The 56319-nt window shown below is 60.5% G+C and carries 55 protein-coding genes and 3 pseudogenes (1 of these 58 only partly in view); 44 read left to right on the forward strand and 14 right to left on the reverse strand.

Annotation, left to right across the window (positions count from 1 at the left end; genetic code table 11):
• The first annotated feature begins 204 nt into the window (after positions 1–204).
• Positions 205–1428, forward strand: a complete 1224-nt coding sequence (locus PY650_RS11405; protein WP_285879341.1) for an argininosuccinate synthase — start codon at positions 205–207, stop codon at positions 1426–1428.
• A gap of 69 nt (positions 1429–1497) precedes the next feature.
• Here the strand turns inward: PY650_RS11405 and PY650_RS11410 are convergent, their stop codons facing one another.
• Complete coding sequence (locus PY650_RS11410) at positions 1498–1980, reverse strand: MarR family winged helix-turn-helix transcriptional regulator (protein ID WP_285879343.1); 483 nt, start codon at positions 1978–1980, stop codon at positions 1498–1500.
• Positions 1981–2139: 159 nt separating this feature from the next.
• Here PY650_RS11410 and PY650_RS11415 point away from each other — a divergent pair, with 159 nt between their 5' ends.
• The gene (locus PY650_RS11415; protein ID WP_285879344.1) at positions 2140–2781 is read left to right on the forward strand and encodes a LysE family translocator; all 642 of its coding nucleotides are present in this window, start codon (positions 2140–2142) and stop codon (positions 2779–2781) included.
• Between the two features lie 98 nt (positions 2782–2879).
• A complete protein-coding gene (locus PY650_RS11420) occupies positions 2880–4943 on the forward strand; it encodes a M3 family metallopeptidase (protein ID WP_285879345.1) in 2064 nt (687 codons plus the stop codon).
• 97 nt (positions 4944–5040) lie between these two features.
• On the opposite strand, the gene PY650_RS11425 is transcribed toward PY650_RS11420, so the two are convergent.
• Positions 5041–5505: a MarR family winged helix-turn-helix transcriptional regulator gene (locus PY650_RS11425; protein WP_285879491.1), complete on the reverse strand. Its 465-nt coding sequence runs from the start codon at positions 5503–5505 to the stop codon at positions 5041–5043.
• An 82-nt stretch (positions 5506–5587) separates the two neighbouring features.
• Between PY650_RS11425 and PY650_RS11430 the strand changes: the two genes are divergently transcribed.
• The 5 genes from PY650_RS11430 (at position 5588) to ppa (ending at position 10137) form a co-directional block, all read left to right on the forward strand.
• Entirely contained in the window at positions 5588–5998 is a 411-nt protein-coding gene (locus PY650_RS11430) for a DoxX family protein (RefSeq protein ID WP_285879346.1), read from the forward strand.
• 23 nt (positions 5999–6021) lie between these two features.
• The gene (locus tag PY650_RS11435) at positions 6022–6705 is read left to right on the forward strand and encodes a glutathione S-transferase family protein (RefSeq protein ID WP_285879347.1); all 684 of its coding nucleotides are present in this window, start codon (positions 6022–6024) and stop codon (positions 6703–6705) included.
• Between the two features lie 239 nt (positions 6706–6944).
• The gene (gene typA / locus PY650_RS11440; RefSeq protein WP_285879349.1) at positions 6945–8762 is read left to right on the forward strand and encodes a translational GTPase TypA; all 1818 of its coding nucleotides are present in this window, start codon (positions 6945–6947) and stop codon (positions 8760–8762) included.
• Between the two features lie 207 nt (positions 8763–8969).
• Positions 8970–9476, forward strand: coding sequence for a GNAT family N-acetyltransferase (locus PY650_RS11445; RefSeq protein WP_285868540.1), 507 nt, complete (start codon positions 8970–8972; stop codon positions 9474–9476).
• A 124-nt stretch (positions 9477–9600) separates the two neighbouring features.
• Positions 9601–10137: an inorganic diphosphatase gene (ppa, locus tag PY650_RS11450; RefSeq protein WP_120705797.1), complete on the forward strand. Its 537-nt coding sequence runs from the start codon at positions 9601–9603 to the stop codon at positions 10135–10137.
• On the opposite strand, the gene PY650_RS11455 is transcribed toward ppa, so the two are convergent.
• On the reverse strand, positions 10138–10452 hold the full coding sequence (locus tag PY650_RS11455) for a DUF167 domain-containing protein (RefSeq protein ID WP_285879351.1): 315 nt from the start codon (positions 10450–10452) through the stop codon (positions 10138–10140).
• Positions 10449–10772, reverse strand: a complete 324-nt coding sequence (locus tag PY650_RS11460) for a YggT family protein (protein WP_285879352.1) — start codon at positions 10770–10772, stop codon at positions 10449–10451. Before PY650_RS11460 ends, PY650_RS11455 begins: the two co-directional genes overlap by 4 nt.
• A 112-nt stretch (positions 10773–10884) precedes the next feature.
• Between PY650_RS11460 and PY650_RS11465 the strand changes: the two genes are divergently transcribed.
• Genes PY650_RS11465 through PY650_RS11475 form a run of 3 tightly spaced genes read left to right on the forward strand, consistent with a single transcriptional unit; the run spans position 10885 to position 14300 of the window.
• Positions 10885–12141 carry an MFS transporter gene (locus PY650_RS11465; RefSeq protein ID WP_285879355.1) on the forward strand — a complete coding sequence of 419 codons (1257 nt, stop codon included), beginning with the start codon at positions 10885–10887 and terminating at the stop codon, positions 12139–12141.
• 48 nt (positions 12142–12189) lie between these two features.
• On the forward strand, positions 12190–13203 hold the full coding sequence (locus tag PY650_RS11470; protein WP_285879357.1) for an HlyD family secretion protein: 1014 nt from the start codon (positions 12190–12192) through the stop codon (positions 13201–13203).
• Complete coding sequence (locus PY650_RS11475; protein WP_285879359.1) at positions 13200–14300, forward strand: FUSC family protein; 1101 nt, start codon at positions 13200–13202, stop codon at positions 14298–14300. The genes PY650_RS11470 and PY650_RS11475 overlap by 4 nt, the downstream gene beginning before the upstream one ends.
• A 29-nt stretch (positions 14301–14329) precedes the next feature.
• Here the strand turns inward: PY650_RS11475 and PY650_RS11480 are convergent.
• From PY650_RS11480 to hemC, 6 genes and pseudogenes are all read right to left on the reverse strand, one after another.
• Positions 14330–15064, reverse strand: a pseudogene (locus tag PY650_RS11480) (glutamine amidotransferase).
• Positions 15057–15542 carry a tellurite resistance TerB family protein gene (locus PY650_RS11485; protein ID WP_285879361.1) on the reverse strand — a complete coding sequence of 162 codons (486 nt, stop codon included), beginning with the start codon at positions 15540–15542 and terminating at the stop codon, positions 15057–15059. The pseudogene PY650_RS11480 and the gene PY650_RS11485 overlap by 8 nt, the downstream one beginning before the upstream one ends.
• A gap of 12 nt (positions 15543–15554) precedes the next feature.
• Positions 15555–17159, reverse strand: a complete 1605-nt coding sequence (locus PY650_RS11490) for a heme biosynthesis protein HemY (protein ID WP_285879363.1) — start codon at positions 17157–17159, stop codon at positions 15555–15557.
• Positions 17160–17174: 15 nt separating this feature from the next.
• Positions 17175–18434 carry a COG4223 family protein gene (locus PY650_RS11495; protein WP_285879365.1) on the reverse strand — a complete coding sequence of 420 codons (1260 nt, stop codon included), beginning with the start codon at positions 18432–18434 and terminating at the stop codon, positions 17175–17177.
• Between the two features lie 79 nt (positions 18435–18513).
• Positions 18514–19245, reverse strand: a complete 732-nt coding sequence (locus tag PY650_RS11500) for a uroporphyrinogen-III synthase (RefSeq protein WP_285879367.1) — start codon at positions 19243–19245, stop codon at positions 18514–18516.
• A 6-nt stretch (positions 19246–19251) separates the two neighbouring features.
• A complete protein-coding gene (gene hemC / locus PY650_RS11505; protein ID WP_285879369.1) occupies positions 19252–20181 on the reverse strand; it encodes a hydroxymethylbilane synthase in 930 nt (309 codons plus the stop codon).
• Between the two features lie 84 nt (positions 20182–20265).
• Here hemC and tsaD point away from each other — a divergent pair, with 84 nt between their 5' ends.
• The 7 genes and pseudogenes from tsaD to PY650_RS11540 all read left to right on the forward strand — a co-directional run bounded on the left by tsaD (position 20266) and on the right by PY650_RS11540 (position 24472).
• Positions 20266–21363 (forward strand): tRNA (adenosine(37)-N6)-threonylcarbamoyltransferase complex transferase subunit TsaD, encoded by a 1098-nt coding sequence (gene tsaD, locus PY650_RS11510; protein ID WP_285879371.1) that lies wholly within the window; start codon positions 20266–20268, stop codon positions 21361–21363.
• Complete coding sequence (locus PY650_RS11515; RefSeq protein ID WP_285879372.1) at positions 21360–22349, forward strand: NAD(P)H-dependent glycerol-3-phosphate dehydrogenase; 990 nt, start codon at positions 21360–21362, stop codon at positions 22347–22349. Before tsaD ends, PY650_RS11515 begins: the two co-directional genes overlap by 4 nt.
• 45 nt (positions 22350–22394) lie before the next feature.
• Positions 22395–22607 (forward strand): annotated as a pseudogene (locus PY650_RS11520) (hypothetical protein); the annotation flags it as partial.
• 4 nt (positions 22608–22611) lie between these two features.
• A pseudogene (locus PY650_RS11525) lies at positions 22612–23004 on the forward strand (PIN domain-containing protein).
• Between the two features lie 67 nt (positions 23005–23071).
• Positions 23072–23365: a YciI-like protein gene (locus PY650_RS11530; RefSeq protein ID WP_285868525.1), complete on the forward strand. Its 294-nt coding sequence runs from the start codon at positions 23072–23074 to the stop codon at positions 23363–23365.
• A 3-nt stretch (positions 23366–23368) separates the two neighbouring features.
• Complete coding sequence (locus tag PY650_RS11535) at positions 23369–23800, forward strand: EVE domain-containing protein (RefSeq protein WP_285879373.1); 432 nt, start codon at positions 23369–23371, stop codon at positions 23798–23800.
• 21 nt (positions 23801–23821) lie between these two features.
• Positions 23822–24472 carry a class I SAM-dependent methyltransferase gene (locus PY650_RS11540; protein WP_285879374.1) on the forward strand — a complete coding sequence of 217 codons (651 nt, stop codon included), beginning with the start codon at positions 23822–23824 and terminating at the stop codon, positions 24470–24472.
• 6 nt (positions 24473–24478) lie between these two features.
• On the opposite strand, the gene PY650_RS11545 is transcribed toward PY650_RS11540, so the two are convergent.
• Entirely contained in the window at positions 24479–24877 is a 399-nt protein-coding gene (locus tag PY650_RS11545; RefSeq protein WP_285879376.1) for a hypothetical protein, read from the reverse strand.
• Positions 24878–25185: 308 nt separating this feature from the next.
• On the opposite strand from PY650_RS11545, the gene sdhC reads away from it, so the two are divergent.
• From sdhC to lpdA, 17 genes are all read left to right on the forward strand, one after another.
• Positions 25186–25584: a succinate dehydrogenase, cytochrome b556 subunit gene (sdhC, locus tag PY650_RS11550; protein WP_285868521.1), complete on the forward strand. Its 399-nt coding sequence runs from the start codon at positions 25186–25188 to the stop codon at positions 25582–25584.
• Between the two features lie 65 nt (positions 25585–25649).
• Positions 25650–26030, forward strand: a complete 381-nt coding sequence (sdhD, locus tag PY650_RS11555) for a succinate dehydrogenase, hydrophobic membrane anchor protein (RefSeq protein ID WP_285868520.1) — start codon at positions 25650–25652, stop codon at positions 26028–26030.
• A gap of 6 nt (positions 26031–26036) precedes the next feature.
• On the forward strand, positions 26037–27893 hold the full coding sequence (gene sdhA / locus PY650_RS11560) for a succinate dehydrogenase flavoprotein subunit (protein WP_285879377.1): 1857 nt from the start codon (positions 26037–26039) through the stop codon (positions 27891–27893).
• 17 nt (positions 27894–27910) lie between these two features.
• On the forward strand, positions 27911–28690 hold the full coding sequence (locus tag PY650_RS11565) for a succinate dehydrogenase iron-sulfur subunit (protein WP_285879378.1): 780 nt from the start codon (positions 27911–27913) through the stop codon (positions 28688–28690).
• A gap of 441 nt (positions 28691–29131) precedes the next feature.
• Positions 29132–29647, forward strand: coding sequence for a protease inhibitor Inh/omp19 family protein (locus tag PY650_RS11570; RefSeq protein WP_285879379.1), 516 nt, complete (start codon positions 29132–29134; stop codon positions 29645–29647).
• A 62-nt stretch (positions 29648–29709) separates the two neighbouring features.
• Positions 29710–30873, forward strand: a complete 1164-nt coding sequence (gene zapE / locus PY650_RS11575) for a cell division protein ZapE (RefSeq protein ID WP_285879380.1) — start codon at positions 29710–29712, stop codon at positions 30871–30873.
• Positions 30874–31053: 180 nt separating this feature from the next.
• Entirely contained in the window at positions 31054–32016 is a 963-nt protein-coding gene (gene mdh / locus PY650_RS11580; protein WP_285879381.1) for a malate dehydrogenase, read from the forward strand.
• 27 nt (positions 32017–32043) lie between these two features.
• Complete coding sequence (gene sucC / locus PY650_RS11585; protein WP_285879382.1) at positions 32044–33240, forward strand: ADP-forming succinate--CoA ligase subunit beta; 1197 nt, start codon at positions 32044–32046, stop codon at positions 33238–33240.
• Positions 33241–33246: 6 nt separating this feature from the next.
• The gene (gene sucD / locus PY650_RS11590; RefSeq protein WP_285879383.1) at positions 33247–34149 is read left to right on the forward strand and encodes a succinate--CoA ligase subunit alpha; all 903 of its coding nucleotides are present in this window, start codon (positions 33247–33249) and stop codon (positions 34147–34149) included.
• Positions 34150–34325: 176 nt separating this feature from the next.
• Positions 34326–37310, forward strand: a complete 2985-nt coding sequence (locus PY650_RS11595) for a 2-oxoglutarate dehydrogenase E1 component (protein WP_285879384.1) — start codon at positions 34326–34328, stop codon at positions 37308–37310.
• A gap of 26 nt (positions 37311–37336) precedes the next feature.
• Positions 37337–37657, forward strand: a complete 321-nt coding sequence (locus PY650_RS11600; protein WP_285879385.1) for a YciI family protein — start codon at positions 37337–37339, stop codon at positions 37655–37657.
• 32 nt (positions 37658–37689) lie between these two features.
• The gene (odhB, locus tag PY650_RS11605; RefSeq protein WP_285879386.1) at positions 37690–38931 is read left to right on the forward strand and encodes a 2-oxoglutarate dehydrogenase complex dihydrolipoyllysine-residue succinyltransferase; all 1242 of its coding nucleotides are present in this window, start codon (positions 37690–37692) and stop codon (positions 38929–38931) included.
• A gap of 14 nt (positions 38932–38945) precedes the next feature.
• Positions 38946–39695, forward strand: a complete 750-nt coding sequence (locus tag PY650_RS11610; protein ID WP_285879387.1) for a DUF4241 domain-containing protein — start codon at positions 38946–38948, stop codon at positions 39693–39695.
• Between the two features lie 20 nt (positions 39696–39715).
• Positions 39716–40216 (forward strand): hypothetical protein, encoded by a 501-nt coding sequence (locus tag PY650_RS11615; RefSeq protein ID WP_285879492.1) that lies wholly within the window; start codon positions 39716–39718, stop codon positions 40214–40216.
• A complete protein-coding gene (locus tag PY650_RS11620) occupies positions 40216–40971 on the forward strand; it encodes an SDR family oxidoreductase (protein WP_285879388.1) in 756 nt (251 codons plus the stop codon). The genes PY650_RS11615 and PY650_RS11620 overlap by 1 nt, the downstream gene beginning before the upstream one ends.
• Before the next feature lie 18 nt (positions 40972–40989).
• Positions 40990–41628 (forward strand): LysE family translocator, encoded by a 639-nt coding sequence (locus tag PY650_RS11625; protein WP_285879389.1) that lies wholly within the window; start codon positions 40990–40992, stop codon positions 41626–41628.
• 29 nt (positions 41629–41657) lie between these two features.
• A complete protein-coding gene (lpdA, locus tag PY650_RS11630; protein ID WP_285879390.1) occupies positions 41658–43064 on the forward strand; it encodes a dihydrolipoyl dehydrogenase in 1407 nt (468 codons plus the stop codon).
• A 193-nt stretch (positions 43065–43257) separates the two neighbouring features.
• On the opposite strand, the gene PY650_RS11635 is transcribed toward lpdA, so the two are convergent.
• Positions 43258–44349, reverse strand: coding sequence for a TraB/GumN family protein (locus tag PY650_RS11635; RefSeq protein ID WP_285879391.1), 1092 nt, complete (start codon positions 44347–44349; stop codon positions 43258–43260).
• Between the two features lie 129 nt (positions 44350–44478).
• Positions 44479–45414 (reverse strand): tyrosine recombinase XerC, encoded by a 936-nt coding sequence (locus PY650_RS11640; RefSeq protein ID WP_285879493.1) that lies wholly within the window; start codon positions 45412–45414, stop codon positions 44479–44481.
• 244 nt (positions 45415–45658) lie between these two features.
• Here PY650_RS11640 and PY650_RS11645 point away from each other — a divergent pair, with 244 nt between their 5' ends.
• From PY650_RS11645 to PY650_RS11680, 8 genes are all read left to right on the forward strand, one after another.
• Positions 45659–46615: a GNAT family N-acetyltransferase gene (locus tag PY650_RS11645; protein ID WP_285879392.1), complete on the forward strand. Its 957-nt coding sequence runs from the start codon at positions 45659–45661 to the stop codon at positions 46613–46615.
• Between the two features lie 147 nt (positions 46616–46762).
• Positions 46763–48994 carry a primosomal protein N' gene (locus PY650_RS11650; RefSeq protein WP_285879393.1) on the forward strand — a complete coding sequence of 744 codons (2232 nt, stop codon included), beginning with the start codon at positions 46763–46765 and terminating at the stop codon, positions 48992–48994.
• A gap of 94 nt (positions 48995–49088) precedes the next feature.
• Positions 49089–49472 carry an AGROH133_08824 family phage infection protein gene (locus PY650_RS11655; protein ID WP_285879394.1) on the forward strand — a complete coding sequence of 128 codons (384 nt, stop codon included), beginning with the start codon at positions 49089–49091 and terminating at the stop codon, positions 49470–49472.
• Positions 49473–49733: 261 nt separating this feature from the next.
• Positions 49734–50300, forward strand: coding sequence for a F0F1 ATP synthase subunit delta (locus PY650_RS11660; protein ID WP_285879395.1), 567 nt, complete (start codon positions 49734–49736; stop codon positions 50298–50300).
• On the forward strand, positions 50300–51829 hold the full coding sequence (gene atpA / locus PY650_RS11665; protein WP_285879396.1) for a F0F1 ATP synthase subunit alpha: 1530 nt from the start codon (positions 50300–50302) through the stop codon (positions 51827–51829). The genes PY650_RS11660 and atpA overlap by 1 nt, the downstream gene beginning before the upstream one ends.
• A 29-nt stretch (positions 51830–51858) precedes the next feature.
• Complete coding sequence (locus tag PY650_RS11670) at positions 51859–52743, forward strand: F0F1 ATP synthase subunit gamma (RefSeq protein ID WP_285879397.1); 885 nt, start codon at positions 51859–51861, stop codon at positions 52741–52743.
• Between the two features lie 23 nt (positions 52744–52766).
• Positions 52767–54197: a F0F1 ATP synthase subunit beta gene (gene atpD, locus PY650_RS11675; RefSeq protein WP_285879398.1), complete on the forward strand. Its 1431-nt coding sequence runs from the start codon at positions 52767–52769 to the stop codon at positions 54195–54197.
• A gap of 75 nt (positions 54198–54272) precedes the next feature.
• Positions 54273–54680 (forward strand): F0F1 ATP synthase subunit epsilon, encoded by a 408-nt coding sequence (locus PY650_RS11680; protein ID WP_285879399.1) that lies wholly within the window; start codon positions 54273–54275, stop codon positions 54678–54680.
• Positions 54681–54901: 221 nt separating this feature from the next.
• Here PY650_RS11680 and PY650_RS11685 read toward each other — a convergent pair whose 3' ends face one another.
• Entirely contained in the window at positions 54902–55807 is a 906-nt protein-coding gene (locus PY650_RS11685; protein ID WP_285879400.1) for a LysR substrate-binding domain-containing protein, read from the reverse strand.
• A 117-nt stretch (positions 55808–55924) separates the two neighbouring features.
• Between PY650_RS11685 and PY650_RS11690 the strand changes: the two genes are divergently transcribed.
• Positions 55925–56319 carry the start of an iron-containing alcohol dehydrogenase gene (locus PY650_RS11690; protein ID WP_285879401.1) on the forward strand. The gene runs 751 nt beyond the window's last position, so the window shows 395 of its 1146 coding nt (coding positions 1–395); it begins with the start codon at positions 55925–55927; its stop codon lies off the right edge, out of view.

Raw genomic sequence — 56319 nt, forward strand, 5'->3', positions numbered from 1 at the left:
CGCAAGGCCGAATATCTCCATTCGACGCAAACGAAAACGATCCGGATGGTCCGACGAATTCGCAAGAACTGTCATCGCTCAAATGCGATAGCCCTGGCCTCCACCGCACTTCCCCTTGCGCCTCGCGATAATCTCGCTAAAAGTGCCGCGATACAGGGTTGGCGGGCCTCTCCGCAGGCTCGCATCGAAACGGACCTCATCACCATGGCATCACATAAAGACGTGAAGAAAGTCGTTCTCGCCTATTCTGGCGGTCTCGACACCTCGATTATCCTGAAGTGGCTGCAGACGGAGCTCGGTGCCGAAGTCGTCACCTTCACCGCCGATCTCGGTCAAGGCGAAGAGCTGGAGCCGGCGCGCAAGAAAGCCGAGATGCTCGGCATCAAGGAGATCTATATCGAGGACGTGCGCGAAGAGTTCGTGCGCGATTTCGTCTTCCCGATGTTCCGTGCCAATGCCGTTTATGAAGGCGTCTATCTGCTCGGAACGTCCATCGCACGCCCGCTGATCTCCAAGCACCTGATCGATATTGCCCGCAAGACCGGCGCCGATGCGATCGCCCACGGCGCGACCGGCAAGGGCAACGACCAGGTGCGCTTCGAACTGTCCGCCTATGCGCTGAACCCCGACATCAAGATCATCGCCCCTTGGCGCGATTGGTCGTTCAAGAGCCGCACCGACCTGCTCGAATTCGCCGAGAAACATCAGATCCCGGTTGCCAAGGACAAGAAGGGCGAAGCACCGTTCTCGGTCGATGCCAACCTGCTGCACTCCTCGTCCGAAGGCAAGGTTCTGGAAGATCCAGCGCAGGAAGCGCCGGAATATGTGCACATGCGCACGATTTCGCCAGAGGCGGCTCCCGACAAGGCAACCGTCATCAAGGTCGGCTTCGAAAAGGGTGACGCCGTTTCGATCAATGGCCAGCGCATGAGCCCGGCGACGTTGCTGGCAACGCTTAACAATTACGGCCGTGACAACGGCATCGGCCGCCTTGATCTCGTCGAGAACCGCTATGTCGGCATGAAGTCGCGCGGCGTCTACGAGACCCCAGGCGGCACGATCCTGCTTACCGCCCACCGCGCTATCGAATCCATCACGCTCGACCGTGGCGCCGCTCACCTCAAGGATGAGCTGATGCCGCGTTACGCGGAGCTGATCTATTATGGCTTCTGGTTCTCGCCGGAACGCGAAATGCTGCAGGCGCTGATCGACAAGAGCCAGGAGCATGTCGAAGGCGAGGTGACGCTGAAGCTTTACAAGGGCAATGTCATGGTCATCGGCCGTGAAAGCCCGAAGTCGCTTTATTCCGACAAGCTGGTGACATTCGAAGACGATCAGGGTGCCTACGACCAGAAGGATGCGGCTGGCTTCATCAAGCTCAACGCCCTGCGCCTGCGCACGCTCGGCAAACGCAATCTGTCGAAGTAATCATAATTTCGATGACAAACGCCCCGCCTCCGGTCGGCGGAGGCGGGTTGGATCGGAAGGTGCCTGGTCTTACTCCACGGCCCTCAATTCGCGTTCCATCTCTGCCGGTTGCTCCGCGTTCTGCAAATTGCTGCGGAAAGTGCGAAGCGCATGCTGAAGGTCATCCTGCAGGCAATGATCGAAGCCTTGCATTGCGTCCTTCTCCACCGCATAAATCTCGCAACCGATCTGCTTCAGCTTGGCGCCGGCCGCCTCCGACAATACGATGCGCTTGGCCCGACGGTCGAGCGGATCGGGCTGGCGCTCGATCAGACCGCGCGCCTGCAATTTGTCGAGAAAGGCGCTGACCGTCATCGGCTCTAGCCCCATGCGAACGGCTATATCAAGCTGACGGCTGCCGTTGACGGCGGCGACCTGGATCAGCGTGCGCGCTTCACCTGCGGTCAGGCCAAGTCCTGCAGCCATAATGCGCCGTTCAAATGCTGCTCGCATTAGCCGGGCGCAATCCGCCACAAGAAAGGCAAGTGAATCCGTATCTATCCTGCTGCTCATCAGCGCTTCCCTACCTACGCTTGTTTTTATGCCCCGATAAATCTTTATTGATTTCACCCCTCGAATACAATGGGTTCTTCATTCCTCAAGCAACTTGTTTAGCTTGACCGGATTTGGCGCCTTGTTAATCTGCCGCCATCACCATCGGGAACTTCCAATATGACGCAATCACTTATCGTCGGTGCCTTCCTGGCGGCGCTGTTCTATGTGCTTATTCCCGGGCCGGCTTTCCTGGCATTGCTCGGCATTGGCGCGGGGCAGGGGCGCAAGGCCGGCGCTTTCTTCATGAGCGGCCATCTCGTTGGAGACCTCGTCTGGTCGTCGCTCGCTCTGGTTGCAATTGTGGGGGCAAAAACTATCGGCACCTTTGTTTTCGATCTGCTGGGATTGCTTTGTGGATTCTATCTCGCCTGGATCGGCTGGAATGCCGTTACCGCCAAGCCGAAAGGCGACGGCAGGGCGTTGCTCAATGTCGACCGCCCGTTCCGCCGCGGCCTGATTTTCGGCGTTACCAATCCCAAAGGATATCCCGTGGCCTTGGCAACCTTTACCGCGCTGGTGGCGGGTTCGTCCGGCGCATTGACGTTCAACGCGCTGCCGCTACTGCTCACTGTTTCCTTCACCGGCTTCATCACCGCCGACATCATCCTGATCGGCATTATCGGAGCGGGCACGGTCCGGCGTTTCTATCGTGCTCACGAGCGGCTGATCGTGCGCTGCTCCGGGGTGCTTTTCATGGGCTTTGCGGCTCAGGCGCTGTGGCACGCGACACCCGGTTTGCTCGGCTGGCGTAAAGCCTGACCAACCCTCATTATTTGTTCCACCCCCGCCATACCAATTTGGCGGATGGGGCCTTATATCGGTGCTTCGATCAGATGCCTGCCGAAAGGACCTCTCGCATGTCTTCCCAAACCGCCGTTAACCCAGCGCTCGTCGAATGGACCGGACACAAGGGCCTGCCGCGTTTCGACGCCGTGAAGGACGCCGATTTTGCGCCTGCCTTCGAAGCAGCTCTTGCGTCGCACAACGCGGAGATCGATGCGATTGCCGACAATGGCAAGGCGCCGACATTTGCAAACACCGTTATCGCGCTCGAAATTGCCGGTGACGAGCTGTCGCGCGTGTCCTCTCTATTCTGGAACCGGGCAGGGGCGCATACCAATGAGGTGATCCAGGCCCTGGAGCGTGAGATCGCACCAAAGCTGTCGCGACATTATTCGAAGATCGGCATGAATGCCGCGCTTTTCGCCCGTATCGACGCTCTGTGGGAAGCGCGCGAAGACCTCGACTTGACGGTGGAAGAGACCCGCGTGCTGGAACGGCATTGGAAGGGTTTCGTGAAATCAGGCGCCAAGCTGCCGAAGGCGGCACAGGAGCGGCTTGCCGAGATCAACGAGAAGCTGGCGGGCCTCGGCGCGCAGTTCGGGCAGAATGTGCTCGCCGACGAAAAGGACTGGGCACTGATCCTCTCCGAAGAGGCTGATCTTGCCGGTCTTCCCGATTTTCTGAGGGATGCGATGGCGGCAGCAGCGCGCGAGCGCGGCGAAGAGGGCAAATATGCCGTCACGCTTTCGCGTTCGATCATCGAGCCCTTCCTGACATCGTCGGAGCGTCGTGATCTGCGCGAACAGGCCTTCAAGGCTTGGGTCGCTCGCGGCGCAAACGGCAGCGGGACCGACAATCGCAACATCATCAAGGAAACCCTGGCGCTGAGGGCCGAGAAGGCCAAGCTGCTGGGCTATGGCAATTATGCCGAACTGAAGCTCGACAATACCATGGCCAAGACGCCGGAGGCGGTAAACGAGCTCCTGAAAACCGTTTGGGTAAAGGCGGCGGAACGAGCGCGCGAGGAAGAGGGCGACATCGCCGCACTGATCGCAGAGGAGGGCCGCAATCATGAGGTCATGCCCTGGGATTGGCGGCACTATGCCGAGAAAATCAGAACGCGGAAATTCGATTTTTCGGAAACGGAACTGAAACCCTATCTGCAGCTCGAAAAGATCATCGCCGCCTGCTTCGATGTCGCCGGCCGTCTTTTCGGCATCCGCGCTGTCGAGCAGAAGGGTGTTCCCGCCTATCACCCAGATGTCCGGGTCTTCGAGATCCGCGACCGCTCCGACAAGCTGGTGGCGCTGTTCCTCGGTGATTATTTCGCGCGCAGCTCGAAGCGCTCCGGCGCCTGGATGAGCTCGTTTCAGTCGCAGCATAAATTGCAGCTGAAGAACGGTCACATCGGCGAACTGCCGATTATCTATAACGTCTGCAATTTTGCTAAGCCCGCCGAGGGCAAGCCGGCGCTGCTGTCGATAGACGACGCCCGCACGTTGTTCCACGAATTCGGCCATGCGCTGCACGGCATGCTCTCAAATGTCACCTACCCCTCGGTTTCGGGCACCGGTGTTTCCCGCGATTTCGTCGAGCTGCCGTCGCAGCTTTATGAACACTGGCTGACGGTGCCGGCGATCCTCAAGGAATATGCCGTCCATTACGAGACCGGTGTGCCGATGCCGCAGGCGCTGCTCGACAAGGTTCTCGCCGCCCGTACCTTCAATGCCGGTTTCAACACCGTGGAATTCACGTCGTCGGCGCTCGTCGACATGGCGTTCCACACCCGCGGCGCGGTCGAGGACCCGATGGCGGTGCAGGCCGAGGTGTTGTCGGAGCTCGGCATGCCGAAATCGATCGTCATGCGCCACGCCACGCCGCATTTCCAGCATGTCTTCGCCGGCGATGGTTATTCGGCCGGCTATTATTCGTACATGTGGTCGGAAGTGCTGGATGCCGATGCCTTCGCCGCTTTCGAAGAGACCGGCGATGCTTTCGATCCGGATATGGCCGAGAAATTGAAGGCCAATATTTATTCCGTCGGCGGCTCGATCGACCCGGAAGATGCCTACAAGGCCTTCCGCGGCAAACTGCCGAGCCCGGATGCGATGCTCCGCAAGAAGGGCCTGGCGGCTTGATCTTTGCCTTCGGCATGCAAAAGTCGGTTGCGAAAGGTCAACTTTTGCGACCGATTTGTGTGGCCACGTTTGGTTTGGTTTGATTTTGCCTGGTCAATCAGGATTTGCGCGAAAGCAGAGCCAACAGCTCGGCCAGTTGATCGGCCTGGGCGTCGTCTAGCTTGTCGCCTAGGTGGCGTTGAAGCGCCGAAGCATAGACAGTCCACATGCGGTCCCGCATGGTACTGCCCGCCTCGGTGATAACGACCCAGCGGCCTCGGCCGTCCTCGGAAAATACCTCGCGGTGAACAAAGCCAGCCTTTTCCATCCGGTCGAGAAGGCGAGACAGGTTGTGTTGTGCCAGGAGCGTGCGCTCCTCAATCTCATAGGGTCGCAACCTGCCCCCCGCGGCCCGCGCCAGCTCCAGCAGCACGTCATACCAGCTGAGTGGCGGCAGGCCGGCCGACTTGAAGTCTTGCTCGATCGCGGCAAGCACGATCTGCTGAGTGCGCATAAGACGTACCCACGCTCGTGTGATGGCGGGCGAGGGTGGCGTGGTTTTTACATCTGAGCAATCGGGCATGGATGCAATTACATCTACATTGACCGGACTGGCAAGTCCGGATATAGATGCAATTACATCTATATCGATCGGAGTCTCTTTCATGCCCCAAGATCGCTCAACTCGCTACGCCGTGACTCTGCTGCGCATCAGCCTCGGGGTGATGTATCTCGCCCACAGTGTCGTGCTCAAATTTCTTACTTTCGGCCTTGCCGGAACGGTTACCTATTTCCAATCTATCGGACTGCCCGAATGGCTGGCCCACGTCACCATTGCTGCCGAAGTCGTGGGCGGTACGATGCTGGTTCTCGGCATCTATGCGCGCTGGGTGGCCCTCGCGCTGATCCCGGCGCTGCTCGGTGCAATCATCTGGGTGCACGGCGCCAATGGATGGGTGTTCACGGCGCCGGGCGGCGGTTGGGAATATCCGCTCTATCTGATGGTCCTTTCCCTCGCCCAATTTCTGCTCGGCGACGGCGCCTATGCGCTGCGTCCGTCCCGCGCCATCAGCTGAATCCGACAATAGGAGATTTGATCATGCCCCACGCAAAGCTGATCCTCGTCAGCCACCACCTCTGCCCCTACGTTCAGCGGGCCGCCATCACGCTTGCTGAAAAGTCTGTGCCATTCGAACTCCGTTACGTCGATCTGTCGGCGAAACCCGACTGGTTTCTCGCCATTTCTCCGCTCGGCAAGGTACCTCTGCTGATCGTATGGCAGGACGACGGAGCAGAAACGGTTTTGTTCGAGAGCGCAGTGATCTGCGAATATCTTGAGGAAACCCAATCTGGTGCTCCGCTCCATCCGGCCGATCCGCTGGCGCGTGCCCGGCATCGCGGCTGGATCGAGTTCGGCTCCTCCATCCTTTCGGATTTGTGGGGCTTTGAGACCGCCAAAGAGGAGGGGATCTATCAGGCCAAGCGCAATGCGCTGATCGACAAGTTCGGTCGTGTTGAAGACGAATTGAATGATGGTCCGTTTTTCGCCGGTGGGGCGTTCAGCCTCGTCGATGCGGTCTTCGCACCGATTTTCCGGTACTTTGACGTGTTCGATACCATCACATCGACCGGCGTATTTGATGCGTTGCCGCGTCTCGTGGCATGGCGCGCGGAATTGGCTTTGCGGCAAAGTGTGCGGGATGCGGTGACGGGTGACTATCCCGATCGCCTCAAGGTCTTTTTGAGGGATCATGATGCATGGCTGCTGAAACGCGCCGCCTAACGGATTTGCGGGAATCCCGGCTAAGGCGGCCGCCTTCATCTGATATTGGCAACATCGCCGAACGGTGGCTTTTGGTATCGGTTGGCGCGAGGTTGGCATATTCGTGACACGCGAAGGCAAGCTTACCGCTGCTTTCGCGCCTCCCCCCTTTCGCAAACGCGAAAAAAAGGCTATGAGCGCGCCAAATGAAATTGGCCTGTTCACTTTACACAGCGCCTCAGCCTCAGAGATACAAGATTATGGCACTCCGCAACATCGCGATTATCGCGCACGTTGACCATGGGAAAACCACCCTCGTTGACGAGCTTCTGAAGCAGTCCGGCTCCTTCCGCGAAAACCAGCGCGTTGCCGAACGCGTGATGGATTCCAACGACCTGGAAAAGGAACGCGGCATCACCATTCTCGCCAAGGCGACCTCAGTCGTCTGGAAGGATACCCGCATCAACATCGTCGACACCCCCGGCCACGCCGACTTCGGTGGCGAAGTCGAGCGCATCCTGTCGATGGTGGACGGCGCGATCGTTCTCGTCGACGCTGCCGAAGGCCCAATGCCGCAGACCAAGTTCGTCGTAGGCAAGGCGCTGAAGGTCGGCCTTCGCCCGATCGTCGCGATCAACAAGATCGACCGTCCGGACGCTCGCGCCGACGAAGTCATCAACGAAGTCTTTGATCTCTTCGCGAACCTCGACGCCACCGACGAGCAGCTCGATTTCCCGATCCTCTACGGTTCAGGCCGTAACGGCTGGATGAACTATTCGCCGGAAGGTCCGAAGGATGAAGGCCTGGCGCCGCTGCTCGACCTCGTCGTCAAGCACGTTCCGGAGCCGACCGTCGGCGAGGGTCCGTTCCGCATGATCGGCACGATCCTGGAAGCCAACCCCTTCCTCGGCCGCATCATCACCGGCCGCATCCATTCGGGCTCGATCAAGCCGAACCAGGCCGTCAAGGTTCTAGGCGCCGACGGCAACACGATCGAAACAGGTCGTATCTCCAAGATCCTCGCCTTCCGCGGCATCGAGCGTCAGCCGATCGAAGAAGCACAGGCGGGCGACATCGTCGCTATCGCCGGCCTTTCCAAAGGCACGGTTGCCGACACCTTCTGCGACCCGCAGGTCACCGCGCCGTTGATCGCGCAGCCGATCGATCCGCCGACCGTCACCATGTCCTTCATCGTCAATGACAGCCCCTACGCCGGCACCGAGGGCGACAAGGTCACCTCGCGCGTCATTCGTGATCGCCTGTTCAAGGAAGCCGAAGGCAACGTCGCGCTGAAGATCGAGGAAGCCGAAGAAAAGGACTCCTTCTACGTCTCCGGCCGCGGCGAATTGCAGCTCGCGGTTCTGATCGAGACCATGCGCCGCGAAGGCTTCGAGCTTGCCGTCTCGCGTCCGCGCGTCGTCATGCATAAGGACGAGGACGGCCAGTTGCTAGAGCCGATCGAGGAAGTCGTCATCGACGTCGATGAGGAGCATTCGGGCGTCGTCGTGCAGAAAATGTCGGAGCGCAAGGCTGAAATGGCCGAGCTGCGTCCTTCGGGCGGCAACCGCGTCCGCCTCGTCTTCTTTGCACCAACCCGCGGCCTGATCGGCTATCAGTCGGAACTTCTGACGGATACGCGCGGCACGGCCGTCATGAACCGTCTGTTCCATGATTATCAGCCGTACAAGGGCGAAATCGGCGGCCGCGTCAACGGCGTGCTGCTCGCCAACGAAGCCGGCGAAGCAGTGGCCTACGCCCTGTTTAACCTGGAAGATCGCGGCCCGATGATCATCGACGCCGGCGAGAAGGTCTATGCCGGGATGATCATCGGCATCCATACCAGAGACAACGACCTCGAAGTCAACGTTCTGAAGGGCAAGAAGCTCACCAACATCCGCGCCGCCGGCAAGGACGAGGCGGTGAAGCTGACCCCGCCGATCCGCATGACGCTCGACCGCGCGCTCTCATGGATCCAGGACGACGAGCTGGTAGAGGTGACGCCCAAGTCGATCCGCCTGCGCAAAATGTACCTCGATCCGAACGAGCGTAAGCGTTTCGAGAAGGCTCGCTACGCATAATAGCGCGACCTGTACCGCTTCGGACGAATTGACCCCGGCCACTGCGCCGGGGTTTTATTTTGTGTGTTCGATTTTTGAGCCCTTGTCGCAAAGGTTAAAAATGCGTTAATTTTCAGTAGCCGTCCACGGATAAAGACTGTGGGCAAGTTGCTGATCCGCATGATTTGTGGATGGTTAATTCTCGCTGGCGGGACCAGAGTAGCCGTTATGAAGACGTTGTCGATCGATGTTCGGCGGGCTGAACCGCATGATGCCCGGGCCATTTCCGAGGTGCATCGCCTGTCGTGGCAATACACCTACACCGGCATCATTCCGCATCGCGCGCTCAGCCATATGATCGAGCGCCGTGGCGAAGCCTGGTGGCGCAAGGCGACCAGTGGCCCGGCGACGCTCCTGGTTCTCGATGTCGCAGGCGAGATCGCCGGCTACGCCACCCTCGGTCTCAACCGCGCCCGCGCATTGCCACAGGAAGGCGAAATCTACGAGCTCTATCTTCGCCCGGAATATCAGGGCATCGGCCTCGGCCGGCTTCTCTTCGGCGAGGCGCGCCGGCTCTTGAAATCTCTGGGCTGCAAGGGACTGGTCGTCTGGTGCCTTGAGGAAAACGAGAATGCCGACCGCTTCTATCGCGGTCAGGGCGGTGCAGATTTCTGCGAGGGTATCGAGACCTTCGACCGTAAACAGCTCAAGAAGATCGGCTTCGTCTGGCCCTGAGGCCGCCTGCTGCGACGTTGACCGCGACGGTCGATTAAAACCCCGCGTCGCGTCAATGCCTTGTTGCGTTGCGTCATGAATCCGATTATCTGGCTGCAGCAACCATCCTTATTAGGGGAGACGCATGCGCATCGACGCGATTTCCATTGGCAAGAACCCGCCCGAAGACGTTAACGTCATCGTTGAAGTTCCGGTCGGCGGCCATCCGATCAAGTATGAAATGGACAAGGAGGCCGGCACGCTGGTCGTCGACCGTTTCCTCTACACGCCGATGACCTATCCGGGCAATTACGGCTTCGTCCCGCACACACTCTCCGAAGACGGCGACCCGATCGACGTCCTCATTGCAAGTACCCGTCCGCTGGTTCCGGGCTGCGTCATCAACGTGCGTCCGATCGGCGTGCTGATGATGGAAGACAATTCCGGCAAGGACGAAAAGATCATCGCGGTTCCCTCGCCGAAGCTGACGCTGCGCTACGAGAAGGTCAAGGAACACACCGACCTGCCGGAAATTACGCTGAAGCAGATCGAGCATTTCTTCGAGCACTACAAGGATCTGGAGCCCGGCAAGTGGGTGAAGATCTACGGCTGGAAGGGTTCCAAGGAAGCCGGCGAACTCATTCTCGAAGCTATCGAGCGCGCCAAAAAGGCGAAGGCCTGATCAGTTTTTCGGCAGAGCTTTCAATCTGCCTATCAAATCCTCCGGGTCGCCATCGATCCGGAGGATTTTTTTACGCGCCGTATCGCCGGAGATCAGGCTGACCGCTGATTTGGCAATGCCAAGGTTCTTGGCAAGCAACACGATCAGCGCCTTGTTGGCTTTACCCTTTTCCGGCACCGCGGAAACACGCGCCTTGAGATAAGCCTCTCCGTCGGCACCAGTCTCAAACCCGTCGATCGCATCACGCCCACCATTGGGCGTGAGCCGGACGGATAGTCTCACATGGTCGGCAAAAGCCTGCCAAGCCCCGCTCACCGGCCAAATATCGGGTAAAGCGTGTTCCACATTAGGGAACGGAAGAAGAAAATGATCAACAGCAGGATGATGGGCGAAATATCGATGCCGCCGAGATCGGGCAGCACGCGCCGGATCGGGCGGAGCGCAGGCTCCGTGACTGCATAGAGGAAACTTCCAACCGAGTTGACGAACTGATTGCTCGAATTGATGACGTTGAAAGCATAGAGCCATGAGAAAATAGCACTAGCGATCAGCACCCAGGTATAAAGATTCAAAGCCAGATCAATGGTTTGAAATAAGGCAAGCATATCCGTCTCCATTTCGCGGTTGACAGACATGTAGACATTGGCGACTTAACGGGCAAGTCCCATGCTTTGAAGCGCGCTGAATCATGTTTAACAGGCCGGGCGGGCGTTCTGCGCATTTCCCCTGGTCGGAGAGCCTCACCTCATGACGTTGGTTGCCAGCGGAGACCGGCTTGCCGCGTTCAGACACATTGCCTACGTTTATTTCTTTTTTGCTCGTTTTCTAACGGCTTTCGCCACCCAGGTCGTCAGCGTGTCCGTTGGCTGGCAGATGTACGACCACACCGGCAATCCGATTTATCTCGGCCTGATCGGCCTGGTGCAGTTCCTCCCGTCCCTGCTTCTGATCCTGGTGACTGGTACGGTGGCCGATCGCTACAACAGGCGTATGGTGGCTGCCGTCTGCATTCTCGTCGGTACGATTTGTGCGGCGGCATTGCTGTTCCTCACCGTTTCCGGCACCTTCGCGCCGCTTCCGGTTTTCCTGATCCTCGCCGTATTCGGCGTCGAGCGCGCCTTCATGACGCCGGCGACGCAGTCGCTGGCACCGAATCTCATTCCGCCAGAAGACCTGGCGAACGCGGTGACATGGAATTCCATGTCCTGGGATGCGGCCGCCATTCTCGGCCCAGTGGCCGGCGGCCTGCTCTACGGCGTCGGCCCCAGCGTTTCCTATAGTGTCGCCGTCCTGTTCTTCGCCGCCGGTTCGCTGTTGACCTTCCTCATTCCGAAACCGCAGCAACGCGTTGCGCATGAAGCGAGGAGCTTGAATGAGATCCTCGCCGGCTTCCGTTTCATCTGGTCGGAAAAGGTCGTGCTCGGCGCCGTCTCGCTCGATCTCTTTGCCGTGCTCCTCGGTGGTGCGGTGGCGCTGATGCCGATCTACGCACGCGATATTCTGACGCTCGGGCCTTGGGGTCTTGGCCTGTTGCGCGCTGCTCCGAGCTTCGGCGCCATTGCCATGGGCCTGCTTCTGGCGACCTATCCCATTCGCCACCGCGCGGGGATTTGCATGTTCATCGGCGTCGGGATGTTTGGGCTGGGAACATTGATTTTCGGCGTCTCTCATACGCCGTGGCTGTCGATTGCCGCACTCGCCATCATGGGCGCATCGGATCTGATCTCGGTCTATGTCCGCGAAACTCTGATCACACTCTGGACGCCGGACCATGTGCGCGGCCGCGTCAACGCCGTGAACATGGTCTTCGTCGGCGCGTCAAACGAACTCGGCGAGTTCCGCGCCGGCACGATGGCGCACTATTTTGGCGCCGTCCCTGCCGTGGTCATCGGCGGTATCGGCACATTGGCCGTTGCGATCATCTGGGCAAGCGGCTTTCCACAATTGCGCCGGATCGACAGTCTGAACGCGCCGGAGCGCGACGGCGAGCCGCAATTGGCGTGAGCCAAAATTTTCTTGTCATCATGGCAAGAGCGCGCGCATGTTGTCGCCATGAGCAACACGACGAGCAGCGAACCGATCGATCCAGATCCATCTGCTCCGCCGCCGGCCGCGTCCATCGAGCGCCGGCGTGCGTTCCGGCTAGTTGCGGGTATAGCAAGCCTGCTGGCGCTATGGGCGGTTTGGCAGGTCTTGACGTCGTTCGTCGCCTATACGGACGATGCCTACGTCACCACGAATTTCGTGGCGGTCGTCCCGCAGGTGACGGGCGTGATCGTGAGCATCAATGTCGCCAACGACCGGCAGGTGCGACGCGGCGAACTCTTAGCGGTGATCGACAAGGTACCGTTCCAACTCGTCGTGGATCAACGCAAAGCTGCATTGCAGGAGGCGGCTGCGAACCACAAGCTTGTCAGTGACGATCTAGCCGCCGCCCAGAATCGGCTGACGACTGCGACGGCCGTGCTCCAACAGGCCGGCGATGATCAAAAACAGGTAACCTTGACTGCTGCCAATGTTATTTCCGCCAATCAGCAGGCAACCATGGAGCTGGCAGCGGCGCGCGAGGCGGTCGACAAGGCATCTCAGTCGGTTGCCCGCCAGGAGGCGATCGTCGCGCAGGCCGAGGCCGCGCTGGCCTTGGCAGAATGGCAGCTCGGCCAGACCGAGATCCGCGCACCGGTCGACGGCACGGTCAACAATCTCTCCGTAAGCGTCGGCGATACAGCATCCGCCGGAAAGGCGCTCGTCGGCATCGTCGATGCGGAAGGCTGGCGCATCGTCGCAAACTATAAGGAGAACTACGTCAGGAAGCTTGAGCCCGGCAAAGCGGCGTGGGTATGGCTCGATACGCATCCCTGGCGTCCCTATCGCGCTCGCATCGAGGGCGTGTCGCGTGGCATCAGCAGGGGTCCCGATCAAGATGGTATCCTGCCCTATGTCGCCCCCACCACGGATTGGATCAGGTTGAGGCGCCGCTTCCCGGTGACGTTGAAGCTGGTCGAACCACCATCCGACCTCACCCTCTACATGGGGTCGGATGCCAGCACACTGATTTTCCCATGAGGCAGGCTCTCGCAGAACTCGTCGGTGCCATCCGCGGCGAGTTGGCGGAGTTGACCATTTCCGGCCCACGGGCGCGGCAAGCCAATATTGCGGCATTGGCGGTCGGCCTCGCGCTCGTCCTCGCTCTGATCCTGAGGCTCAACAATTCCTGGTGGGCCGGGATCAGCGCCTTCCTGTGCGTGCAGGCGAACCATCCGCAATCCTGGCAAAAGGGCGGGATGAGGATAGTCGGAACGCTTATCGGCGCGGCGGTGAGCTTTGCGCTTGTGCCCTGGGCGGTCTATGATCCCGTGACGACGCTGCTGCTTCTTTTCGCGGCCGGCACGCTCGCTATCCTAGGCGCGTTGCTGAGCCCCCATGGCTATGCCTGGCAGCTCGGTGGGATCACGGCCATGATGATCACCCTCGGGGCGCTGGACGATCCAACGCTTGCGCTTTCCATTGCCTTCTACCGCACAGTCGAGATCATACTCGGCACCGCTACGGCTCTAGTGGCGACACGGCTGCTGGCGCCCGCGGAAGCCGGAGCCACGGTGCCGTCGCCTGGCTGGCAAAGTCTGCTGGGCCGCAACTGGCATGTATTGTCTCATGCCATGCGAACCGGAATGGCGGTTGCCGCCGTGCCTTTGGTCTGGCGGCAACTGGAGCTGCCCAACCTCACTCAGATGGCGATCTCAATCGGCGCGGTCATGGCCGTCCCCGCCCTTACAGGGATCTCGGATCAGGACCAATCTGCGATCGCCCAGCGGATGCTGCAGCGGATAGCCGGATGCCTGCTGGGCGGCTTTTTCGGTGCGATGGTGCTGTTGGCGCCGATCAGCCAGTTTTTCGTGCCCTGGCTCGCGCTGCTGATGGCGGGAACATGGCTTGCCATGCAGATCCAGAACGGGAGGCACGGCATCGCCGGTGTCGGCGCGCAGGCCGCCATCGCGCTGATCCTGACGCTTGCGCAAGATGCGGGCCCCGCAACCAGTCTCGGACCGGCCGTCAACCGCATCGCCGGGATGATCGGGGCGATAGGGCTGCTGCTGCTGGTCAACCTGTTGCTCGGCCCGCCGATTGCAGCTCAATCAGCGGGTGATGAAAATCGAGGCTGATGCAGAGCCATCGCATGATGTGAGGCCCATCAAGCGGCCATCGCCTGCTTGCCCTCGAAAACAAGATCGAGGAATTCAGAGAGCCAGGCTCTGAGGGCCGGGTCGAAGATCATGCGGCCTTCCAGATGCTCGCGACCCTTTTGAGCGTTCGGCATGCAGAAGCGGTGTTCGCCGTGCACCACCCAGCGCTGCATCATGGCACGGGTAAGTTCGGCATGGAACTGCAGGCCCCAGGCATTGGCGCCATAGCGATAGGCCTGGTTGGGATAGGTCTCGCCGGTCGCCAGCAGATCGGAGCCGCGCGGCAGGTCGAATCCTTCACGATGAAAATGGTAGACCATTTGTGGCCAGTGGCGCATCAAAAAGCCGCCCCCTTTCGGTCGACTGCAGCGGATACCAGCCAATTTCGGTCTTGCCGTCGTCGCGCGCTTTTACTTTGGCTCCGAGGTGGCGGGCGAGCATCTGGGCGCCGAGGCAAATGCCGAGAAAGGGGCGATTTTCCTTCAGTGGCACGTCGAGCCAGTTGATCTCGCCTTCACGAAATCGTCGGGATCATTCGCGCTCATCGGTCCGCCGAAGATCACCGCGCCGGCATGGCCCTCCAACGTGGTCGGCAGTCCGTCGCCGAGCACCGGCCGACGGATGTCGAGATCGTAGCCCTTCTCCAGAAGCATCTGGCCGACGCGGCCGGCGCTGGAGCGCTCCTGGTGCAAGACGATCAATACCGGCCGCTGCCTACCCCTCCGCTGAGGGGCTTCAATCATCATCCCCGGTCCCCACGTTGCGGCCCGGGGCTCGGGCGGCTGCCTCCTGACGTTTCATGACGCGCTCGCGATCGGAAATGCCCATGAGATCGGCAATGCGCCAAATGGCATGGTCCTCCATTTCGCTGCGTTCGCCATCAGCATAGACGATGTCCCACAGGATGCCGAGAAGCTCGAGGCGCTGTTCGCTGTTGAGGTGCCGCTTCAAGTCGGACGTGAAGCGATAATAGTCGACCGCCTCGCTTTCGGCCTGCTGGCCGGCGGCGATCAGCGCATCGAGCTGGCGGCCGTCGAGACCGTATTGGCTCTTCAGCAGCTTGCGCAGCCGCTTTTTCTCACTCTCTTCGATCTTGCCGTCCGCCTCCATCACCTGGAAACAGAGCGCCGCAACCGCGATGCGCGGATCGTCTGGAGCAAAACCGGGTTTGGGGTGGTCCTTGGTGAGATTCTGAAAGAATTCCTGAAAGCGTTCGAACATTCGGTTCCATTCTTAGAAGAGCTTGAGCCGTGTCTTGGGTTCCGGTTCAAACTTGGGATCTTTCACGCCCGGATCATCCGGCGCACCGCCGAAGAAGGGTCGTGGTTCCGGCTCCTTCGCCGGCTCGAATTTGGCGGCGGATGCGGCTGGCGCAGGCTTCGTCGCAATCGGTTCCAATTCTATAACAGATGTGCCGGCAGCCGACGACGCAACTGTTGGTGAGGCAGATTTTACCGCCGCGGTTGCGGAGGCTGCCCCGTGTACCGGGGGTAGCGATCTCAGCGCGGCATCGACCGACACGGCCGTGCCCTCTTCCACCGGCCCCTCGAGCTGGCCGAAAGGCGCCTTCCATTCGAAGGCGTCGAGCCTGCCGGTGATGGGCGACAGCGGCAGCCATTTGTCGGAGATGAAGCCATCGGCGACCCAGGCCGGATCGCGCGGCGCGCGCAGTGCCTGCGCCATCCAATGGCGAACGCGGCCCTGATCTCCGGTCTCGGCCTCTTCAATATCGGCCAGCAGCAGGAAGGCGCCTTCACGGGTATCGATGCGGGCCGCAGCCTCGGTCTTGGCACGGGCCTTGGCGAAGTCGCGGGCGTCGAGCGCCGCCTTTGCCGTGATCAGCAGCGCTTCGACATTGTTCGGGCGGATCGCTTCCAGCCGCTCGGCACGCTTCAGCCGATCAGCGACGGAATCACCGCCGCGGGCGCGGACATAGGCTCTGCCGATTTCCGGATGCGGCTCTGCCTTCCAGGCCTGTTCGAGAATGGATGCAGCCTTGCGCGCCTTGTCTTCGCGAAACAATGCCTTGGCGGCTGTCAGTGCGGCCGGCACGAAATCGGAGACCAGCTTCAGCGCGGCCAGCGCGTCGTCACGGGCGCCAGCCGGATCGCCTTCGAGCTTTTCATTTGCACGCGCGGTCAGCAGCACGGCCCGCTGGCGGTTGGCTGTATCCTTATCGATGACGCGAGCAATCTTCTGCTGGTCGAGAAGCTTGATGGCTTCGTCCCAATCACCGGCCTGGCTGCGGTATTCCATTGTCGCTTGCGCCGCCCACGGCAGATAGGGGGCTTGGTCGGCGGCCCTTTCTGCATATTGGCGTGCAGCCTCGTGCGCGCCGAGCCGCTTGGCTTCGAGATAAAGGCCACGCAGGCCGAGTTCGCGGGTTTCCGGATCGTTGGCCATCCGCTCGAATTTTTGGCGAGCCTCGTCATGCTTGCCCTCGATCAGCGCGGCCTGGGCTTCGAGCAAATTGATCAGTGGTTCCTGGTCGGCGCGGATCAGGCCGCGCGAGCGCGCGGCCATTTTGCGGGCCAGCAGCGCGTTGCCGGCTCCTGCGGCGATCAGTCCGGTCGACAGCGCCTGATAGCCGCGGTCGCGCTTGCGGGCGCGGAAATAGCGGGTAACGGAATGCGGCGAGGTCCAGATCAACCGGATGAACCACCAGACCACCATGGCGGCGGCGATGAGCGCGATCAGGATGGCGGCTGCGACGATGAGCTTGGTCTGGTAGAGTTCGCCGCCCCAGACTAGCGTAAGATCGCCGGGACGATCCGCCAGCCAGGAAAAGCCATAGCCGAGTGCCAGGACGAGAACGGCGAAAATAAGCAGTCTGATCATTCTCTCACCCCGTCCTCAGCTCTGTTTTCCGGTGTCGGCGATTGCCTTCGACAGTGCTTCGCCGACCAAATCTTCGACGCGGATACGAGCTTCCAACGATTGCTTGAAGGCGGCCGAAGCCGATTTGGCGGCATCCGGCAGGCTGTTCCACTCGGTGACGGCGGCGGGCAAATCGCCGTTCTTGACCTTGTCCTCGAAGCGGGCGGCGATGGCCGCGATGCTGTCGCCGGAGACGTTGCCGACCGGGCGGACTTGCACCAAGGATTTGGCGCTCGTGAGCAAGCGGTCGCTCCAGCTCTGGTTCGGGTCGTCCTGCTGCGTCGAACCGACGATCGCCGTCGCGACATCGGATACGCGGCGAATTAGATCGGCGCGCGAGGGAATGCCGGTCTGGGCGAAGGACTTCAGATCGGCGACCGCGGGGTCGTCAGGCGCCACATTGGCGAAGGTGTCGAGTTCAGGCTGAAAAGGCCCACCGCGATCGATCGCCGCCTTCAGGGCTGCTGCCGCGATGGCGCGGGCGACAGCGCTTTGCTGGCTCGGCGCGTTCAGCTTCTTTTCGGCACTGTCAAGGCGCTTGCTGACGTCGGCGTTGGACGAAGCCTGGTTTTGCGCCGCCTGAGCGAGGCTCGCCTTTAGTTGTTCCACTTGGGCGCTGAGAGCGGCGATCCTCTGGTCGGCATCGCCGTTGCTTGCACCCGACGATCCTCCTGCGGCCGTGCTGTTGGCCGCTTCGAGTGCTGCGACGCGGGCGGTCAGGGCTGCGTCCGGTGTTGCCGCGGGAGCAGCGGCGAGACTGGACACCGTCTGTTTCAGCCCGTCGATTTCGGCTGTGAGCGCGGCGATATTGGCGGAATTGTCCTTTGCAGCCCTCCCACTGGGCAGGAGGCCCGCATATTGAATGGCGCCAGCGCCGATGAGAGAGATCAGGCCGCCGACAATGCCTGCAGCGATCAGACCTGACGTTGCGCCCTGCTGTCGCGGGGAAGCAAACGTTTGCCCGGCGCGGGAAGGCTCGGGTTCCTGCGCGGTCCGGGCTTTGGGCTCATCTGCCGCAGCATCTGCGACGGGCTGGTCGATGTCTTCCCGCAGCGGCTCTTTCTCGGTTTCCAGCGGTATTTCCGTCTCATTGGCGGACGAGCTGCCGGGCTCGCTGTGATTGCGCTCCGTCATCTCCTTGTCGGCCGCGGCTTGAGTGGTTTCCTCGGCTTCCAGGTCGATCGTGATCGGCTCGTCGTTGGGCTTCGAATGGCTTGGCGGGTTTCCCGATACCATGAGGTCCTCTTTTCATGCGCTGCAGCGAAAGTAGACAGACAAGTCGATTATGGAAAGAGCTTAGATCAAAATTGCGACCTCACTTCGCGGCCAGAAGCGCCAGAAGGCTGTCTTCGCCCGGCAAGGCGGCGATTTCCACAAGAGATCGCAGGGCCGCCGGCACCGCTTCGGTAATTGCGTCGCTGAGGCATAGTATTCGTGTCCGGGTCAAGGTATCGGCGTGCTCGCGCAGAAAGGGCAGGGCGAAAAAGCGGCGGGCGGTCTCGCGCGAATAGAAGAGGATCGCGTCCGCAGGGATCTCAGCGAGGACAGAGGTGAGCATCCCGTCATCGGGTATGACTTCCTTCATCCGATAGCATTCGACCGTCCGGAATGCGATCCCGAAGTTCTTCAATTGCGCCTCAAATCCAGGTGCGCGCGGGGAGCCCGTGAGATAGAGCAGTGGTGACTTTCTGAATTCGGGGGAGTGTCCGACGATCAGGTCCGCCAGCCGCGCACCGTCGCTGCCGCCAACTCCCACAACAACCTCAAAGCCGATCTCTCGGGCAGCCTGTGCCGTCGCCGTGCCGACCGCAAAAACCGGCCAGTGGAAAAACGGCTGCAACGAAGGCTGCACCTGTTTCAGGACGCGCATGACCTCGGCGCTGGTAATAGCGATAGAGCCGCTTGTTTCTTCCAACGCTTTTAGAGCTGCCTCGGCATCGTGCACAGGCTCTGCCAGCGGCAGAAGCAGCGGGTCATGGCCCATCTGCGCAAGCCGCCGGGCGGTGCGTTCACCCGAATGCGTAGGACGGGTGACGACGACGCGCATGGGATGTCATGTCCAATCTTCGAAGAAGGTGCTCCCGGCCTCGGCGCGGATCGCCTGGCCGGCATTTGTGCCAAGCGCTTCGGCGTCCCGGCGATGACCTTCGATGGTGGTGGTGTGCACCTGCCGGCCATCGGGCGTCAGGATCATGCCGAAGAACCTGATATGGTCACCCTCACAGACGGCATAACCGGCGATCGGTGTACGGCACGAGCCATCGAGTGCTGCCAGGAAACCGCGTTCGCAGGAGACGGTGTCGAAGGTCGGGCCATCATTGATGGCGGAAAGCAGGTCGTTGATCCTGCCGTCACTGATAGGGCTTTCAATGCAGATCGCACCCTGGGCTGGCGCCGGCGGGAATTCGTTCGGATCGAGAATGTCGGTGATCACATCCACCTTGCCGAGCCGCTTCAGGCCGGCAAGCGCCAATAGCGTCGCGTCGGCGTGGCCCTCTTCCAGCTTGCGAAGCCGGGTTTCGACTGAGCCGCGAAAGGTGATGACGTTGAGATCGGGACGCAGGCGGCGGATCAGCGCCTGGCGACGTAGGGACGCGGAACCGATGGTCGCGCCGTGCGGCAGGTCGATCAGCCTTGGTGCCGTACGGCCAATCACGGTGTCTCGGATATCCTCGCGGGGCAGATAGGCCGACAGCGCCAAACCTTGCGGCAGCTTCGTCGCCATGTCTTTGGCAGAATGGACCGCGAAATCGAGCTCGCCGGAGGTCAGCTTCTGCTCCAGTTCCTCCGTAAACAGGCCCTTGCCGCCGATCGCCGCCAGGGAACGATCGATAATGCGGTCGCCCTTGGTGGTCAGAACGACGATCTCAAACATTTCCTCGGGCAAGCCATGTGCTGCCATCAGGCGGTCGCGGACTTCGTGCACTTGGGCCAGTGCAAGTGGGCTGCCGCGCGTGCCGATCCGGAAAGGTTTTGTTTGCATCCGCTTTGATCCGTTGTTACCGACAGTTCCCGTAACCATATTTCCGCTTCATCGCAATCGACCAACAGGCAACGAACAGCTTCCATGGCGCCCATTCTTCGCATTCTCGGCATCGAAACAAGCTGCGACGAAACCGCCGCGGCCATTGTCGAGCGCCGGGACGACGGCACCGCCACAATTGCCTCCGACGTAGTTTTGAGCCAGTTGGACGAGCATAGCGCCTACGGCGGTGTCGTGCCGGAAATTGCTGCGCGGGCCCATGTCGAGGCGCTGGATACGTTGATCGACGAAGCATTGAGGCGCGCCAATGTGTCGCTGTCCGATGTCGACGCCATCGCGGCCACATCCGGTCCCGGTCTCATTGGCGGCCTGCTTGTCGGGTTGATGACCGGCAAGGCGATTTCGAGGGCGACCGGCAAGCCGCTATATGCAATCAACCATCTAGAGGGCCATGCGCTGACGGCAAGGCTGACGGATGGCCTTACCTTTCCCTATCTCATGCTGCTGGTCTCCGGCGGCCACACACAGCTGATTTTGGTGCGCGGCGTAGGCGAATACGAGCGCTGGGGTACGACCATTGACGACGCGCTGGGCGAAGCCTTCGACAAGACAGCAAAGCTGCTCGGTCTGCCTTATCCGGGCGGCCCAGCGGTCGAAGCGGCGGCGAAGAACGGCGATCCGGATCGGTTCGATTTTCCGCGCCCGCTGGTTGGCGAGACCCGCCTCGATTTTTCCTTTTCCGGCCTGAAGACCGCGGTGCGACAGGTGGCAACGGCGATAGCGCCGGTGACCGAACAGGATATAGCCGATATCTGTGCTTCCTTCCAGAAAGCGATCTCGCGCACGTTGAAGGACCGGGTCGGGCGCGGCCTGCAGCGCTTCAAAAAGGAATTTCCGAAGACGGCGGACAAGCCGGCGCTGGTGGTTGCCGGCGGCGTCGCGGCCAATCTCGAGCTGCGCCGCACGCTGTTGGAACTCTGCGATCGCAATGGTTTCCGCTTCATCGCGCCGCCGCTGAGGCTGTGCACCGATAACGCCGTGATGATCGCCTGGGCGGGGCTGGAGCGCATGGCGACAGGTGCAGCGCCCGACGGCCTTGATGTGCAGCCGCGCTCGCGCTGGCCGCTCGATCAGAAGGCGGAAACCCTTTTGGGGCACGGCAAACGAGGAGCGAAGGCATGAGCGATAGTGAACGGATCGCAGTGGTCGGCGCCGGCGCCTTCGGCACGGCGCTTGCTGCTGTCATCGCCTTGACCGGCAAGAGCCAGGTGACGCTGGTCGGGCGCAATGCTGCGCTGATGGCTGATCTCACAGCGGATCGGATGCATGACACGGCGTTGCCGGGTATTGATTTGCCGGATGCGCTGCAATTTTCCGCCGAGCCTGACGCGATTTCAGACGCCGGCATCGTGCTCTTCGCCATGCCGTCGCAGGCACAGGCGGATGCGGCTCGTCATTATGGGCCTTATCTCGCCGAGGATGCCGTGGTCGTCACATGCGCCAAGGGCATCGACAAGGTATCCGGCGACCTCTTGACCGACATGTTGGAACGGGAATTGCCGCACCACGCCATCGCCGTTCTCTCCGGACCGGGTTTTGCCAGCGATATTGCCAAGGGCTTGCCGACGGCAATGGCGATCGCGGCTGCGGATATGGCGGTGGCGGAGCGGCTGGCACAGGCAATATCAGGCCCGACATTCCGCCTCTACGCTTCTTCCGATCGGGTCGGCGTGCAGCTCGGCGGCGCGTTGAAGAATGTGCTGGCGATCGCCTGTGGCATCGTCGAAGGATGCGGCATCGGCGATTCGGCGCGTGCGGCGCTTATTAGCCGCGGCCTGGCGGAAATGTCACGATTTGTGTCCGCCAAGGGTGGCAAGGCTGAGACGGTGCGCGGGCTCTCCGGCCTCGGTGACCTTGTGTTGACCGCGACCAGCCACCAGTCCCGCAACCTGCGCTTTGGTATCGCGCTCGGACACGGCGAAACGGGCGATCCATCGCGTGGCGAGCTGGTTGAGGGCGCCTATGCCGCCTCGATCGCGGCGCGTCTAGCGCGGGGGCTTAGTGTCGATATGCCGATCATCGAAGCGGTCTCGGCCATCATTGACGGCAAACTGGATATCCCGACGGCGATCGAGCAATTGATGACCCGGCCGATTACGACGGAATAGAAAGCTCGAGCATCGGCTGCGCACTGGATATAACCGGAGGCGATGATGGGCGGCTCGCAAAAACGCGCGATTCAGAATTATCGTTCTCGTCTTGAAGAGCGTGGTCTGGCTCGCTTCGAGGTGCTTGGCCTTGATGGTGATCGTGCTCTCATTCGTTCGTTGGCGCGACGTCTTGCGGAAGCAGAGGCCGAATCGGCCCGCATCCGTAGTATCATGAACCAGGCGATCTCCAGCGAGCCGCCGAAAAAAGGCGGCGTCTTCGATCAAGCCTGAGCCGGCGCCTAACCTGCCGGTTGGTTTCAAGCACAGATAGATGATGACCTGTTCATCGCAGCGTCTACAATTGCCGAGATTCAGCGCGGGATATTGATCAAACCGGCAGGACGCAAACGGGACGAGCTCGAAACTTGGTTTCTCGGCCCGCAAGGACCGCTGGCATATTTCGCCGGACGCATTCTTTCCTTTGATGAGAGTGCTGCCTTAATTTGGGCACAGCTTATGGCGGAAGGTCGGGCAGCCGGGCGACGGCTCGACCCCACGGACATGTTGATCGCCGCCGTTGCGATCGCGAATGAATGCGTTTTCGCAACGGACAATGAGGCGGACTTTTGGGGGTCTCGACATTATCAATCCGCTTCGCGCAGAAACAAGATGACCTTCGCTTGATGAGGCTTTATCCATCATCCTCAACAATCTGCTGATTTCCATAGGAGAATAGAATCATGCTGTTTGCCTTTGTCTGCAAGGATAAGCCCGGTCATCTGAATGTCCGGATGGAGACCCGCCCTGCCCATGTCGAGTATTTGAACAAGCTCAATGCCGAGGGTACCTTGAAAATGGCGGGTCCTTTCCTCGACGCCGAAGGCAAGCCGAACGGCACGCTTGCCATCGTCAGCGCAGAAACGATCGAAGCAGCAAAGGCGATTGCCGATGCCGATCCCTATACCAAGGCCGGCTTGTTCGAGAACGTCGAGATCAAGCCCTACAACTGGGTCTTCAACAATCCGGAGGCATGAAGCATGGCGCATTGGCTGTATAAATCCGAACCGGCGTCGTGGTCTTGGGAGGCGCAGAAGAGAGCCGGCGAAAAGGGCACGGAATGGACCGGCGTGCGCAACTATCTCGCCCGCAACAACATGCGAGCGATGCAGATCGGCGACAAAGGCTTCTTCTACCATTCCAATGAGGGGCTGGAGATCGTTGGCATTGTCGAGGTCTGTGCACTGTCACATCCCGATTCGACCGCCAAGGACGACCCGCGTTGGGACTGCGTGGACATCCGCGCCGTCCGCGATATGCCGAAGCCGGTGTCGCTGAAGGATATCAAGGCCAATCCAAAGCTTTCGCAGATGGCGCTGGTCACCTCGATGCGGCTTTCCGTGCAGCCGGTGACCGACGAGGAATATCGCGAAGTCTGTCGCATGGGCGAACTGGACAATCCGCCTGTTTGAAACCTCTGACTCGAGGGCCATTTGAAGACCGAACCTGAGAGCTTCATTCGCGAAAATACCAGCCTTATGGCACTGCCGCATGTGCCGGAAATCCAGCTGCATCTGGCGAGCGAAGCGCATGATCTTTGGCTGAAGACGGAGGAGGAGCTCGAAGAGATCGGTCTGCCGCCGCCCTTCTGGGCCTTTGCCTGGGCGGGCGGACAGGGGCTTGCGCGCTTCCTCCTCGATCATCCCGGCGAGGTCAAAGGAAAAAGGATTCTGGATTTCGCCAGCGGCTCCGGGCTCGTCGCGATTGCGGCGAAGCTTGCGGGTGCAAGCCATGTGTTCGCCGCCGATGTCGATCCCTGGGCGGAGACGGCAATACGGTTGAACGCGGCGGAGAACGGCGTCACGCTCGAATTCACTGGTGACGATCTCGTCGGCCAAACGACGAATGCCGAGGTCATTCTTGCCGGCGATGTCTTTTACGATCGCGATTTCGCCGATCGATTGATTCCCTGGTTCCGACAACTGGCGAGCGAGGGCCATGTCGTTCTTGTGGGCGATCCTGGGAGAGCCTACCTCCCCAAGGATCATTTGGAGGCCCGTGCCACCTATCAGGTGCCTGTGACCAGGGCACTGGAGGATAGCGAAGTGAAGAAGACGACGGTCTGGCGATTTCTTGCAGGCTAAGAGCCGTCAGGGGCGAATCACGCAGACGCCGGCTTCATAGGAGCAGGCATTGCGAGCATGTTTGACGTCGATCACCTTGGCCCGTGGCATCGGTGCCGCAGGTTCGCTCTGATCATAGCCGCCACCGTAACCGACGACATAAGTCCCGCCGTCGGCCTGGTAAATATCGGCCGTGCCGGCATAGGTGCCGACGTCAGCCGCATATTGCCGATCCATCAGAACGATTCTGGCGGGTTGCGGCTGCTGGTAGCGCTGCGGCCAGGAGATTTCCTGCAACCGAACAAAGCGGGAATGGTGGAACTGCCGGTGTCCATGGCGATAGTCGCCCGCTAAAGCCGATACGGACGAAAGAGCAGCGGCTGCTGCCAAAACGAGCATTGCTGCCTTGAAAAGATGCCGTCCCATGGGTTCGCCTCGCCTTGCAAATCCTTAATAAAATATGAACAGCAGAGTGCCGCAAGATCGGCGTTAAGTCCACTCGGCGGACGGGAAAATCGTGTCGGTCGGCCTATCGGAGATGTCGTTTTTGCGCACTCGCTAAAGGTGTCTGATGATCCGAATCGATTAAATTCGAGGCAGACAGCAATTGTACTTGTCGATATGGCTTTCCGTGATTAATGGTCACAATTGATGCAACGCACACAGGATTTCTCCAGGTGCGTAGCCCCGGAGACATCCGGGATCGAAGCGTATCGTAACGCCGCGAGGTTCTGATGGCGAACGTCACACAAAACCGGCCCCTGTCGCCGCATCTGCAAGTCTACAAACTCATTCCAACTATGGTCATGTCGATCGTTCACCGCATCACCGGCGGTGCGCTCTATTTCGGCACTCTGCTGGTCGCCTGGTGGCTGATCGCGGCGGCGACCGGCCAAGGCTATTTCGACCTGGTCAACTGGATCATGGGTTCTATCATCGGCCGGCTCGTGCTGCTCGGCTATACCTGGGCGCTGCTGCACCATATGCTCGGCGGCTTCCGCCATTTCATTTGGGATCTCGGATACGGCTTCGACCCCGCCGTCTCGACCAAGATGGCCAAGGCGACGCTTGTTGGTTCGCTCTGTCTTACCGCGCTGGTCTGGATCATCGGCATCGTCATTCGGCTGATTTGATTGGTATGGTCTTGTCCGAAAACGGTTTCGCACTTTTCGGGATCATGCTTTAAAGGATATTTCTCATGGATATGCGCACCCCTTTGGGCAAAGTCCGCGGCCTCGGCTCCGCCAAGGAAGGCACCGAGCATTTCTGGCGCCAGCGTCTGACCGCAGTTGCCAATGTTCCGCTCATCATCTTCTTCGTCATTTTTCTGATGATCTATGCCGGCGCTCCCTATGCGGATGTCGTGCACGCGCTGTCGAATCCGCTCGTCGCGGTCATCATGGGCCTAATGGTGATCTCCGGCGTCATTCATATGAGGCTCGGCATGCAGGTCATCATCGAGGACTATGTCCACAGCGAGATCGGCAAAATCGTCCTTCTCATGCTCAACACATTCTTCGCGATTTTCGTGGCTGGGCTCTGTCTCTTCGCCATTCTGAAGATCGCGTTCGTAGGATAATTACAGATGGCACCGAATTCATCCGCTCAGAATGGGCCTGCTCAGAACGGGAAAGCCTATAAATATGTCGATCACTCCTATGACGTGATCGTCGTCGGCGCCGGCGGCGCGGGCCTGCGCGCCACGCTCGGGATGGCCGAGCAGGGTTTCCGCACTGCCTGTATCACTAAAGTATTCCCGACCCGGTCGCACACGGTCGCAGCCCAGGGCGGCATTGCCGCCTCGCTGCAAAACATGACGCCGGACAGCTGGCAGTGGCATCTCTACGACACCGTCAAGGGCTCCGACTGGCTCGGCGACGTCGACGCCATGCAGTATCTCACCATGGAAGCGCCAAAGGCGGTCTATGAGCTTGAGCATTACGGCGTGCCGTTCTCGCGCAACGAAGAAGGCAAGATCTACCAGCGCCCGTTCGGCGGCCATATGCAGAATTACGGCGAAGGCCCCCCGGTGCAGCGCACCTGCGCCGCCGCCGACCGAACCGGCCATGCCATCCTGCACACGCTTTATGGCCAGTCGCTGCGCAACAATGCCGAATTCTTCATCGAATACTTTGCGCTCGACCTGATTATGTCCGATGACGGCAGCCGCTGCACCGGCGTCGTCGCCTGGTGCCTGGACGACGGCACGATCCATCGCTTCGCCGCCAAGATGGTGGTGCTGGCGACCGGCGGCTACGGCCGCGCCTATTTCTCGGCGACCTCGGCCCATACCTGCACCGGCGACGGCGGCGGCATGGTTGCCCGCGCCGGGTTGCCGCTGCAGGACATGGAATTCGTGCAATTCCATCCGACCGGCATCTATGGTTCCGGCTGCCTGATCACCGAGGGCGCGCGCGGCGAGGGCGGATATCTCGTCAATTCCGAAGGCGAGCGCTTCATGGAGCGCTACGCGCCCTCGGCCAAGGACCTTGCCTCGCGTGACGTCGTTTCGCGGTGCATGACGCTTGAGATCCGCGAAGGCCGCGGCGTCGGCAAGAACAAGGACCACATCTTCCTGCACCTCGACCATCTCGACCCAGCCGTGCTGCACGAGCGCCTGCCGGGCATTTCCGAGAGCGCGCGCATCTTCGCCGGCGTCGACGTGACGCGCGAGCCGATCCCGGTTCTGCCAACCGTCCACTACAATATGGGCGGCATTCCGACGAACTATTGGGGTGAGGTGCTGAACGCCGACGGCAACAATCCGGAACGCATTCTGCCGGGCCTGATGGCTGTCGGCGAAGCCGGTTGCGCTTCGGTGCATGGCGCCAATCGGCTGGGTTCCAACTCACTGATCGACCTGGTGGTCTTCGGCCGCGCCGCCGCTATCCGTGCCGGTCAGGTTATCGACCGGGCGAGCCCGGTGCCGCCGGTCAATATTGCTGGCTGCGACAAGATCATGGACCGGTTCGACCGCCTGCGTCACGCCAGCGGTTCGACGCCGACCGCGGTGCTGCGCGAAAAGATGCAGCGCGCCATGCAGGAAGACGCCGCCGTGTTCCGCACGCAAGAATCGCTGGAATCCGGTTGCCGCCGCCTCTCGGCAATCTGGCAGGAACTGCCTGACGTCAAGGTCACCGACCGTTCGCTGATCTGGAATTCCGACCTCGTCGAAACCCTGGAACTGCACAACCTAATGGCAAACGCCATCACGACGATCTATGGTGCCGAAGCCCGCAAGGAAAGCCGCGGTTCGCATGCGCGCGAGGATTATACCGAAGGCAAGTTCGGCGGACGCGACGACGAAAACTGGCGCAAGCACACACTCGCCTGGGTCAACGAAGCCGGCGACGTCAAGCTGGACTATCGCCCCGTTCATACCGAACTGATCGCCGAAGGCATCGATCCGCACAAGATCGAGCCGAAGGCGCGCGTGTATTGATCTGAGAGGAACTGACTATGGTTGAACTCGCTCTCCCCAAGAACTCTCAGATGCGCGAAGGCAAGGTCTGGCCGAAGCCAGCGGGCGCGAAGAATACGCGCGAATTCCGCGTCTACCGCTGGAGCCCGGATGACGGTCAAAACCCGAGCATCGACACCTACTACATCGACGTCGACGATTGCGGTCCGATGGTGCTCGATGGGCTGCTCTACATCAAGAACAAGATCGATCCGACGCTGACGCTGCGCCGTTCCTGTCGCGAAGGCATTTGCGGCTCCTGCGCGATGAACATCGACGGCACGAATACGCTCGCTTGCACCAAGGGCATGGACGAAATCAAGGGCACGGTGAAGATCTATCCGCTGCCGCATATGCCCGTCGTCAAGGACCTCGTGCCAGACCTGACGAATTTCTACGCTCAGCACCGCTCGATCGAGCCCTGGCTGAAGACGGTATCGCCGCCGCCGGCTAAAGAGTGGAAGCAGAGCCATGAGGATCGCCTGAAGCTCGACGGCCTCTACGAATGCATCCTCTGCGCTTGCTGCTCGACCTCCTGTCCGAGCTATTGGTGGAACGGCGACCGCTATCTTGGCCCGGCCGTGCTTCTGCAGGCCTATCGCTGGCTGATCGACAGCCGCGACGAGGCAAAGGGCGAGCGCCTCGACAATCTCGAGGACCCGTTCCGGCTCTATCGCTGCCACACGATCATGAACTGCGCCCAGACCTGCCCTAAGGGCCTGAACCCGGCCAAGGCGATCGCCGAAATCAAGAAGATGATGGTCGAGCGGCGGGTCTGACCCGCCGACGATCATGCGTCCGTGCCGCGGGCCCAAAGCTTGGCCACTCTGATCGCCGCTTCGCTCATCTCGAACCGGAGCGGGATCATTCCACAAACCGCTCGCGGTTAGGAAGCAGACGCGCGAGATGGGCGAGGGCGTGCCGCCAGCCGAAGTCGCGGAATTTTTATCACCCTCGCTCGCACGCCATTCCGATTTTTCGGACAAGCTCCGCCCAACACATGGAACGCGATAAAATCGTGCAGACGCTGGCCGATCATTTCTATCTGGATAAGGTTCGCCGGGTGACGCCTTGAAATGACCGGATTCTTGCGGAGCTATGACCTACGGCAAATTGTGGCGGTATCGACTTGATTAACCAAAGTGAAATACGGTAATTCCCACATCATTGAGCATCACTTTGCAAATGTCAGCGGTGGACAAATAATTAGGAGTGTGATGATGCAGTTCAGATATGCAGTGACGGCTGCGGCGATAGGTCTGTCGCTTGCCGGTTGCCAGCGCACAGCATACAACGACGATTATTCTCCCCCGCCATTGCAGGCTCAGCCCGTTCCCTCCGTTCAGTCCAGCCAGCTTCCGCCCACCGCAGGCGCTTCGCAGTTTCCGGCGGCGCCGACGAACACGCCGAGCGCGGCCAATCCGCAGCAACAGCAGGCGGTGGCCGCTTCGGCACAGGACGTGACCAAGGAATCCATGGTCGGAAGCTGGAAGGTCAGCAACGGCGGATCGAGCTGCGACATGTTCCTGACGCTCACCAATCTCGGCAGCGGCTCACGTGGCGGCACCCGTGGTTGCGCGGGCGAGCTGACGACCATGGGCTCGTGGGAAGTTTCCGGTAAGCAGGTCATCCTCAAGAACCGTGATGGCAGCCAGATCGGCTCACTCTACAAGACGGCCGATTCGCGTTTTGATGGCTCCACGGCCTCCGGCCAGCCGCTCAGCCTCAGCCGATAAAGCTCTTTTGAAGCGGTTGGGCCATCCGGCCGCTTCCCTCATGCACAGGCGGGTATCTCCCAATGCAGCCCATGCCAGACTATTCCATCAGCGTCGTCGAACATTTAAAGGCGCTGACGGCTTCCGGATCGCTCCAGGTGGATTCGGCGCAGATGGATGTGGCGAAATCCCTCGATCACGTGCTTGCCGCTCTTAAGCGGAAGCGGCCGGCGACCAAGTCGAGCGCGCTCGGTTGGATGTTTGCCGCGCGCAAGAAGCCCGCCTGGATCGTTCGCGGCCTCTATATCCATGGTAGTGTCGGGCGCGGCAAGACGATGCTAATGGACATGTTCTATGCGATGGCGCCCTGCAACAGGAAGCGCCGAGCGCATTTCCATGAGTTCATGGCTGATGTGCACAATCGGATCGCCGCTCACCGGCTGAAGTTCAAGAACGGCGAGACCAAACAGGCCGATCCGGTGCCGCCGGTAGCAGCGGACCTTTTCAGCCAGGCAGAGCTGCTCTGCTTCGACGAATTCTCCGTGACCGATATCGCCGATGCAATGATCCTGTCGAGGCTGTTTTCCGAGCTGTTTTCGTTGGGCTGCGTGCTGGTCGCCACCTCGAATGTCGAGCCCGACAATCTCTATCGCGACGGCCTCAATCGCGGCCTGTTTCTACCCTTCATCGATCTTTTGAAGCGCTACGTCGATATCGTCACGCTGGATTCACCGACGGACTACCGCCTGGAGAAGTTGAACAGCCAACCGGTCTATCTGATACCGCTCAACGAACGCACGGATATGGCGATGGATGCGTCCTGGACACAGGTGCTGCACGGGCGCAAGGCGCTACCGCTGGACATTCCGATGAAGGGACGCTCCATCCATGTGCCGCTCGCCGTCGATCGCATGGCGCGGTTTTCCTTTGCCGACCTCTGTGAGGCGCCGCTAGGGGCTGCCGATTTCCTGGCCATCGCCAACCGCTTCGACACGATCTTTATCGATCGCGTTCCGAGGCTCGGGCCGGAAAAACGCAACCAGACCAAGCGCTTCATCATCCTCATCGACACGCTTTACGATCATGCCGTCCGGCTTTATGTTTCTGCTGAGGCGATGCCGGAGGATCTTCTGGTCGAACGACGCGGGACGGAGGGCTTTGAGTTCGACCGCACGGCATCGCGGCTTTTCGAAATGCGCAGCGCAGAATACCTTGCCCAGACTCACGGAAAGCGCGCCGCCGAGTAACGGTTTAGTGACAAAATGTCTTACGTTTACGTAAGACATTTTTGATCTAACCGATTGAAATTCCTGATCTCAAAATAATCAATTGCCAATTTGAGGCTTTGGGTCTATGCGATTGGCGGCAATGGTGGATGCCTTGCAAGGTGTCCTGCCACGGATTTTGATCGCAAAGGATACACCGAAATGGCGCGCAACAAGATCGCACTTATTGGTTCTGGCATGATTGGTGGTACGCTGGCGCATCTCGCCGGCCTGAAAGAACTGGGCGACATCGTCCTGTTCGACATCGCGGACGGCATTCCCCAGGGCAAGGGCCTCGACATCGCCCAGTCTTCGCCGGTCGAAGGTTTCGACGCCAATCTCACGGGCGCCAGCGACTATTCCGCGATTGAAGGCGCCGATGTCTGCATCGTCACCGCCGGCGTTCCCCGCAAGCCGGGCATGAGCCGCGACGATCTTCTCGGCATTAACCTCAAGGTCATGGAACAGGTCGGCGCCGGCATCAAAAAGTATGCCCCGGACGCTTTCGTGATCTGCATCACCAATCCGCTCGACGCCATGGTCTGGGCTCTGCAGAAGTTTTCGGGTCTGCCGACCAACAAGGTCGTCGGTATGGCTGGTGTGCTCGACTCGTCGCGCTTCCGCCTCTTCCTCGCCCAGGAATTCAACGTCTCCGTTGAAGATGTCACGGCTTTCGTTCTCGGCGGCCATGGCGACTCGATGGTACCGCTCGCACGCTACTCCACCGTTGCCGGCATTCCGCTGACCGACCTCGTCACCATGGGCTGGGTGACCAAGGAACGCCTCGAAGAAATCATCCAGCGCACCCGTGACGGCGGCGCTGAGATCGTAGGCCTCCTGAAGACCGGTTCGGCCTACTACGCTCCGGCCGCTTCTGCCATCGCGATGGCCGAATCCTACCTCAAGGACAAGAAGCGCGTTCTGCCTTGCGCCGCTTATCTCTCTGGCCAGTACGGCGTGAAGGACATGTATGTCGGCGTTCCCACGGTTATCGGCGCCGGCGGCATCGAGCGCGTCATCGAGATCGACCTGAACAAGGCCGAGAAGGAAGCCTTCGACAAGTCGGTCGCAGCCGTTGCCGGCCTCTGCGAAGCCTGCGCGACCATCGCGCCGTCGCTGAAGTAATTTCCGCGTTCCAATAGGGATAAATCCATGAACATTCATGAATATCAGGCCAAGGCGCTGCTGAAGACCTATGGCGCACCCGTCGCGGACGGCGTTGCCATCTTCTCCGCCGATGAAGCCGAAGCCGCCGCAAAAAAGCTTCCAGGCCCGCTCTACGTCGTCAAGAGCCAGATCCATGCCGGCGGTCGCGGCAAGGGCAAGTTCAAGGAACTCGGCCCAGACGCCAAGGGCGGCGTTCGCCTCGCCAAGTCGATCGAGGACGTTGTTGCCAACGCAAAGGAAATGCTCGGCCACACGCTGGTGACCAAGCAGACCGGCCCGGCGGGCAAGCAGGTCAACCGCCTCTACATCGAAGACGGCGCCGATATCGACCGCGAGCTCTACCTGTCGATCCTGGTCGACCGCTCGGTCGGCAAAGTTGCCTTCGTCGTTTCGACGGAAGGCGGCATGGACATCGAGACAGTTGCGCATGACACGCCGGAAAAGATCATCACCGTCGACATCGACCCGGCGGTCGGCGTTACGGCTATCAATTCGGCTGCCCTTTCCGACGCGCTTAAGCTCGAAGGGGCTGCCCGCGAAGACGCTGCCAAGCTCTTCCCGGTCCTCTACAAGGCCTTCGTCGAAAAGGACATGGCCCTTCTCGAAGTCAACCCGCTGATCGTCATGACCAATGGCCATCTGCGCGTGCTCGACGCCAAGGTCTCCTTCGACGGCAATGCGCTGTTCCGCCACGAGGACATCGTTGCGCTGCGCGACGCGACCGAAGAAGACGCCAAGGAAATCGAAGCGCACAAGTATGACCTCGCCTATGTCGCCCTCGACGGCAACATCGGCTGCATGGTCAACGGCGCCGGCCTTGCCATGGCAACCATGGACATTATCAAGCTCTACGGCGCCGAGCCTGCGAACTTCCTCGATGTCGGCGGCGGCGCGTCCAAGGAAAAGGTCACCGCAGCCTTCAAGATCATCACGGCCGACCCGGCTGTCGAAGGCATCCTAGTCAACATCTTCGGCGGCATCATGAAGTGCGACGTCATCGCCGAAGGCGTGCTCGCAGCCGTCAAGGAAGTCGGTCTGAAGGTTCCGCTCGTCGTGCGCCTCGAAGGCACCAACGTCGAGCTCGGCAAGAAGATCATCAACGAATCCGGTCTCAATGTCATCTCGGCCGATGACCTGGACGATGCCGCCCAGAAGATCGTCAAGGCAGTCAAGGGAGCCTGAGGCAAGATGTCGATCCTCATCAACAAAGACACCAAGGTTCTCGTTCAGGGCCTGACCGGCAAGACCGGGACCTTCCACACCGAACAGGCGCTCGCCTATCACGGCACGAAGATGGTCGGCGGTATCCACCCAACCAAGGGCGGCGAAACCTGGACCGGCAAGGACGGCGAAAAACTGCCGATCTTCAAGTCGGTCGCTGAGGGCAAGGATGCAACCGGCGCCAATGCCTCGGTCATCTACGTGCCGCCGGCAGGTGCTGCGGCCGCCATCCTCGAAGCAATCGAAGCCGAGATCCCGCTGATCGTCTGTATCACGGAAGGCATTCCGGTTGCCGATATGGTCAAGGTCAAGGATCGCCTGCAAAAGTCGAAGTCGCGCCTAATCGGGCCGAACTGCCCCGGCGTTCTGACCCCGAACGAATGCAAGATCGGCATCATGCCGGGCTCCATCTTCAAGAAGGGCTCGGTCGGCGTTCTCTCGCGTTCGGGCACGCTGACCTACGAAGCCGTCTTCCAGACCACCAATGAAGGCCTTGGCCAGACGACGGCAGTCGGCATTGGCGGCGACCCGGTCAAGGGCACTGAATTCATCGACGTCCTGGAAATGTTCCTCGCCGACGACGAAACCAAGTCGATCATCATGATCGGCGAAATCGGCGGCTCGGCGGAAGAAGACGCCGCGCAGTTCCTCAAGGACGAAGCCAAGAAGGGCCGCAAGAAGCCGATGGTCGGCTTCATCGCCGGCCGTACCGCACCTCCCGGCCGCACCATGGGTCACGCTGGTGCCGTGATCTCCGGCGGCAAGGGTGGCGCTGAAGACAAGATCGCTGCGATGGAATCGGCGGGCATCCGCGTGTCGCCTTCGCCGGCGCGCCTCGGCAAGACGCTGGTGGAAGTCCTGAAGGGCTAATCCCACCTCTAGCAAGATCCGGACGGGGCAGCGGCATCCGCATATCCCGTCCGGCTTTCGAGTTTTTGGAAGCCGATATGCGGTCCGAGGATCGCGAAGGAAATAGGGTCGCCGGATTTCCATAAGCCGGCAAAGTAAACAAGTCGGGAGGCGGACGAGAGCGTCCGCATATCACCATGGCAAGGCAAGAAGCCAACGAGCAGTTTCAGATTACATCGTTCCTGGACGGCGCCAACGCTGCCTATATCGAGCAGCTTTATGCGCGCTACGAGGACGACCCGTCGTCGGTCTCCGACGAGTGGCGGTCCTTCTTCAAGGCATTGGAAGACAATCCGGATGATGTGAAGAAGGCGGCCAAAGGCGCCTCCTGGCAGCGCAAGAACTGGCCGATTCAGGCGAACGGCGAACTCGTCTCGGCGCTCGACGGCAACTGGGGCATCGTCGAGAAGGTTATCGAGACCAAGGTGAAGGCCAAGGCGGAAGCCGCCGGCAAGCCGACCGACACTGCCGACGTCCTCCAGGCGACGCGTGATTCGGTTCGGGCCATCATGATGATCCGCGCCTATCGCATGCGCGGACACCTGCACGCCAAGCTCGACCCGCTCGGCATCGCCGCTGCGGTCGAGGACTATAAGGAACTGTCGCCGGAAGCCTATGGCTTCGCCGAGGCCGACCTCGACCGCAAGATCTTCATCGATAACGTGCTCGGCCTCGAATATGCGAGCGTGCGCGAGATGATGGAGATCCTCGAGCGCACCTATTGCTCGACCCTCGGCGTCGAATTCATGCATATCTCCAATCCGGAGGAAAAGGCTTGGATTCAGGAGCGCATCGAAGGCGTCAACAAGGGCATTAACTTTAGCCCCGACCGCAAAAAGGCGATCCTGCAGAAGGTCGTCGAATCCGAAGGCTATGAGCAGTTCCTCGACGTCAAGTTCAAAGGCACCAAGCGTTTCGGCCTCGACGGCGGCGAATCGCTTATCCCGGCGCTGGAACAGATTCTGAAGAGCGGTAGCCAGCTCGGCCTCAAAGAAGCCGTGTTCGGCATGGCCCATCGCGGCCGCCTCAACGTGCTGTCCCAGGTCATGGGCAAGCCGCATCGTGCGATCTTCCACGAGTTCAAGGGCGGCTCTTATGCTCCGGACGAAGTCGAAGGCTCGGGCGACGTCAAGTACCATCTCGGCGCCTCCTCGGATCGCGATTTCGACGGCATCAAGGTGCACGTCTCGCTAACGGCCAATCCGTCGCATCTGGAAATCGTCAATCCCGTCGTCATGGGCAAGGCCCGCGCCAAGCAGGACATGAGCGCTACCGTCTGGGACGGCGATATCATTCCGCTTTCCGAGCGCGCCAAGGTCGTGCCGCTGCTGATCCATGGCGACGCCGCTTTCGCCGGCCAGGGCGTGGTTGCTGAAATCCTCGGCCTGTCGGGCCTGCGCGGCCACCGCGTCGCCGGTACGATGCACGTCATCATCAACAACCAGATCGGCTTCACCACTAATCCGGCCTTCTCGCGTTCGTCGCCCTATCCGTCCGACGTCGCCAAGATGATCGAAGCGCCGATCTTCCACGTCAACGGTGACGATCCGGAAGCTGTGGTCTATGCGGCCAAGATCGCGACCGAATTCCGCATGAAGTTCCACAAGCCTGTCGTCCTCGACATGTTCTGCTACCGTCGCTACGGCCACAATGAAGGCGACGAGCCGTCCTTCACACAGCCGAAAATGTACAAGGTCATTCGCGCCCACAAGACCGTGCTGCAGCTCTACTCCGAGCGGCTGGTCGGCGAAGGCGTGTTGACCGAAGGCGAAGTCGAAAAGATGAAGGCCGACTGGCGCGCCCATCTCGAACAGGAGTTCGATGCCGGCCAGTCCTACAAGCCGAACAAGGCCGACTGGCTGGACGGCGAATGGTCGGGCCTACATACGGCTGATAATGCCGACGAGCAGCGCCGTGGGAAGACCGCCGTGCCGATGAAGACGCTGAAGGACATCGGCCGGAAGCTGTCGGAAATCCCGGCTGGTTTCCATGCGCATCGCACCATCCAGCGCTTCATGGAAAACCGTGCCAGCATGGTTCAGACAGGCGAAGGCATCGATTGGGCGATGGCGGAAGCGCTTGCTTTCGGATCGCTCGTGGTCGAAGGCCACAAGATTCGCCTGTCCGGCCAGGATTGCGAACGCGGCACCTTCTCGCAGCGTCATTCGGTTCTCTACGACCAGGAAACCGAGGATCGTTACATTCCGCTCGCCAACCTGTCGCCGACACAGGCTCGCTACGAAGTCATCAACTCGATGCTTTCAGAAGAGGCGGTTCTCGGCTTCGAATACGGCTATTCGCTCGCACGTCCGAATGCGCTGACCCTGTGGGAAGCTCAGTTCGGCGACTTTGCCAACGGTGCACAGGTCGTCTTCGACCAGTTCATCTCGTCGGGCGAACGCAAATGGCTGCGCATGTCCGGCCTCGTCTGCCTGCTGCCGCATGGTTATGAAGGTCAGGGTCCCGAACACTCCTCGGCCCGCCTGGAACGCTATCTGCAGCTCTGCGCCGAAGACAACATGCAGGTCGCCAACGTCACGACGCCGGCGAACTACTTCCACATTCTGCGCCGTCAGCTGAAGCGCGACTTCCGCAAGCCGCTGATCCTGATGACGCCGAAGTCGCTGCTGCGTCACAAGCGTGCAGTGTCGGGCCTGGCGGAAATGGCGGGGGAAACCTCCTTCCATCGCCTGCTGTGGGACGATGCGGAAGTCATCAAGGACGGCCCGATCAAGCTGCAGAAGGACGCCAAGATCCGTCGCGTCGTCATCTGTTCTGGCAAGGTCTATTACGACCTGCTGGAAGAGCGCGAGAAGCGCGGCATCGACGATATCTACCTGCTGCGTATCGAACAGCTCTACCCGTTCCCAGCCAAGGCGCTCATCAACGAGCTCAGCCGCTTCCGCAATGCGGAGATGGTCTGGTGCCAGGAAGAGCCAAAGAACATGGGCGCATGGTCGTTCATCGATCCCTATCTGGAATGGGTGCTCGCCCATATCGATGCCAAGTACCAGCGGGTTCGCTACACCGGCCGACCGGCCGCCGCCTCTCCGGCGACGGGCCTCATGTCCAAGCATCTGGCGCAGCTCGCTGCATTCCTTGAGGATGCGCTCGGCGGTTAAGGTGTGAACCGGAAAGGGGGTGCGCGATGGCTTATTTTCATCTGAAACTTGTGCCGCCGCGCCCCAGCTTCCCGCATGACGCCACAGGGGAAGAGATGGCCGCCATGCAGCAGCACGCCGCCTATTGGCGCCAACAGGCGAGCGCCGGAACGGCAATAGTCGTCGGTCCGGTCTTCGCGGCCGATGGCGCTTTCGGCATCGCCGTCCTCGACGTGGAAGGCGCCGACGCCGCCAAGGCGCTAGGTGATGCCGATCCCGTCCTTCTCGCTGGGCTCGGTTTCCGTATCGAAATCTCGCCGATGCCCTCGATCATTCTCCGGCCGTCCGCCGCCGGAAACTCCATCTAATTTAATAACGACGAAAAATCAGGATCTGAACAATGGCCACAGAAATCCGCGTTCCTACCCTCGGCGAATCCGTCAGCGAGGCGACCGTCGGCACCTGGTTCAAGAAGGTCGGCGATGCCATCAAGGTCGATGAGCCGATTCTCGAACTGGAAACCGACAAGGTGACGATCGAAGTTCCCGCGCCCGCAGCCGGCACCTTGTCGGAAATCGTTGCCCAGGCCGGTGAAACTGTCGGCCTCGGCGCGCTGCTCGGTCAGATCTCCGCCGGTAACGGCGCCGCGGCTGCTCCGACCCAGGCCGCCGCGCCGGCCGTTGTTGCTGCCACGCCGGCGGCGGCTGCCCCGGTTGCCGCTCCAGCCATTGCTGCTCCGGCTTCCGCCATGCCGCCGGCACCTGCGGCCGCCAAGCTGCTCGCCGAAAACAATCTCTCTGCCGATCAGGTCGATGGCAGCGGCAAGCGCGGCCAGGTTCTGAAGGGTGATGTGATTGCTGCCATCGCCAGGGCTGCTTCGGCTCCTGCCGCCGTCCCGGCCGCCCCGATCAGCGCCCGTGCGCCGACGCCGGTCGAAGACGCTGGTCGCGAAGAGCGCGTCAAGATGACCCGCCTGCGCCAGACGATTGCCAAGCGCCTCAAGGATGCGCAGAACACCGCCGCCATGCTGACCACCTACAACGAGGTGGACATGAAAGCCGTCATGGACTTGCGCAACAAGTACAAGGACATCTTCGAGAAGAAGCATGGCGTAAAGCTCGGCTTCATGGGCTTTTTCACCAAGGCCGTCACGCATGCGCTGAAGGAACTGCCGGCCGTCAACGCCGAAATCGACGGCACCGACATCGTCTACAAGAACTACTGCCATATCGGCATGGCTGTCGGCACCGACAAGGGCCTCGTTGTTCCCGTCATTCGCGATGCCGACCAGATGTCGATCGCTGAAGTCGAGAAGGAACTTGGCCGTCTGGCAAAGGCTGCCCGCGACGGCACGCTGTCGATGGCTGACATGCAGGGCGGCACCTTCACCATTACCAATGGCGGCGTCTACGGTTCGCTGATGTCCTCGCCGATTCTCAATGCGCCGCAGTCGGGCATTCTCGGCATGCATAAGATCCAGGAGCGTCCGGTCGCCATCGGCGGCCAGGTCGTCATCCGCCCGATGATGTATTTGGCACTTTCCTACGATCACCGCATGGTCGACGGCAAGGAAGCCGTGACGTTCCTCGTGCGCGTCAAGGAAAGCCTGGAAGATCCGGAACGTCTGGTTCTCGATCTCTAAGGGAGCGTTGGCTCATGTCGAAATGGCCCATGCTGACGATGCGCGGACTTTTGTGCGCCGTCGCCGCATGGATTCCTTCTTCCGCCGTCGCGGAAGATTTCGACGTAGCAAAGCTCAGCAGCAATCTCGATTTGGCGTCGCTAAGCGACGCCGATCTCTCTTCCCGGTCGATCACCGTCTTTCACATGGGCGATGTCGAACTGACCTCCGGCCGCATCGTCGCCAGCGATCCGATGGTCGCGCCGGATCGCTCGGCCTTTGTCAAGACCGTTCCGCCCGGCAACTATCCCGTAACGCTCTATGAAGCCTTCGGCCGCATCGCCGCCGCAAGCCTGCGCTTTGCCGACGGCAAGCCGGCACGCTGGGAGCTGGCGCTTACGCCCGGCCAGGATATCCCATCGCTGAAGAGCGACGAGTTCTTCGGCTATCCGGTCGATTCCGGCCTCGGTTGCTACATGGATGCGGGTACCTACGCGCTGATCCAGGAGCGGGAACAGCAGGTCCGTACTGAGAAGTCCTCCTCTGACGTCAACTATTACGACGATGTGCTGGCTCCGGAGGTCAAGGTAAACGACGACAAATATGTCATGCATCGGCCGGTTGCCGACAAACGCGGCAACGTCGCGGTATTCTGGAGCGGCTGGGGAGATGGTTTTTATCCGGTGTTCTGGGGCCTCGATGCGAATGATCGCCCGCTTGTTCTATTCACGGATTTCGGCGTGACCGAAAATGCAGACGGCCGGCGCGAACCGGGGGGAGGGTGATCATGCCGGCAAACCGCGCGATGCCACGATTGGCCCCCGTGCACTGGGCGATGATGGCGTTTACAGCCATTCCCGCACCAGCGCTGGCGGACGAATGCGTGCAGGAAAAAGCGATCTATGGCGACATGGACGACGCTTATGAACTTCGCTTCGAGCCAGTCGGTGCCGAGATGGCCGTCAGCAACAAGTTCAAATTCGCCGTGCGCAACACACCGATCGTGGCCGACGGCGTGGTGATGCGCTCGGACGATCTGCAGCATGCCAACGGCATGATCATGTTCAACTGCCCGGAAGGCGATGTGACCGGCGCCGATCTTCGTGCCTGCACCGTCTGGCAGGGGATGATCTATGCCTCCGACGAGAGGGGCAACATCAGTGCCCTGCCGGCAGAGGGTGACGGAGCTGCGGAACGGTTGTTCCTGCCGGCCCTCGGACCTTCGATCCGTGAATCCTCCATGTGGGGCGCGGGCAAAGCGACCATCGCGCCTTGGGATGTCTTGACCTTGAAAGGATGTGGCTAATGACAGGCAAATCTCCTGTTCTTCTCGTCACCGGCGGCAGCCGCGGTATCGGGGCGGCGGTTTCGATCGCCGCCGCACGGCAGGGCTGGGCCGTCGCGGTCAACTATCATTCGAACAAAGCGGCCGCGCAAACGGTCGTCTCCGTGATTCGCGATGCCGGCGGCGAGGCGATTGCTATCGCGGGCGATGTCGGCTCGGCCGATGATATCCGATCCATCTTTTCCTCGGTCGACCAGCATTTCGGTCGGCTGCATGGTCTCGTCAACAATGCGGGCATTGTCGATCGCGCGCAGCGGCTGGACGAAATGACGCCGGAGCGGCTCGAGCGGATGTTTCGCATCAACATCACCGGCTCGATGTTGGTAGCCGCTGAAGCTATCCGCCGTATGTCCACCCGCCATGGCGGCAAGGGCGGCGCGATCGTCAATGTCTCCTCCGTGGCTGCGACCCTCGGCGGCGGCGGCCAATATGTGGACTATGCAGCGTCCAAGGGCGCGATCGATACGTTCACGCTTGGTTTGGCGCGGGAGGTGGCGGCCGAGGGCATCAGGGTCAACGCGGTCCGGCCCGGCATCATCGATACGGATATCCACGCTGCCGCCGGCCTGCCCGAACGGGCGCGCGAAATCGCGCCGCAGCTGCCGATGAAGAGGGCGGGGACAGCAGACGAAGTGGCCGACGCCATCCTCTACCTTTTGGGGGCCCAGGCTTCCTATATAACGGGCGCCATCCTCGATGTGAGCGGCGGCCGTTGATCGGAAAGGGCTGTGATCATGCAATATGTTTTGGAATTCCTCGGGCTGATGGCGGTATTTTCGATTTTCATCGTCGCACCGGGCGCTGATTTCGCCGTCATCCTGCGCCAGAGCATCGTGCATGGCCGCCGTCCAGCCGTTATGACTGGCCTCGGCATGGGTTTCTCGCTGCTCTTCCATGTGAGCTATACCATTCTCGGCCTTGGCTTGATCGTGTCGAAATCGCTGATGCTTTTCAGCCTGATCAAATGGGCCGGTGTCCTTTATCTCGTCTACCTCGGCATCAAGTCCTTCCGTGAACCGGGCTTCAAGGTGAAGGAGATCGATATCAGCGATGAGGACCGCAAGCCGGCTTCCGTCTGGCGCTGCCTGGCGACGGGTTTCATCACCAATGCGCTCAATCCAAAGCCGGTGCTGTTTTTCCTGTCGCTGTTTTCGACGCTCGTGCGTCACGACACACCGGCAATGATCCAGTTCGGCTACGGACTCGGCATGGCGATGGCACTCGTCGTCTGGTTCGCCGGCGTTTCGGTCTTCTTCACCGTCAAGCCGGTCCGCGATCGCTTCATCGCCAGCGGCAAATGGTTCAACCGCATCACCGGAGCGGCACTCGTCGGCTTCGGCATCCGCCTCGCGTTGGCGCGGGCGACTGACTAACAAAGATAGAAAACAAGGAAATTAAAACCATGTCCTACGATGTGATCATTATCGGAACCGGCCCCGGCGGCTATGTCTGCGCCATCAAGGCGGCGCAGCTTGGCCTGAAGGTGGCCGTCGTCGAAAAGCGTTCCACCTTTGGCGGCACCTGCCTCAACATCGGCTGCATACCGTCCAAGGCGCTGCTGCATGCCTCCGAAATGTTCCATCATGCGGGCCATGGCATGGATGCGCTCGGCATCGAAGTCGCCGCACCCAAGCTCAACCTTTCGAAGATGATGGCGCACAAAGATGCCACCGTGAAGGCGAATGTCGACGGCGTCGCCTTTCTCTTCAAGAAGAACAAGATCGATGCTTTCCAAGGCACAGGGAAGATCGTCGCTGCCGGCAAGGTTTCTGTTACGGCCGAAGACGGCAAGGTGAGCGAGATCGAAGGCAAGAACATCGTCATCGCCACCGGCTCTGACGTTGCCGGCATTCCGGGCGTGTCCCTCGAAATCGATGAGAAGGTGATCATTTCGTCCACCGGCGGCATCGCGCTCGACAAGGTACCGGCCAACATGATCGTCGTCGGCGGTGGTGTCATCGGCCTCGAACTCGGCTCGGTCTGGTCGCGCCTCGGCGCCAAGGTCACCGTCGTCGAATATCTCGATACCATTCTCGGCGGCATGGACGGCGAAGTCTCCAAGCAGTTCCAGCGCATGCTGGCCAAGCAGGGCATCGACTTCCATCTCAGTGCCAAGGTCACCGGCGTCGAGAAGGTCGGCGATGGCGCCAAGGTCACCTTCGAGCCGGTCAAGGGCGGCGACAAGGTGGTGCTCGATGCCGATGTCGTGCTGGTATCGACCGGCCGCAAGCCCTACACGGCCGGTCTCGGCCTCGAAGCGGCAGGCGTTGTCCTCGACAATCGTGGCCGCGTCGAAATCGATGGCCACTTCAAGACCAATATCCCCGGCATCTATGCCATCGGCGACGTGGTGAAGGGCCCGATGCTCGCGCACAAGGCGGAAGACGAAGGCGTGGCGCTGGCAGAAATCCTCGCCGGCCAGGCTGGCCATGTGAACTACGACGTCATTCCGAGCGTCGTCTACACGCAGCCGGAAGTCGCTTCCGTCGGCAAGACCGAGGAAGAGCTGAAGGCTGCGGGTATCGCCTACAAGGTTGGCAAGTTCCCCTTCACCGCCAACGGCCGCGCTCGAGCCATGCTGGCGACGGACGGTTTCGTCAAGATCCTGGCGGACAAGGAGACCGATCGCGTTCTCGGCGGCCACATTGTTGGCTTCGGCGCCGGTGAAATGATCCACGAGATTGCGGTGCTGATGGAATTCGGCGGCTCGTCTGAAGATCTGGGCCGCACCTGCCATGCACATCCGACTATGTCGGAAGCCGTGAAGGAAGCTGCACTCGCGACGTTCTTCAAGCCTATCCATATGTGAGGATTGATTGGGGGCAGATCAGGCGGGGCGCTGATGTTTCGTGGCCCCTCACCTCAACTCTCTCCCCGCCGTTGCGGGGAGAGAGAACCGGTTCGGCATTTGCCGTCCTCTCAGAGACTTGATCTCCTATGGAAATGAGGGGCAGGCCACAGTTTTTCCCCGAAACGGCTCTATCCGGCGTCGCCAAACTCGATCAATTTGCCGCCGTCACCGTGAAACCCTGCTTGCGCAGCAGTTCCACCAGACCCTGATCGCCGACCAGATGCAGCGCGCCGATGGCGATGAAGGCGTTGCCCTTGGCGAGGATCGGTGCGGCGCGCTCCGCCATCACCTTGTTGCGGTCGAGGATGATTCGCTGCTCGAAGGTTGCGGTGTCCTCGTCGGACAAAGTCTCGTCGGGTTCGATAGTCTTCAGCATCGGCACGATTGCTCCAACATTGCCGGCAAGATAGAGATCGGTCATCGTTTCGTTGACGTCATTGATCTTGTCGCCAAGTTCCAGCGTCTGGATCAGCGATTTCAAATGCAGTTCGATCGGCAGGTCGCTCATGGCCTTGGCCTGTTCAGCCAGTGTTTCCAAACCCTTGACCTGCTTTCCAGCGGCCGCGGCATCGGTGGCAAGTTTTTGATCGAGGAATTTCATACCGGCCGCCTTGCGGCGGACCTCGCAGGCGGTCAGTTCGAAGGAACTCGAGATCAACCAAGGCTGCATGTGGGAAACGGCGGCGAGCGGCACACCGCGCTGTTTCAAGCCGGCTTCCAGCTTGGCATTGTCTTCAGGCGACAGGTGTTGGCTGATGGTCGAGCCGTCGGTCAGCATGGTTAGCGACGGATTGACGAAGAGAGCCGCCGCCGCTTTCTTGTCGTCCAGGATTTCATCGGACTCGACGACGACCGTGTCAGCGGCGGCACTAGCTTCGGCTGCCCCCTTTGGCATGGTCAGCACGCGGGCGTCGCTGACATGCATGGTGCCGAGCAGCCAGGAGGGTTTCAAGCCGGGCTTTTCGATCTTCCAGAAGACCCATTTGCCGTTTTCCACCTTGTCGCCCGCGGCAAGGATCGAGGCATATTTCGCGGGATCGGTCGTTTTCAGTTCGGCCATGAGGTTCTTCCCGCCGCAGCTCTCGACCGCAGCCTCTTCGGCATGCGCGGGGGCCAGTGACAGCAGAACCACGATCAACGCGGTCGCCAGCATCAACGGAAATGCAGTTGCGAGCCAAAAGAGGAGGTCGCCGATTGCCGGCTTCATCGACCGCATCGTCTTGGGTTCGAGGGCAGAAATCATCTAAACCTTCCGCTGGTAGAGCGCATGACTTCTAGAGCGCGAACGTGGCTTTCGCGAGACATGCCGATACATGTTCTGCTCTACCCTTCGGACACGCATATTCCCTTAACACGAGGGGTTAATGTTTTCTTACGCCCTCGGATGAGCCCGATCATAGACCTCCAGCAGCCGCGAAGAATCAACGCCGGTATAGACCTGCGTCGTCGACAGCGAGGCGTGGCCGAGCAATTCCTGGATCGTGCGCAGGTCACCACCGCCTGCGAGCAGATGCGTGGCGAAGGAATGGCGCAGTGCATGCGGTGTGGCGGTGTCCGGCAGGCCGAAGGCGCTGCGGAGCTTCTGCATGCCACGCTGGATGATGCCTGGTTGCAGCTTGCCGCCGCGCGCGCCGCGAAAGAGCGGGGCGTCTGCGTCGAGATGATAGGGGCAGAGCGTGCGGTATTTCTCTACCGCCTCGACGACGATGGGGAGCAGAGGCACCAGCCGGGTTTTGTTGCCCTTGCCGGTGATGCGCAGCGCAGTCACGCCGGGGCGAACATCTTCCGGCATCAGATCGAGCGCTTCGGAGATGCGCAGGCCGCAACCATAGAGCAAGGTTAGCACAGCCGTATCGCGCGCAGCGATCCATGGTTCGTCATGCATCTGCGCCTCATCGCTGACGACGGTGATCGCCTGGGTGTCCGACAGGGGCTTCGGTAGCGATTTCGGCTGTTTCGGCGACCGCACCGCGCCGGCGCCGGCCGCATTTACCAGCCCCTTCTTTTCTAGATAGTGCAGCAGCGAACGAAGGCCGGCGAGATTGCGCCCCAGCGAACGCGCCCCCGCGCCATCCTTGCGGCGCGCGGCGAGAAAGGCACGGAAGTCGGCGGGGCGCAACGCGTGAATATCTTTGATGGTTGCCGGACCGCCAAGATGGCCCGTCAGAAACGTCAGAAACTGACGCGTGTCGCGTTCATAAGCATCCAGCGTGTGGGCGGAGAGCCGCCGCTCCTGGCCGAGTGCGTCCAACCAACGGCTGCGCTCGGCCATCAGCTTGGGATCAGCGATAATCAGCAATTCGTTCAGTGGAAAACCCCTTGAAATTCAAATTCCTTCTGCCACTTTGAAGGAGGGAAGGTTATGGAATCGCTAACATTCCTACTGCGCCGTGCCTCCTTTGCGCGCGTAAAGACAGCGGTAGCACTTTTCAACTGCGTATAAGTCATTACTTAAATCAAAATCGATTTAAGCGGGTTATACGCGAGGCGCTTGTCATGCTTCGATCATATTCGATTGCGATAGAGTATAACCCAACCATCCAGGGCATTTCATGGCACGTCGCGGTTCGATAACTGCATTGGGACAACTTGCAGAAGCGATCGCTTTGGTGTCCCAGGGGCAGCCTGGACATATCGTCGATACGCTGATCGCCGAGCGTGGCCAGAAGATCGTTCGCAATCCGCTCTGGCCGTTGATGCGGCCCTTTCTCTACACGCTGCTGCGCTATAACAAGGCGATCGAATTTGCCAACGATGTCGCCAAGCTGTCGGGTTTTCAGTGCTTCGAGTATATGAGCGATCTGTTGAAGCTTGATATCGGGATGACCAACGCCGAGCGCATACCCGCTTCCGGCGGCTTCATTCTGGTCAGCAACCATCCGACCGGCATCGCAGACGGCGTCGCCGTTTTCGATCTCCTGAAGACCCACCGGCCCGATATGATGGTTTTCGCCAATCGCGACGCTGTCCGCGTCAATCCGCGCTTTGCGGAGATGATCATCCCGGTTGAATGGCGCGAGGAGCATAAGAGCAAGCTGAAGACGCGCGAAACGCTGCAGCTTACCAATCGCGCCGTTGCCGACGGCAAGGTCACCGTGCTTTTTCCATCCGGCCGTATCGCCTATTGGGCAAATGGCAAGCTGAACGAGCGGCCCTGGAAGACGTCGGCCGTGGGCCTGGCGCGCAAATACAATCTGCCGATCCTGCCGGTTCATCTGACGGCGCGCAATTCCGGGCTGTTCTATTGGTTCGCCAAATGGTCGACGGAACTTAGGGACATGACGGTGTTCCACGAACTCCTCAACAAGCGCGGCGACCGTTTCGATTTCCTGATCGGCAATCTTATTCCGGTCGAGCGTCTGGACGGCGACGTCAACGAAGTGACGAAGGCGTTGGAAAAGCACACGGTGTTCGATCTGGCCGCCGACGGAAATGCGACTTTCGCGCCGATCGGCGTGCCGCCGACGGTGCAGAATGAAGCGGCTGCAGTCGCGGAACATTCGGCTTGACGGCTGTTGGCAGCCAGTGCCGCTGCACACATATCTTCTGCGCAAAAAGACGATATCGGTGAAAAGTGTGAAGTGGCTTTCGGATGAGATCACGCCGAACCCAAGCCGGGTTTCTTTTTACGACCGCTCGGGGCATGGTCTGGCGCGATGAGTAAAGATTCCTCCGATCTATTCGGCGCGCTGTTTAAAGCTGCGCCGGCGAAACCGACCATGAGCCGCACGGTTCCGGTTCTGGTGCCCATGCCGGCGCCGAAGCCCTATTCCTATGCGGTGCCGGAAGGCATGGCGGTCGAGCCTGGCTCGGTCGTGCAGGTGCCGCTCGGGCCGAGGCAGGTGATCGGCGTCGTTTGGGACGGCGGCGACGAAGGTGGCGTCGATCCGAAGAAGCTGCGGCCGATCAACCATGTCTTCGATTGCCCGCCGCTCACCAAAGAAATGCGCGACTTCATCGACTGGGTGGCCGCCTATACGCTGTCGCCGCCGGGACTGGTGGCGCGCATGGCGCTGCGAGCACCGGCAGCCTTCGATCCCGAACCGATGGTGGAGGGCCTACGTTTTGTCGGCGGCGCGCCGGAACGGCTGACGCCGGCTCGGGCGCGGGTCATGGATACGGCAAAGGACGGCCCTTCGTGGACGCGCAGCGGGCTCGCGCATGCAGCCGGCGTCTCGGTAAGCGTCATCGACGGGCTGATTGCGCAAGGCATTTTCGAAACCGTGTTCCTGCCGCCGCCGCCCGTGGTCGCCAGGCCGGATCCGGATTATATCGCCTCGCGGCTCGAAGGACCGCAGCGCGAAGCTGCGGATGAAATCCTTGCTGAGGTGTGGAAGGGCGCATTCTCTGTGTCGCTGATCGACGGCGTCACCGGCTCGGGCAAGACCGAGGTCTATTTCGAGGCAATTGCCGAGACGCTGAAGCGTGGCGAGCAGGTGTTGATCCTGCTACCGGAAATCGCGCTGACGGCCAGTTTCCTCGAGCGCTTCCAGGATCGTTTTGGAGCCAAGCCGGCCGAGTGGCACTCTGACCTAGCACCGCGCATGCGCGAAAAGGTGTGGCGGCAGGCGGTGACCGGCGAGGTTCGCGTCGTTGCGGGCGCGCGCTCGGCGTTGTTTTTGCCCTTCGAAGATCTCGGCCTGATCATCGTCGACGAAGAACACGATCCCGCCTACAAGCAGGAGGATCGCGTCTATTATAATGCCCGCGACATGGCGGTCGTGCGTGGCAGGATCGGGGATTTTCCGGTGGTGCTGGTCTCGGCGACCCCTTCGGTCGAGAGCCAAGTCAACGGCCAGAGCGGACGATACAGCACCATCCATTTACCGACCCGCTTCGGTGATGCGGCTCTTCCGGACCTGCATCTCATCGACATGCGTCGACATGCGCCCGAACGCGGTGGCTTTCTGTCGCCGCTGCTGATCCGTGCGATCGGCAAGACGATGGAGAAGGGCGAGCAGTCGCTCCTCTTCCTCAATAGACGCGGCTATGCGCCGCTGACGCTCTGCCGCGTTTGCGGGCACCGTTTCCAATGCCCGCAATGTTCGAGCTGGCTGGTTGAGCATCGCTTTCGCGGCCAGATCCAGTGCCATCAATGCGGCTACGCCGAACGAACGCCGGAAGCCTGTCCGGAATGCGGCACGCTCGATCATCTTGTGGCCTGCGGACCGGGCGTCGAACGCATCGCCGAGGAGGTCGAGCGGTATTTCCCGGACGCACGGACGATCGTGCTCTCCTCCGACATCATGGGCGGCGTCAAACGGCTGCGGCTGGAGCTCGATGCCATCGCCAAGGGCGAGGCGGATATCGTAATCGGCACGCAACTCGTCGCCAAGGGCCATAATTTCCCGCTGATGACGCTGGTCGGCATCGTCGACGCAGACCTTGGCCTTGCCAATGGCGATCCGCGCGCTGCCGAGCGGACATTCCAGCTGTTGTCGCAGGTAACCGGCCGCGCCGGGCGAACCGGCCTGAAAAGCCACGGCCTGCTGCAGACGTATCAGCCGCAGCATCCGGTCATGCAGGCGATCGTTTCCGGCGACGCCGGCGCCTTTTACGAACGCGAAATTTCGGAGCGGGAGAAGGCGGTGCTGCCACCCTTTGGGCGCCTTGCGTCGATCATCGTCTCCGCTGAAACGCGCCAGGACGCCGAGATCCATGCCCGCGGCATGCGCAGCGCTGCACCGCAGGTGCAGGGCATCGCCGTTCTCGGGCCTGCCGAGGCACCGCTCGCCCTGGTGCGCGGCCGCCATCGTTTCCGCCTGCTGGTGCACGGCAAGCGCAACTCCGACATGCAGGGTTTTCTCAGGGCCATGCTAGCGCAGGCGCCGAAGGAGCGCGGGTCCGTGCACGTCCAGCTAGACATCGATCCGCAGAGTTTCTTGTAGTTTCGCGAGTACGACGACTTTCCAGTGCCTTCCCCTGTTCGGCCGCTTCATGTCATAAGACACCAACAATATACAAGTGATTTGGGGACGACCGATGGAGCTTTATTTTCCGACTGACCTCGGCGAGCGGCTTGCCTATTGCTCGGCGGCATTCACGGCACTCATCGGCCTCATCGGGATGTTCGCGCCGGGCTATACTTATCGTTTCCTCAAGCTGCAGGTGCGCGAAGGGCGGCCGGAAGCCTATGCCGAGGGCCGTTCGGCCGGCGGCTTCTATCTTGGTTTCGGGCTGGTCGCGATTCTGTTGGCCCAGCCGATGATCTATCTGGCGCTCGGAGCATCTTTTGCGGTTGCAGCCTTTGGCCGCGTCCTCTCGATGATGTCGGATCGGGGAAGAGTGATCGTGAACATGTTACTTCTGGTTGCGCAGGCGGTTCTGGCGGCTCTACCACTTCTTTACGGACTGGGCTATATTTGACCGAAAATGGTCGCCCCTCTGCCGCTATTGGCCGCACTATCCCCATGGTTTTGAATTTTTGCCATCATAAATTCACCCGAATAGCGTATTCGGCCATTACGCGTGTTGCGAGTCTCAATATCCTATGTTAGACGAACCCCGAATTTCGGATGAGGTGGGGGGAAGCTCCTGCTGATTTCTGGGGGAAATCAAAACGAATTCAAGAGCATGTGACTTCCGTTTCTCGGAAGCCGAATTCTTGGGTTGAAATCAGGGAATCTTGTGCCCGTGGCAGACACATCCCAGCATATTTCTGGTGTTGCCGAGCGCTATGCCTCGTCATTGTTCGAGCTGGCTCTGGAGGAGGGCGCTGTCCCGACAGTGACTGCCGATCTCGACCGGTTCCAAGCCATGCTGGATGACAGCGATGATTTGAAGCGTTTGGTCTTGAGCCCGGTCTTTTCGGCCGAAGAGCAGGTCGGCGCCGTCCAGGCGCTGGCGACGAAAGCGGGCTTCGGCGTTTACGTCACTAATTTCCTCAAGGTCGTGGCAGGCAACCGGCGCCTTTTTGCGCTGCCGGGCATGATCAAGGCTTTCCGCATAATTGCTGCGCAGCATCGCGGCGAAGTTTCCGCCGAGATCACCTCGGCGCATGCGCTGACCCCGGCGCAGGAAGATGAATTGAAGGCGGCGCTGAAGGGCGTCACCGGCAAGGACGTGGCGATCGCCGTTACGGTCGATCCGTCGATTCTTGGTGGTCTGATCGTGAAGGTCGGGTCCCGTCAGATTGATACGTCTCTTCGTACCAAACTCTCTACCCTTAAGCTTGCATTGAAAGAGGTCGGCTGATGGATATCCGCGCCGCGGAAATTTCCGCAATTCTGAAAGATCAGATTAAAAATTTCGGCAAGGAAGCCGAAGTCTCCGAAGTCGGCCAGGTTCTTTCCGTCGGTGACGGTATCGCCCGCGTCTACGGTCTGGACAATGTCCAGGCCGGCGAAATGGTCGAATTCCCCGGCGGCATCCGTGGTATGGCGCTGAACCTCGAATCCGACAACGTCGGCGTGGTCATCTTCGGCTCCGACCGCGACATCAAGGAAGGCGACACCGTCAAGCGCACCGGTGCGATCGTTGACGTTCCGGTCGGTCCGGAACTGCTCGGCCGCGTTGTCGACGCGCTCGGCAACCCGATCGACGGCAAGGGTCCGATCAATGCGACCCGCCGCGCTCGCGTCGACGTCAAGGCTCCCGGCATCATTCCACGCAAGTCGGTTCATGAGCCGATGTCGACCGGCCTCAAGGCTATCGATGCTCTGATCCCGGTCGGTCGCGGCCAGCGTGAGCTGGTCATCGGCGACCGCCAGACCGGCAAGACCGCCATCATCCTCGACACGATCCTGAACCAGAAGCCCATCCACGATGCCGGTCCGGAAAGCGAAAAGCTGTTCTGCGTCTACGTCGCGGTCGGCCAGAAGCGTTCGACCGTTGCTCAGTTCGTCAAGGTGCTCGAAGAGCGCGGTGCGCTCAAGTACTCGATCATCATCGCTGCAACGGCTTCGGATCCGGCCCCAATGCAGTACCTGGCACCGTTCGCCGGTTGCGCCATGGGCGAATATTTCCGTGACAACGGCATGCACGCCCTGATCGGCTATGACGACCTGTCGAAGCAGGCTGTGTCCTATCGTCAGATGTCGCTGCTGCTGCGCCGCCCGCCGGGTCGCGAAGCTTATCCGGGCGACGTTTTCTACCTGCACTCGCGCCTCCTCGAGCGCGCGGCCAAGATGAATGATGACCAGGGCGCTGGTTCGCTGACTGCTCTGCCTGTCATCGAAACGCAGGGTAACGACGTTTCGGCCTTCATCCCGACCAACGTTATCTCGATCACGGACGGCCAGATCTTCCTTGAAACCGACCTGTTCTATCAAGGCATCCGTCCGGCCGTTAACGTCGGTCTCTCGGTTTCGCGCGTTGGTTCGTCCGCGCAGATCAAGGCGATGAAGCAGGTTGCCGGTTCGATCAAGGGCGAGCTTGCCCAGTATCGCGAAATGGCCGCCTTCGCTCAGTTCGGTTCGGATCTCGATGCCGCAACGCAGCGCCTGCTGAACCGCGGCGCCCGCCTTACCGAGCTCCTGAAGCAGCCGCAATTCTCGCCGCTGAAGACGGAAGAGCAGGTCGCGGTGATCTTCGCCGGCGTCAACGGCTACCTCGACAAGATCGCGGTTGCGCAGATCGGCAAATTCGAGCAGGGCCTGCTTTCCTACCTCCGGTCGGAAGGCAAGGACATCCTCGACGCGATCCGCACCGAAAAGGCCATCAGCGACGCGACCAAGAGCAAGCTCATCGCTGCTCTTGACAGCTACGCCAAGTCTTTCGCCTGATCGGGCCTCACTTCTAGGACGGATACCGGATGCCTTCACTTAAGGATCTGAAAAACCGGATCGCCTCCGTCAAGGCGACGCAGAAGATTACCAAGGCGATGAAAATGGTCGCCGCGGCGAAGCTCCGGCGTGCCCAGGAGGCGGCTGAGGCCGCGCGGCCTTATTCGCAGCGCATGGGTGCCGTTCTTGCCAACATAACGGCTGCCGTCAGCGACGCGGACGCCGCGCCGCCGCTGATGACCGGTACGGGCAAGAGCGACGTACACTTGCTGATCGTCTGCACTGCTGAACGCGGCCTTTGCGGCGGTTTCAACTCGCAGATCGCGCGTTTCGCCCGCGATCACGTCCGCAAGCTGATCGCCGAAGGCAAGACCGTGAAGATCTTCACGGTGGGCAAGAAGGGCTATGACATTCTGCGTCGTGAGTACGCCTCGCTGATCGTGGAGCGCAAGGAACTGCGCGACGTCAAGCGCATCGGCTTCGATAATGCCGATGCCATCGGCACGCGCGTCATCGAGATGTTCGAAAACGGCGAGTTCGACGTCTGCACGCTGTTCTATTCCGAATTCAAGTCGGTCATCAGCCAGGTGCCGACGGCGCAGCAGCTCATTCCAGCTTCTGCTCCCGAAGTTGTCGAAGAAGATGCCGCTCATAAGGGCGCTATTTATGAATACGAGCCGGATGCGGCTTCGATCCTCGCGGACCTGATCCCGCGCAATATCTCCGTTCAGATCTTCCGTGCGCTCCTCGAGAATGTCGCCGGCGAGATGGGCGCGAAGATGAGCGCGATGGACAATGCAACGCGAAATGCTGGTGAGATGATCAACAAGCTGACGCTGAACTACAACCGTCAGCGTCAGGCGCAGATCACCAAGGAACTGATTGAAATCATTTCGGGCGCGGAAGCGCTCTGAGGTTAGGGAAAGAGGGTAAGATTATGGCTGACGCAGCTATGGCCGCAGTTTCGGTCGGCAAGGTTACGCAGGTTATCGGCGCCGTCGTGGACGTTTCTTTCGAAGGCGATCTGCCGAAGATCCTGAATGCTCTCGAAACCGACAATAACGGCCACCGCCTTGTTCTGGAAGTCGCACAGCACCTTGGCGAAAATTCGGTCCGCACGATCGCCATGGACTCCACGGAAGGTCTGGTCCGTGGCCAGTCGGTTTCCGACACAGGTGCGCCGATCTCGGTTCCGGTCGGTCCCGAAACGCTCGGCCGTATCATGAACGTTATCGGCGAGCCGGTCGACGAAGCCGGCCCGCTGGTGACCGCCCATAAGCGCGCAATACACCAGGACGCTCCCGCATACGTCGAGCAGTCCACGGAAGGCCAGATCCTGGTGACAGGCATCAAGGTCGTCGACCTGCTGGCACCTTATGCAAAGGGCGGCAAGATCGGCTTGTTCGGCGGCGCAGGCGTCGGCAAGACCGTTTTGATCATGGAACTGATCAACAACGTCGCGAAGGCGCACGGCGGCTACTCGGTGTTTGCAGGTGTTGGTGAACGTACCCGCGAAGGCAACGACCTCTATCACGAAATGATCGAATCCGGCGTCAACAAGCATGGCGGCGGCGAAGGCTCCAAGGCAGCTCTGGTTTACGGTCAGATGAACGAACCGCCGGGCGCACGCGCACGCGTCGCTCTGACCGGTCTGACGGTTGCTGAAAACTTCCGCAATGAAGGCCAGGACGTCCTGTTCTTCGTCGACAACATCTTCCGCTTCACCCAGGCAGGTTCGGAAGTGTCGGCTCTGCTCGGCCGTATTCCTTCGGCCGTGGGCTATCAGCCGACGCTCGCCACCGACATGGGCCAGATGCAGGAACGCATCACCACGACGACGACGGGCTCGATCACCTCGGTTCAGGCGATTTACGTTCCGGCCGACGATTTGACCGACCCGGCACCGGCAACTTCGTTCGCCCACCTGGACGCAACCACGGTTCTGTCGCGCTCGATCGCTGAAAAGGGCATCTACCCGGCTGTCGACCCGCTCGACTCCACCTCGCGCATGCTCGACCCGATGGTCGTCGGCGAAGAGCATTACGAGGTCGCCCGTAAGGTTCAGTCGACCCTGCAGCGTTACAAGGCCTTGCAGGACATCATCGCTATCCTGGGCATGGACGAACTCTCCGAAGACGATAAGCTGGCGGTTGCACGTGCCCGCAAGATCGAGCGCTTCCTGTCGCAGCCGTTCTTCGTCGCCGAAGTCTTCACCGGTTCGCCGGGCAAGCTCGTCGCTCTCGAAGACACGATCAAGGGCTTCAAGGGTCTGGTCAACGGCGACTACGACCACTTGCCGGAAGCTGCCTTCTACATGGTCGGCTCGATCGAAGAAGCGGTCGAAAAGGCCAAGAAGCTGGCTGCCTGATAAGGCCAATCGAACGGCGCGCGAGGCTTCGTGCGCCGTTGCGTTGAAATAAAGACAATCGAGAAGTGACCGGTCATGGCTGACAATTTCAATTTCGAACTCGTGTCTCCGGAGCGTCTGCTTCTGTCGGAACCCGTCATCGATGTCGTCATCCCCGCCAGCGAAGGCGAGATGACCGTTATGGCCAATCATGCGCCGACGATGACCGCAATCAAGCCGGGCGTCGTCAAGGTGCATTCGGCGACGGGCAAGAAGCAGGACTACGTGGTGTTCGGCGGTTTTGCCGATATCCTGCCGACCGGCTGCACGCTGCTTGCCGAATCCGCAATTCCGGTCCAAGACCTGAGACAGGACGAGTTGACGCGTCGTATCGATGCCGCCAAGGCAGAACTCGAAAATGTCGAACACCATGAGCGCAAGTCGCAACTCGAGCATTTCATCATGGAAATGACGCGTCTTCGTGGCGCGATTGGGCAAGATTGATCCGGTAGACGTAGTCTTAGGTTCGAATAAGAGCGGTCCGTTGGAGCCGCTTATACATGGCCGGAACATCGGATATGATGTTCCGGCCTTGCTTGTCTTGTCGGTGGTTGCAATACCGTTGAGACGATGCACAGAACGGTCGGCAATGGGCCGCCTGAACTTCGGTTCATAAAAAGCAAAACCCTTTGCGCATTCGAGGCTTCGTCGCACGCTGGTCTGGGTCAACCCTGATAGCCGCCCAGCAGATGACGGTGCAATTGGCCCGCTTCCGCCGAAAGAGCACGGAAGCGCGGGGTGCCGAGATAGTAGCCGAATCCGCTTTCGACCCGATCATTGCCAAGAGTGATTAGGGCACCGGAGCGCAAGTGTTCCTCGATGAGTCCGAGGCTGCCAAGCGCTATGCCTTCGCCGCGCAGGGCCGCCTCGACTGCCATGATATAGGTCGAGAAGGAAAGCCGCGGTCGCGGCAGCTTGCCCTTCAGTGGGTTACCGACGCGGCCGAACCATTGACGGAAGCTGATCCAGTGGGCGTTGAAGCGCTCGTAATCGATCAGATCCAACCCGGCAATATCAGCAGATGTCAACGCCTCTGGTTCCAGGTTGCGGCTCGCCAGATAATCCGGCGAGGCGATCGGCACCAGCACTTCCTTCATCAGCAGCGTCAGGTTCCAGCGCGGATGCTCACCGGTGGAATAGAGAATGACGAGGTCGTTGGTCTCGGATGCCAGTTCCGCTGGCGAGTCCGTCGTCAGTAGGCGCACGGAGATGCCGGGGCTCTCCTTGCCGAAATCCTTGAGCCGCTGCCCGAGCCAGAGATGCGAGACAGAGCCGCTGGCGGCGATCGAAATGATCTCGCCTGTGCCGGCGCGGAAAGGCTCTAGGCTCTCCTCGAGATATTCGAGCGTGGCGCGGACGCGCTGGAATAGCCGCTCGCCTTCGGCCGTCAGCGCCAGGTTCCGGCCGCGCCGGGTAAAGAGCGCGGCTCCCAGGTGATTCTCCAAGCCCTTGATGCGACGGCTGACGGCGGCCTGGGTGATGTTCAGTTCGCGGCCGGCGCGAGAAAAGTTCATCGCGCGGGCTGCGGCATCGAACACGCGGAAGGCTTCAAGCGGTATCTTTTCCAGCATTGGCTCTCCATAACTTCAGATCATCAATATTCCTGATAAATGGCCAGATTTGAAGAGTTGAAATTGTGATGCAGGATCGCAGCACAGAATCTGCTGCGCTTTTCTAGGGTGATCCTCGTGTCCTTTAACATTTCTGCCATTCCAGATATCCGCTTCGGCAGCGGCGCGCTGGCCGGCCTCGCCGCAGCCGCCAAATCCTTTGACGGCGTTTCCGCCGCTCTCTTTGTGATCGATGCGTTCTTGGCTCGGTCGGGTCTTGCTGACAAGATCAGGAGCGATCTGACGGAAGCGGGTATCGCGGTTAAGGTCTTTTCGGATTTCTCCGGCGAGCCAAAGGTCGCGCATATCCGCGCGGCGATAGAGGCGGCAAAAGGCGCGGATATGGTGGTCGGCGTTGGCGGTGGTTCAGCGCTGGATATCGCGAAGATTGTCGCCTGTTGCGCGGCGTCGGGCGAAGACCCGATGTTCTATGCACTGGCTGCCAATCCCCTCCCGAAAAACCCGCTGAAGAA

The organism is Martinezella calliandrae (assembly GCF_030272695.1).
GTDB lineage: Bacteria > Pseudomonadota > Alphaproteobacteria > Rhizobiales > Rhizobiaceae > Rhizobium > Rhizobium calliandrae.

Excerpts from the sequence above, each read along its gene's own strand:
- PY650_RS11405 (WP_285879341.1), top strand. The coding sequence starts at position 205 with ATGGCATCACATAAAGACGTGAAGAAAGTCGTTCTCGCCTATTCTGGC.
- PY650_RS11410 (WP_285879343.1), bottom strand. The coding sequence starts at position 1,980 with ATGAGCAGCAGGATAGATACGGATTCACTTGCCTTTCTTGTGGCGGAT.
- PY650_RS11415 (WP_285879344.1), top strand. The coding sequence starts at position 2,140 with ATGACGCAATCACTTATCGTCGGTGCCTTCCTGGCGGCGCTGTTCTAT.
- PY650_RS11420 (WP_285879345.1), top strand. The coding sequence starts at position 2,880 with ATGTCTTCCCAAACCGCCGTTAACCCAGCGCTCGTCGAATGGACCGGA.
- PY650_RS11425 (WP_285879491.1), bottom strand. The coding sequence starts at position 5,505 with ATGCCCGATTGCTCAGATGTAAAAACCACGCCACCCTCGCCCGCCATC.
- PY650_RS11430 (WP_285879346.1), top strand. The coding sequence starts at position 5,588 with ATGCCCCAAGATCGCTCAACTCGCTACGCCGTGACTCTGCTGCGCATC.
- PY650_RS11435 (WP_285879347.1), top strand. The coding sequence starts at position 6,022 with ATGCCCCACGCAAAGCTGATCCTCGTCAGCCACCACCTCTGCCCCTAC.
- typA (WP_285879349.1), top strand. The coding sequence starts at position 6,945 with ATGGCACTCCGCAACATCGCGATTATCGCGCACGTTGACCATGGGAAA.
- PY650_RS11445 (WP_285868540.1), top strand. The coding sequence starts at position 8,970 with ATGAAGACGTTGTCGATCGATGTTCGGCGGGCTGAACCGCATGATGCC.
- ppa (WP_120705797.1), top strand. The coding sequence starts at position 9,601 with ATGCGCATCGACGCGATTTCCATTGGCAAGAACCCGCCCGAAGACGTT.
- PY650_RS11460 (WP_285879352.1), bottom strand. The coding sequence starts at position 10,772 with ATGTCTGTCAACCGCGAAATGGAGACGGATATGCTTGCCTTATTTCAA.
- PY650_RS11465 (WP_285879355.1), top strand. The coding sequence starts at position 10,885 with ATGACGTTGGTTGCCAGCGGAGACCGGCTTGCCGCGTTCAGACACATT.
- PY650_RS11470 (WP_285879357.1), top strand. The coding sequence starts at position 12,190 with ATGAGCAACACGACGAGCAGCGAACCGATCGATCCAGATCCATCTGCT.
- PY650_RS11475 (WP_285879359.1), top strand. The coding sequence starts at position 13,200 with ATGAGGCAGGCTCTCGCAGAACTCGTCGGTGCCATCCGCGGCGAGTTG.
- PY650_RS11485 (WP_285879361.1), bottom strand. The coding sequence starts at position 15,542 with ATGTTCGAACGCTTTCAGGAATTCTTTCAGAATCTCACCAAGGACCAC.
- PY650_RS11490 (WP_285879363.1), bottom strand. The coding sequence starts at position 17,159 with ATGATCAGACTGCTTATTTTCGCCGTTCTCGTCCTGGCACTCGGCTAT.
- PY650_RS11495 (WP_285879365.1), bottom strand. The coding sequence starts at position 18,434 with ATGGTATCGGGAAACCCGCCAAGCCATTCGAAGCCCAACGACGAGCCG.
- PY650_RS11500 (WP_285879367.1), bottom strand. The coding sequence starts at position 19,245 with ATGCGCGTCGTCGTCACCCGTCCTACGCATTCGGGTGAACGCACCGCC.
- hemC (WP_285879369.1), bottom strand. The coding sequence starts at position 20,181 with ATGCAAACAAAACCTTTCCGGATCGGCACGCGCGGCAGCCCACTTGCA.
- tsaD (WP_285879371.1), top strand. The coding sequence starts at position 20,266 with ATGGCGCCCATTCTTCGCATTCTCGGCATCGAAACAAGCTGCGACGAA.
- PY650_RS11515 (WP_285879372.1), top strand. The coding sequence starts at position 21,360 with ATGAGCGATAGTGAACGGATCGCAGTGGTCGGCGCCGGCGCCTTCGGC.
- PY650_RS11530 (WP_285868525.1), top strand. The coding sequence starts at position 23,072 with ATGCTGTTTGCCTTTGTCTGCAAGGATAAGCCCGGTCATCTGAATGTC.
- PY650_RS11535 (WP_285879373.1), top strand. The coding sequence starts at position 23,369 with ATGGCGCATTGGCTGTATAAATCCGAACCGGCGTCGTGGTCTTGGGAG.
- PY650_RS11545 (WP_285879376.1), bottom strand. The coding sequence starts at position 24,877 with ATGGGACGGCATCTTTTCAAGGCAGCAATGCTCGTTTTGGCAGCAGCC.
- sdhC (WP_285868521.1), top strand. The coding sequence starts at position 25,186 with ATGGCGAACGTCACACAAAACCGGCCCCTGTCGCCGCATCTGCAAGTC.
- sdhD (WP_285868520.1), top strand. The coding sequence starts at position 25,650 with ATGGATATGCGCACCCCTTTGGGCAAAGTCCGCGGCCTCGGCTCCGCC.
- sdhA (WP_285879377.1), top strand. The coding sequence starts at position 26,037 with ATGGCACCGAATTCATCCGCTCAGAATGGGCCTGCTCAGAACGGGAAA.
- PY650_RS11565 (WP_285879378.1), top strand. The coding sequence starts at position 27,911 with ATGGTTGAACTCGCTCTCCCCAAGAACTCTCAGATGCGCGAAGGCAAG.
- PY650_RS11570 (WP_285879379.1), top strand. The coding sequence starts at position 29,132 with ATGCAGTTCAGATATGCAGTGACGGCTGCGGCGATAGGTCTGTCGCTT.
- zapE (WP_285879380.1), top strand. The coding sequence starts at position 29,710 with ATGCAGCCCATGCCAGACTATTCCATCAGCGTCGTCGAACATTTAAAG.
- mdh (WP_285879381.1), top strand. The coding sequence starts at position 31,054 with ATGGCGCGCAACAAGATCGCACTTATTGGTTCTGGCATGATTGGTGGT.
- sucC (WP_285879382.1), top strand. The coding sequence starts at position 32,044 with ATGAACATTCATGAATATCAGGCCAAGGCGCTGCTGAAGACCTATGGC.
- sucD (WP_285879383.1), top strand. The coding sequence starts at position 33,247 with ATGTCGATCCTCATCAACAAAGACACCAAGGTTCTCGTTCAGGGCCTG.
- PY650_RS11595 (WP_285879384.1), top strand. The coding sequence starts at position 34,326 with ATGGCAAGGCAAGAAGCCAACGAGCAGTTTCAGATTACATCGTTCCTG.
- PY650_RS11600 (WP_285879385.1), top strand. The coding sequence starts at position 37,337 with ATGGCTTATTTTCATCTGAAACTTGTGCCGCCGCGCCCCAGCTTCCCG.
- odhB (WP_285879386.1), top strand. The coding sequence starts at position 37,690 with ATGGCCACAGAAATCCGCGTTCCTACCCTCGGCGAATCCGTCAGCGAG.
- PY650_RS11610 (WP_285879387.1), top strand. The coding sequence starts at position 38,946 with ATGTCGAAATGGCCCATGCTGACGATGCGCGGACTTTTGTGCGCCGTC.
- PY650_RS11615 (WP_285879492.1), top strand. The coding sequence starts at position 39,716 with ATGCCACGATTGGCCCCCGTGCACTGGGCGATGATGGCGTTTACAGCC.
- PY650_RS11620 (WP_285879388.1), top strand. The coding sequence starts at position 40,216 with ATGACAGGCAAATCTCCTGTTCTTCTCGTCACCGGCGGCAGCCGCGGT.
- PY650_RS11625 (WP_285879389.1), top strand. The coding sequence starts at position 40,990 with ATGCAATATGTTTTGGAATTCCTCGGGCTGATGGCGGTATTTTCGATT.
- lpdA (WP_285879390.1), top strand. The coding sequence starts at position 41,658 with ATGTCCTACGATGTGATCATTATCGGAACCGGCCCCGGCGGCTATGTC.
- PY650_RS11635 (WP_285879391.1), bottom strand. The coding sequence starts at position 44,349 with ATGATTTCTGCCCTCGAACCCAAGACGATGCGGTCGATGAAGCCGGCA.
- PY650_RS11645 (WP_285879392.1), top strand. The coding sequence starts at position 45,659 with ATGGCACGTCGCGGTTCGATAACTGCATTGGGACAACTTGCAGAAGCG.
- PY650_RS11650 (WP_285879393.1), top strand. The coding sequence starts at position 46,763 with ATGAGTAAAGATTCCTCCGATCTATTCGGCGCGCTGTTTAAAGCTGCG.
- PY650_RS11655 (WP_285879394.1), top strand. The coding sequence starts at position 49,089 with ATGGAGCTTTATTTTCCGACTGACCTCGGCGAGCGGCTTGCCTATTGC.
- atpA (WP_285879396.1), top strand. The coding sequence starts at position 50,300 with ATGGATATCCGCGCCGCGGAAATTTCCGCAATTCTGAAAGATCAGATT.
- PY650_RS11670 (WP_285879397.1), top strand. The coding sequence starts at position 51,859 with ATGCCTTCACTTAAGGATCTGAAAAACCGGATCGCCTCCGTCAAGGCG.
- atpD (WP_285879398.1), top strand. The coding sequence starts at position 52,767 with ATGGCTGACGCAGCTATGGCCGCAGTTTCGGTCGGCAAGGTTACGCAG.
- PY650_RS11680 (WP_285879399.1), top strand. The coding sequence starts at position 54,273 with ATGGCTGACAATTTCAATTTCGAACTCGTGTCTCCGGAGCGTCTGCTT.
- PY650_RS11685 (WP_285879400.1), bottom strand. The coding sequence starts at position 55,807 with ATGCTGGAAAAGATACCGCTTGAAGCCTTCCGCGTGTTCGATGCCGCA.